Below are 50798 nucleotides of genomic sequence, written 5' to 3'. Positions count from 1 at the left end.
AGGTCGGCGGTGTGCCACTGGGCGAGGTGCTGGCGCAGGTCTTTGCATTCTGCGGTCAGGCTGGCATCGTTTAGCCCAAAGCGACACCATTCTTCTACGATTCGCAGTCCCTCGCGGGCCCGATCCAGGTTGGCATCCAAAATGCGATGAATCGCGGTGAGGGGGCGGTCGGCTGGGTGGTTCATACGACAAGGGATGGGGGTGGAGATGATGGGCTTTGGAGGGGTTGGGCGGAATCGGGGAGCAAGTTGCAGCAAAACAGAGCCGAGAGCCATGCCGAGAGCGATCGTAGCGAATTTGGGCAGCGGGGGCAAAGGCGGGAGGGGAAGTGTGAATGTTGCTGGGGAGAAATTGGGGCAGAGGGCGCTAGAAGGAGCGGGGGAAATGATGGGGGCGATCGCCAGAAGTTGTCTTTATTCGACTGGCTTCAGAACCTTTTTACATAAAAAAGTGAGCAGTTTTTGAGAGATTCGCTAGTATGAATGGCTGAATTTCTAAACACCATAACCCCGTCAGAATTTCCAGCTTTTTTGGGAGGGCAACGATGACTCTAAAGGGATGGGTACGGCCGCCAGTTGGGATGCGAGTGCAATCTATTCGGTCGATTCGGCAATCTCCAGCGACTCTGCACATCCAGCAGTGGGGCCAGTTGGCTGTTCTAATGTTGGGGCTATTGGGGACGTTGGGGGCGCTGGAGGGTGTGCCTCGCCGCTCTGCCCAGGCCAATGAACCTGTGGTGCAAGCGGCTGTTTCCCAACTGATCTTTGTGCATCCGGTGCTGGGCAGCGATGCCACGGGAGACGGATCGCCGCGATCGCCCTTCCGCACGATTACCCACGCTGCCCGACTTGCGCCGCCCAATACGGTCATTCTGCTTGCTGCGGGAACCTATGCAGCGGACAACGGGGAACGGTTTCCGATTTTGCTGCCGCCGGGGGTGGCGGTGCAGGCAGACCCGACCACAGGCGGCGAGGGGGTGGTGATTCAGGGGCAAATCGCGCAGGGCGGTGCGACCCCGATGGCTGTGACTGCTGCCCCTGCTGCCCCTAATGTTATGCCGCGCCCAGCTACGCCGCGCCCAGCCGCCCAGTCTGCTATGCCAATTGCGCCGCAGACCAGCATGAGTGCTGAGGTTGTGGAAGAACCCGCTGCGCCGTTTCCCTTTGCAGCGGCGGGCGCAGGGTTTCTGCCAACCACGCCGACGGGCGATTTTCCGGTATCCAGCGGGCTGAACCCACAGCGAGGAGCCACCCCGCGCACGTTTGGGCGGGCGGCTGGAGGGCGATCGCCCTCGTCTGCTAGTGCCCCGCCCGCAGCGCCAATGCCGACGCAGGGTTCTATGCCAACGCAGATTGCGCCCCAGTCTCTCCGGGGCATTCCCATTTCCGTTGCGCCGCCTGCGGTGATCTACCCACAACAATCTCAAGCGGGAGATGGCAACAGCCCATTGCCTAGTCAGTTTGTGCCTCGCCAGTCCATACCCAACCAGCCCATTTCGTCCGGGGGCTTTGCTATGCCGACTCCTGTGCGGCGGCCGGTTGAGCAGCGTGCCTTTCGGCCTTTGCCCCAGCGTACCTCCCAGGGTGGTGCAGTGGCGCTCTCGCCGTCTCGTCAGGAACCCGTTGCGAATTTTCAGGGCGTGATTGAGATTCCTGTACCGCCGCCAGAAAGCTCTGGACGTGTGGCTCCGCGCCAGTCTGGGGGAACAGTGCAGCGATATGAGCGGCCGCCTGCGGTGGGGCGATCGCCCGTCGCTGTTCCGCCTGCCCCTCCCTACACGCAATACACGCTGCTGCCCGTGCCCGACCCCAATGCACCAATTGGCAATGTCAGCGGTGTGCCCAGTGTGCCTGTGTCTGGCGCTCGTCCCCGCCCCACTACGCCCGTTGCCAGCCGCGCCAGTGAGCTAGGGCTGCGCTATCGGGTGGTGGTTCCCGCTGCCAGTGCGGCTGTGCAGGATCGCGTGCTGAGCGTGTTTCCTGGTGCGTTTCTCACCTACGATCGCCGTCAGTCGGTGGTTATGCAGGTGGGCGCGTTCAACAGCGAAGCCAATGCCCAGGAAGTGATTGATATTCTGCGTCAGAACGGGGTTCGCGCCCAAATTGAGCGAGTGGACTAGGCGGGGTTTTGGATTTGCGATTTGGGATTTTGGATTGCCGATTAAGCCTTCGGGTGGCTTTCAGCAATTTTGTTCGCAGCGCTACGGAGGATGGATTGGGCGTTTGTCTGGTTTCTACGTCTAGATTAAACCTCATTAAACCTTGCCTACAATCCCAAATGTTTTTGCACCTGCCGCAGGGTGCGCTGCATGTCGGGAAGGCGTTTCCAGGCGGCGGCGATGCGGCGAAATTCGGTGGCGGGCATGGCGGGTGCGCCCATGATGATGCTGTTGGGCGGAATATCGGCGTGGATCATGGATTTCCCGGCAATTTGGCTGAAGTTGCCGATGTGTACTTGGTTATTGATGCCGACCTGTCCGCCAACGATGACGCGATCGCCCAGGCTGCTGCCGCCGGCCATGCCTGTTTGAGCGGCGATCGCGCAGGCTTCGCCAATGGTGCAGCCGTGACCAATCTGTACTAGATTGTCGATCTTGGTGTTGCGGCGGATGCGGGTTTCGCCGACGGCGGGGCGATCGACAGCGCTGTTGCAGCCGATTTCTACGCCGTCTTCGAGGACGGTGCGGCCGGATTGCTCCATCTTGAGCCAGCCGTCGCGGGTGGGGACGAAACCGAAGCCTTCGGAACCAATGACTGCGCCGCTGTGGATGACGCAATCTGCGCCGATTTGGGTGCGCTCGTGGAGGGTGCAGTTGGCATGGAGGATGGTGCGATCGCCCACGGAAACGCCGGGATACAGCACGACGTTGGGATGGATGCAAACATGGTCGCCCAGGACGCAGCCTGCCTGGATCACCACATTTGCGCCGATGGAGATATGCTTGCCGAGGGTGGTGGTGGGGTCGATGATGGCGCTGGGGTGAATGCCGGGGGCGGGCTGAAAGGGTTGGTAAAACAGGGCGATCGCCTGGGCAAAGAGGAGGCGCGGGTTGGGGGTGGCGACCCAGGCGATGGAGCGGTCGCTGGCGGCCTGTTGCAGGGCGGCATCCTGGGGCAAGATCAGGGCGCTGGCGGCGGTGGTGGCGACCTGCTTGGCAAATTTACCGCCTTCGATGTAGCTGAGGGTGCCGCTGGGGGCCGCTTCGATGGGGGCGATCGCGCTGATCTCTGGGTTAAGGTCGGGCTGCTGGGGGAGGCTGCTATCCAGGGTGTGACTTGGCTTGCCGAGCTGGTGGACAATTTCGCTAAAGCGCATTTTGACAGTCTCTTCGACAGACTCTTAGGGGTGGATCTATGAAGGGTGGGTATCGTTGGGCTGCACCGGACTGACTTTGGCCCGAAACAGCAGGCGATCGCCCCAATAGTATCCAGCAAAGCGCACCCGAATGCGATCGCCTGGTTGCACTGCTGTCTTGGAAGCCTCCATCAGCTCGTGCTTTTGGGGGTCATAGCCTGCTTCGCTGCCAATCGGCGCAATGGTGGCCACGTCCCAATCGGTGAGCAGTCGCTCAAGCGGGCGCAAGTGGGGCACGAGTTGTCGGGCTGGAAAGTCAGGGTTTTGCTCAATTACATTCAGGAAGACGGGCAGCTTTTCGAGCAACGGCTCTAGTTGCAACAGCGCGGCCCGTTGGCAGGCCTGGACGGCTTCGGCGGTCTGCTGTTCGACCTGGCGCTGCAACCGCTCATACTCTTTTTGCAGGGTCGTATTTTGCAGGGTAGTATTTTGCAGGGTTGTAAGCGATTCGGATCGAGCAGCTTTTGAAGTGGAAGGTAGGTCTGGACGTTCGATGGGCGGAGAACCCGAAAAGGTGGCAATCAGGTCGCTAATCGAGGTGTTTAAGGCTTGGCTGAGTCGGGCGATCGCTCCCACGCGCAGCTTTAGCACGCTGCCGCGCCGCAGTTGGTCGATTTGCCAGGTGGATACGCCTGCTTGCTGAGCTAGGGCGGCAAAGCTGGGGATGCCGGCCTGCTGCATGAGCGATCGCAACTGCGGCGTATAGGGAAACGAATCGTTAGACGAAGCCATGCGGTGAGCAAGCCATGCAGCGAGCCAGACATGCAGTGAGCCAGACGCTATGCCAAGTGCATCTTAAGAATCGACGGAGAGGCCCGCCGCACCTTGCATAAAATCGTCTCATGTCCCAGGCGCGAACAGGCCTCAAAACGGTGGCAGCCTGAAAATCCGTAATATTGCCCGTCTACTTCTAGTACGTCAATCGGTTCCTGGAGTCCAATTTCTTGGATGGATTCCATCAGCGCCCGGACTTTTTCCTGGTCATTTTGGCGAAAGAGCGGTCGCTGGATTAAGCGAATGGGGATTGCTTCGATTCTCATGGCAGTGAAAAGGGTAGTGGAACGTCGTGTGCAGTGCAGTTTGTGCAATGTAGTTGTGCAATGTAGTTGTGCAATGCAGTTTGTGCAATGCAGGTCTGGTGAGGCTGCATCTGCACCAGCAGCCTGCTTTTCTTAAGCATACTCATAACGAGTATGACTTGCAAGCGATCGCCCCGGAAACTCGCGAGATGCGGCTTTGCGGCTTGTTTAGATGTTTTTTCGGACTTTTTTAATACTTCTTCACGGATTCTTCATGATTTTTCTGCGTAAGTAGCGCCGCAGGAACCGCATTTCTGATGAAAATATTGTAAATTACGCTAGCAATATAAAGACTTGAGAAAAAGGTTCTCGAATGTAAATCTATATTTCTCTGCCGGCTTTATTTAGCTAATGTTTTTCGCTTTATTAATAGCGGATCGGCCTTCGTATTGTGGCTGTAGATTATGGCTGTAGATTGCGGCTGTAGATAGTAAGGCAACGTTTTACAGCGATGTTGTATTTGTATTCTCCAGACTAACCGTATCTTGATTTCTATCTTCTAAAACTCCTAGCTGTTGCTGTATATGGGGCTGAATCTCTACGTCTTGTCTGAAAATTCTCCTGATAATCAACATGTAGGTTGGTCAGTCAGCCAGAATCTAGAAGAAGTTCTATCCAGTGTTGTTAAGCCCGTCTTTCTCTACCCCACTCATAACCAGTCAATTCGGCTGGGGGCGCTAAAAGTTTCCGATCGCTATGTGTCTTTTACTCGACGATATCGGCATCGCCTGTTTCGCTCCTGGTATGAGTTGGAGCAGTTGCCCAGTTTGGGTTCTGGGATAAATGTATTGCTGATTGTGGGGCTTGGGTCGCAGTTTCTACTGTCGATGCATACGCTCGGCCCGCTGCTGAAACGGTTTGATGTCAGAATTGGTTATCTGTTGGATGGGTTTAGCGCAAATCACCTCAATCCTGCCGCTATTTCTTGCCTGGACTATCTATTTACAATCAGTCAAGATATGGCTGATTCTGTGAGAGAGATGCACGGCATTAATGCAATGTACTTGCCGCTTGCGACAAATACGTTGGGGGTGGAACTCAATCGGCAGCATCGCTGGATTGATATCTTGAGCTATGGTCGGCGAAATGAAGCAATCCATCGACAGCTTCATGCGCGATTCGGAGGAGCAGAGAGCGATCGCTTTTATTTGTATTCCACCTTTTCCAAGCCTGATCTGCTTGACCGAGGCGAGCATGTGATGCTCCATTCGAGGTTGCTCAATCATGCAAAAATCAGTCTTTGCTTTGAAGCGAGTGAAGTGCCGCGTTTCTATCAGGATTCTCCCTTGCTGTATCGATGGTTAGAGGGTTGGCTCTACGGCTGCACGATTGTTGGGAAACGTCCGTTTGGGTCAGGCGTGGCGGAGTTGATGGATTGGGAGAACAGCGCAATTGATTTTCCAAGGGGCAGCAATGCGGTTGAGTTTTTGGAATCTCTGCTAGCGGATCAGGATTTTTTACAGCAAAACTCCCTCCGAAATCACTGTGAGTGCCTCTTGCGGCACGACTGGCGCTATCGCCTTCGAGACCTGTTGGCGATCGCCAGTTTGCCTGTTCCTGCGAGGCTTGACGCAGAAATTCAAGCGCTGCAACAAAAGGGCGATCGCCTGCTGGAAGAATGCCGCATCCCGATTTATTTTTAATGACTCCATTGCTCAACTTGGGGGCTTAGATTCGAGTAGCTCTCGAATGCTTTGAAGTTCTGAGAGAATCGCCCGCAATAGCTTGTGGGTGGTGGTTTCTGCTGATTCTTGAACATGAATTGTGACTTGTTTCATTCCAAGGATATCGGCTGCAAAGCGGGCGACTTCATTGGGGTGAAACAGGATGGGATCTTCGAGCGTTTGGCGCAATTCTGGGTTGAGCCGCGATGGGTCATAGGGCGGATTTAGGGTATTTGGGTCGGTGTTGGCATAGCGGTAGACCGAAGCACGGGAACGATTCAGCACTTTTTGGGCAGCTTCGACGGTCAGCAGTCCTTCGGGGGTGGTGAAAACTCGGTTGTCCATGAATTTGCAGACGAGAATTTTTAAGAATTGCGTTTGTCTTAATTTTATCCGATTCGTCTTATATTGAGTCTAAATTTAAGAATAACTACCTCAATGCTAGTCTTTTGATTGGATTTATTGTCTTATTTTAAGTCCAATAAAGAGACTTATTTTCTCTTTGTTGGACAAGTTTTAGTATATTTTTATTTCTCTAATTGAAAAAGCAGTCGCCTTTGTCTCTTTTTGGACAATTACGCTCATTGTTAGACCTATAAAAAGACTTTTAATCTTAAAATGAGTCCTGAAAATGGATTATTAATCTCAAATTAATACTCTTTAGGGATATGACTCGACTCCGCTATTCGGATCTGACAATTGGAGTTGCAATCAAACTTCTGCGCTCTTCCGCACGGGCTGTGTTAGGGTTGAGGCGGCAAAACGCCAGAGTTTTTCACCGGAGCAGGGCGATCGCTACAGCGTTATCGGTTCAGAAGACTAGCGTTGCCTGGCCACCCTACAGGGGTTAAAAAATAGTCCAAATTAAGTCCAGGAAATACACTGCATCTCCAAAAGCTTTGCTGGTAAAACGTTTTGATGATTTGAGTATTTGCGTTATCCGCAGCTAGTCAAGCGATGAATGACCTGCCGCAACAGGTGCTTCAGAACTGCGCTGCAACCCATCAAGTGGGTCAGCATCAATAAACTCAGCCGCAGAGTGCTGTTTTGCGTAGCCGCACCGCAAAATCTTGACCCGTTACGCTAGGCGCTAACACATCCTCCAAAAGGGTATCCATTTACTGGCAACGACTCTGAAGCGAGTTTCTAAAGCGAGTGAAGAATTAGCAGTCACAAAATCCTTGTTCTTAAAAGGGAGTCTTTGAAAAAAGTCTTTAACCCCACCATGCAGGGAAATGTTGCATAACATTTCCACTTAAATGTCTGAAATTAAAGCTTATAGAAAACAAGTCTCTCTTTAGATAAGAGCGAACTACGTCTTCAGATGGTCTTGCTCACAAGACAGATTCGATATTGTTTAGCTATGAACGAAAGGGCATTCAAAAGCCTGTTGAACTTTAGGAGATTACCTATGAACCTTCTAGCTTGGATCGTGTTGGGTTTGGTAGCCGGTGCGATCGCCAAAGCGATTTATCCGGGTCACCAAAGCGGTGGTATCCTGGGAACGCTGCTGCTGGGTGTGATTGGTGCATTTGTGGGTGGTAGCCTTTACAACCTGATCACGACAGGCACTCTAGCGCTCACGGCTACCGGACTTAGCGTTGGCGGTGTTTTTATTGCCGTGCTGGGCGCGATTATTGCACTGTTTGTTTATTACTCCGCGACTCGTCGGGCTGTTTAATTAGAGTCCTTCGCCAGCAATATGATTTAGGGCAACTGTTAGGATGGTTGCCCTACGTCATTTTCTGAAATTGGTTTTGAAATTGATTTTTAGACACCACTTTTCTAGCCGTCGATTTTGAGTGTTGAGATTTTGATTTTATTGCCCGTCAATCATATTAAGCGCCTTTACCTATTTCATTCACAGCGCCACTGAGACAGGCTGATACGAACTGCTCTTTTTCAGGAGTAGATATTTTTTTAGGCATATCGATAGTTTGCAACCTTCTTTTTGAGCTATGTCAACTGACCTGCTAATGAGTAAATCTCTCCAGCAATCTAAATCTTCTAAATCTGAAGCGGAATCAAGAGCCGAGTCCTTAAAGCAGGAGTTGCGAGATTTTGTGCTGGATGCGGAAGATGATGTGGCGATCGCCCTAGAACGCTACAGCGCTGATCAGCTCCGTCGTTGGGCAGCCACAAACCTCCAGGGAATCAGCCGCACCGATTTGGCGATTGACATGTTTTTGACGGAGGGACAGGTCAATGGGCAATCCGTGCTAGATATTTTTGCTCAGAATATCTCTAATCGATCGCAGGACGATCAGGCGTTAGTCGAATCCTGGAAACGGGCTTTTAACGGACTATTTGTGGTGCTGCAAGTTGAGGGCGATCGCTACAAGGTGATGAATTGGCTCACGGAAAAATGCTATTGGGCAAAGCCAAATCGGTTCCACTCTTCAGAAGAACTTTCTCGTCTCAGCCCTGGTGAGATCGTCGTGACCCGCCTCTGGCCCGAAACACCAGATCAGTGGATATTCTCCGGCCCCTTGCTGCTGCTTGGAAAATTAGGAAAACCCAAGCTCGCAGTCGCCATTGGCAACTTCAAAAACTGGTTTCCCAATCAGCTCTATGGCGACGCACCAGAGCTATTAGAAGAAGCTTGGACTTCCGTAGAGCGATATCATCAATATTTTGTGGAATTCTTTGGAACAAATCGTATAACCCTGCCAGGGCACGAGTTGAACAAGCAGATCAAAGCCTATCAGGACGAAATGACTCAACGCCGCTTGGCAGAAGCAGGGATTGATGCCTCTAAATCCTTAAAAGAACTGGTCAACGAAGCAGGTCTTTCGGAAGAAGATGTGGCGGAGTCGGCAGAGCTATTAGGAGAAGAAAGTGGAGCAGTCAACCACCTGCTTAATAGCAATCAGTCTATCAAAATGGTGATGCCGCCGATCAGTTTGCCAGACGATTTGCGTCGGGCAGAAGCGGTGACTGTGTTCGTCCATCCCCGCTGGGGTCAAGCCTTTTTGCAAGACTATGCCCGACTGACCCAACTGCTTGAATCCACAGATGAAGCAGCAACGGCAGGGGTAGACCAAATTCTTCAAAAATATCTGAAAGAAGATGCAGTGAACGCCTACGTTTGGCACTGCATGGCAGAAGACTATCCCCAGCCATTGACGGAGGCTTTGCAACGCTGCCTCGATCGCCCATCGTTCAGACTAGATGACCTGGACGAGGTTCTGGCAGGCGCTGGGAAATCTCTAGAACCCACGCTGCCGGAGATAGCCAGTGTGCCGATGCATTTGCAAACGCTGTTTGAAGAAGCCTTGCAAGACGTGACCCGCAGTTCCTCCAAGAAAAAGGCAAAGGGTAAACCAAAGCAAAAGTCTGGGTTTGGAGGCCGCTAATTTCGGCTAATTGACCCGTCTCACGTCACGCATACGGAGCATACATAGCGTGTTGAGCGGGTTGCAGATTCAGGCATCGGCAGCGAAAACGGTTTCAAACCCCGAATCAATGATTCAATAAGAAACAGGACTTACGCAGTTGGACAATTTCTCGCGGGCTGCGCCCACGAGAAATTGTCCAAAACCCAAAGAGCTTATCGCAAGTGCGTAAGTCCTGAAGAAAGAGCAATCCAGTTTGATGGTGAAGGAGAATAGTTGCAATGGGATTTGTTGCATACGTGCTGATGCTGGCGATCGCCTTTGGTGGCGCAATTGGTTTGTACTACGCGCTGCGGACAGTGAAGCTGATTTAGGTTGCCTTGAACAAGCGGATTGAGCGCAATCACCCTCGTAGCGATCCGCCATATCTTGATACGCCACATCTTTCCGCCATATCTTATAGAGATCCGCCGTATAGCGATCCGCCACCTGCATTCCCCAAAAAAGCTGGCCCTTCAGCCCATGCGGCTTGAAATGCCAGCTTTTCTGCGTGGAATCACTCCCGCTGGCGCTGGCGCTCTGGAGCCGACAACCCCTCATTTCTAACCCCCGACTCTATGCGTGCATTCAAGCATCTCGACACCATTACCGCGCTGTTTGTCGCAGTGCTGTTAATCTCCAACATTGCCTCCACCAAGATTTTGACCCTTGGCCCGTTTACCTTCGACGGCGGCACGATTCTATTTCCCCTCAGCTATATCTTTGGCGACATCTTGACTGAGGTCTACGGCTATGGGCGATCGCGCCGAGTGATTTGGCTGGGCTTTGTGTCAGCGCTGGTGATGGCAATCACGCTCGCCATTGTGGGGGCGCTGCCACCCGCCGCCGACTGGGGCAACCAGTCCGCCTATGAAACCATTCTGGGGCAAACGCCGCGCATCGTCGCAGCAAGCCTGATTGCCTACATTGCGGGAGAGTTTTCCAACTCCTTCACGCTGGCAAAGCTCAAAATTCGCACATCCGGACGCTGGCTCTGGCTCCGCACCATCGGCTCCACGCTAGTTGGGCAACTGCTCGACACCGGGCTATTTGTGCTGATCGCCTTTACGGGGGTCGTGCCAAACTCCCTGCTGTGGCCGCTCATCGTGTCCAATTATTTATTCAAGTGCGGCGTGGAAATTCTCTTCACCCCTGCCACCTACGCGATTACAGGCTGGCTCAAGCAGGAGGAACAGGAGGACTACTACGATCGCAACACCGACTTCAATCCGTTCCACCTGTCGCAAACGCACCAATAAACCGCGAAACTAAGCCGCCACAAGCCAACCGTCGTTAGCCGACGTTAGCCGATCAAAAAAGCGAGAACACAAAAACGCGATGGATAGACTCCTGCTGAGCTAGGGTCTGCCCATCGCGTTTGGGTGAGATGAAACGAGAATGATCGAACCAGGCGTTTGGCTACTGCACCATGCCACCCGATGCCTGGAACCGAGCGCGAGCCCGCTTGTAAGCCTGCGTCGCACGAAACTGGTCTTGGCGGGAACCACCGCTTTGAACCTGATTAAGCTTGGCCTGAGCCTCAGTAAAGGCAGTCCGCGCCTCTTCCTGGTTAATCGCATCGCCACGCTCCGCACCGTTCACCAGGATCGTAACCTCGTCCTGATCGACCTCTGCAAAGCCACCCATCAGGGCGATCGCCACCCAGTCCTTATTCGCACGGACGCGCATCACGCCCGTATCCAGAGCCGTCAGCATCGGCGCATGTCCGCTCAGCACGCCAAGCTGACCCGTAGTGCTGGGCAGAATCACTTCCTCTGCCGGAGAATCCCAGACCGTTTTGTCTGGCGCAATGACTCGAACAGTTAGCGGCATAACGTTGAATTAGGGTTAGAGAATCAAAAGCGAGTCGAAGGAAATAGCGTTAAAGAAATAGCGCTATGGATCATCTCAAGCCAGGTATGTACAGCGTGAACTGCACATACCCAGCAATTCAAAACATTACTTGCCTTCAGACTTCATCTTTTCGCCCTTGGCGATCGCCTCGTCAATGTCGCCCACCATATAGAAGGCCCCTTCCGGCAGATCATCCAGTTCACCCGCCAGGATCTTCTTAAAGCCCTGGATGGTCTTATCGAGTGTCACGTACTTGCCAGGGGCACCCGTAAACACTTCCGCCACAAAGAACGGCTGCGACAGGAACTTCTCAATCTTGCGGGCGCGGGCCACCGTCAGGCGGTCGTCTTCCGACAGTTCATCTAGACCTAGAATCGCAATGATGTCCTGAAGCTCTTTGTAACGCTGGAGCGTTGCCTGCACCGCACGCGCCGTGTTGTAGTGGTCATCGCCCACAATGTCCGGCTGGAGCATAGTCGAAGCAGAGTCCAGCGGGTCTACGGCTGGATAAATGCCCTTGGAGGCCAAGCCGCGAGACAGCACCGTGGTTCCATCCAGGTGGGCAAAAGTCGTTGCTGGGGCGGGGTCGGTCAAGTCGTCCGCAGGCACGTACACCGCCTGAATCGAGGTGATCGAACCTTCGCGGGTCGAGGTAATCCGCTCTTGCAGCGCCCCCACGTCAGTACTCAGCGTCGGCTGATAGCCCACCGCAGACGGCATCCGGCCCAGCAGCGCAGACACTTCAGAACCTGCCTGCACAAACCGGAAGATATTATCAATAAACAGCAGCACGTCCTGCTTGTTTACGTCCCGGAAGTATTCTGCCATCGTCAGCGCCGACAGACCCACCCGCATCCGCGCTCCCGGCGGCTCATTCATCTGGCCATACACCAGCGCAATCTTCGAGTTGGCAGGGTTGTCCTTGTCGATCACACCCGACTCAATCATCTCGTTGTAGAGGTCGTTGCCTTCGCGGGTGCGTTCGCCCACGCCGCCAAACACCGACACACCGCCATGCTGGGTCGCAATGTTGTTGATCAGTTCCATCATGATCACGGTCTTGCCCACACCAGCACCGCCGAACAGACCAATCTTGCCACCCCGGCGATAGGGAGTGAGCAGGTCAACCACCTTAATCCCGGTTTCAAACACCGAGGGCTTGGTTTCCAGGTCGGTCAGCTTAGGAGCTTCGCGGTGAATCGGCAGTGTGTCCTGCGTTGCCACATCACCTTTGTTATCAACCGGCTCACCCAGTACGTTAAAAATTCTTCCCAGGGTTGCGGTTCCCACAGGCACGTTGATGGGTGCGCCCGTGTCTACTGCCTCCATGCCCCGCACCAGTCCATCGGTCGAACTCATTGCCACGGCGCGGATTTGATTGTCACCCAGAAGCTGCTGCACTTCGCAGGTAACCGAAATTTCTTGCCCAGCGGCGTTTTGTCCTTTAACCGTCAATGCATTATAAATCTGAGGCAGGTTGCCACTGGGAAAGCGCACGTCTACGACGGGCCCAATGACCTGAGTAATGTAGCCAATATTAGTTTTCTCTGCTGTGGTGACCATGCTTTCGCCTATCGTCTGATCAGCTTTTTGAGGGGTTCGTGACAGCTTTAACATAACGTAAAATTGCCACTTTTCAGATTATCACTAAACCTGTCACAAAAAGTTCTCAAAATTTTTAGGATCTCCAGTGACGACGCTCTGTAGCCACCTCATCAGAGCTGCTTCAGACCTGCACCGACTGTTCAACCAGTCCCCCAAATAGCCAATAATGAGGATAATTGCTAGGTGCTAGCCATCTGGCACCCCGGCTTGCGTAAAGGATCTAAGTATCTATTCTGGACGGTAATTTGAACCTTCCTTCTTTTCTCTGGCTCTGGCGCATTGCGGCCTGGTCGATGGGGCTATCGCTGTTGACCTATAGCCTGCTGGGGATCAGCGGGGTTTGGATGCGGCGCAGTCGTCGTCAGGCGTTCCCCAGACCAAGGTGGCTGCGATCGCTCCACCTGACATTAGGCGGGTTGCTGGTGTTGCTGGTGTTGCTGCTGCTGACGATTGGGCTGGTGGGGACGCTGGGCTACTACGGCAGTCTGGGGCATTCGGTGCATCTAGTCGCAGGGCTGACGGTGGTGGCGCTGGTGCTGCTGTCTGCGGGTAGCGCTATGCAGATTGGAACCGAACGCCCTTGGGCGCGATCGCTCCATGTGGGCACGAATTTGGTTTTGCTCCTGGGCTTTATCGCCGTTTCTCTATCGGGCTGGAGCGTGGTGCAAAAATACCTGCCCTAGTTTTTTCACTTCTGAGTTCTATGGCTACCTCTTCTGCTGAATCGCTATCTCCGCCGTTGCCAGAGTTGCCTCAGACGTTCCGCATTTCGCCGCTGATCCGCCTGACGCTGCTGCTGTTTTATGTCGCGCTGACAGTGCCGCTGCCGTTTTTGGCAAAGGTGACCCATGCGCCCGTGCCGCCGAGTGCGCTGGCAGTAGCGCTGGGGGTGGGGGCGATCGCCCTCTATGCTGCCCTCAGCGAGCAAGTGATCGTAACCAACACGGGCATTCAGGTTGCCTATCCCCGCTGGGTCCCTGATTTATTGCGAAAGGGCTGGAGCCTGGACTGGTCAGAGATTACATCACTCAAGCCGCGCTCCACCGGGCAGGGCGGGCTAGTCTACTACTTTTTGACTCAAGCAGGCGAGGCAAAGCTGCTGCCGATGCGGGTGGCAGGCTTTGCTCGGCTAGTGTCGCTGGTGCAGACCAAGACGGGTATCGACACGACCGACGTGCGCCCGCTGTCTCAGCCGTGGATGTATTTGATTTTGCTAGGGCTGACGCTCCTGCTGCTGTTGATAGACACCTGGACAATCTGGACCGCGCTGACTGTTGGGATGCCTGCTTAATGCCCATGCCAGAGCGAATTTCCGGGATAGACCTCTATTCTGGATAAACCTCTATTCTTCAGTTTCCAGAACTTCTGACGAAGACCGCTCCGGCGCGAGAGGCTCATCCTCGTCCTCGGGCCAGTCGGCGATCGCCTGCACCACAAACGGCAGCCCAGCGCCCCGCAGCCCCCGACGAATCCGCTCCGGCGTGTCCTGAAACACCACAAACAGCGGGTGAGTTTCTTCAGCCGCTTCACTTAGAATATGCTTGTGACGCGGCGGCATCAGCCACTCATAGCCCTTGTCGAGGAGCACCTGGGTGCGCCGCCAGCGGCTCAGCAGTTCCGAAAAGTCCTCATTGGGACGATAGATAAAGACAAAGATTTCTGGCCCGGTTTTCACCTGCCATTCGGGGTCGCACATCAGAATTGCCACGTCGCAGGGCAACCGCAGCACCTCACCTGCCGACACCGTTGCCCCGCCCGATTCCGCCGACACACCCGCCTGCCGCACGCGCACCACAGGCAGCGGAATTGTAATCACGCTGTCGTCGGGGCGGCGCATACTGGGCACAGTTTCCAGGTAAGGGCGATATTGCTTGAGTAGGGCGATCGCCCCCCGATGGTCGCTATACTCAGCCAGCAGTTCTTCGTAGCGCAGTTGCAGGTTCGCCATAGAATTAGATGAATCGAAGCAGGGCGATCGCTCCAGTTTCGTCCGCCCTCGCTCTGCATCTTGCTTGAGTTCTTACTAAAAAGATAGGTTGTCCGGGCAAGAAGCGGAGCTTGTGTGTCCTTGCCTGTTCTTTTGCCTATCTAAATTTTGCCTATTTAATATTCTCCATCACCGCAAACATCGGCAGATACATCGCCACCAGAATCGACCCCACCATGCCACCCAAAAACACAATCATGATGGGTTCCATGATGCTGGTCAGCGCCTTTACAGCCTGCTCCACTTCGTCCTCATAGAAGTCTGCCACCTTCATCAGCATCGAGTCGATTTCGCCCGTTTCCTCACCAATACTGATCATCTGGATCGCCATGAGTGGAAACACCTGCTCCCGCTGGAGTGCCAGACTAATCATGCCGCCCGACTGCACCTCCTTTCGCGCCTCATCCACGGCGTTAGAAATTACCTGATTGCCTGCCGTATCGCGCACAATTTCTAAAGAAGTCAAAATTGGAACTCCAGAGCGAGAAAGCGCCCCAAACGTCCGGCAAAAGCGAGCCGTCGCGCTCTTTTGCACCAGATCGCCAAACAGCGGCATCTTGAGGAAAAAGCGATCCATCGTTTCCCGACCCACGCGGGTTTTGTAATACTGGCGATAGGCAAAAGCTCCCAGAATCACAATAATCACCAGCGCGATCAGGTAAATCGGCGTTCTCAGGAAGTTACTAATATTCAGCATGAACTGGGTAAACGCAGGCAGCTCTGCGTCCAGTTCATCAAAAATATTGGCAAAAATGGGCAGCAAAAAAATTGTCATGCCCAAAAACACCAGAATAGCAATAATTCCCACCGTTACCGGATACGCCATCGCAGACTTAATCTGGTTCTGCAATCGGGCAATGTCTTCCAGCAGTTTAGACAGCCGATTCAGCACGTCATCCAGCACGCCGCCGACTTCGCCAGCCTGCACCATGCTGACATACAGGTCATCAAAGCACTCCGGATGCTTACGCATCGAATCCGACAGGTTCGTTCCCTGCTGCACATCTGCACTAATGGCCTGGAGCGACTTTTTCAGCTTGGGATTGGGGCACTGATCCGCCAGCACCCCCAGACCGCGCACCAGCGCCACACCTGCGTTGACCAATGCCGCAAACTGTCGAGAAAAAACAGCTTTATCCTTAACCGTGACCTTTGCAAAAGAGTTTTGAATGTCCTTGAGATCGAGCGTGTTGAGCTTCTCAAACAGACTGCGATCCTCTGCCAACTCTTGCACAAACAGGCCCTGTTCCCGCAGCGTGGTTCGCGCTTCAGCGGGAGAGGCAGCGCTGATTTTGCGTTTTACTGGGTTGCCCTTAGAGTCGCGGGCGCGGACAACATAGGTTTGCATAGCGGGTAGGGAAGGGGATGCGAGACGACGTAAATCAGGAAGTTCGCCAACGGTCGAACGGCAAGGCTGCTAATCGGCAAGATCCTTGAGTTCCACTTTATCCAAAACCTAATTTTTCGATACCGATTTCGATACCTAGCAGTTTAGTGAAATTCGCAAAGAATGACACAACTCTAGCCAAACTTTGAATCGGTAGAAAAACTAGAAGAACATAGAGGATACTTTGGACAAACAGCAGCCTGATGAAGTCCGTTCCTTAGACTGGAACATGTCCTTCGGGCTGCTGTTCTAGCTGTTCTGGAGCGTGTTCTACACTGCCAGAACGGTGCTATCGAGTGCCCACGGGCGCACCCGGACGCGCACCACCCGGCGCAGGTTGCTGCATTGCGCCGCCAATCAGCCGCTGGAGTTCGTCGGGGCGAGAGGTTTTCGACATAGCCGATTCAAACGAGATTGTGCCCGCTTTGTATAGGTCAGCTAGCACCTTCTCCAGGGTGACCATGCCCAGTTTGCCGCCCGTTTGAATAGCGGAATAGATTTGGGCGGTTTTGCCTTCGCGAATCAGGTTGGCGATCGCCGGAGTGACAACCATGATTTCCTGTGCCATCGCTCGCCCAAATTCGCCGGGCTTCGGATTCTTCTTGGGCACCAGCGTTTGGCTAAACACTGCCACCAGCGAGTTGGAAAGCTGCACCCGCACCTGCTGTTGACGCTCAGCCGGGAACACGTCAATCATCCGGTCAACGGTCTGGGAAGCGGAACTGGTGTGCAGTGTCCCCATCACGAGGTGTCCAGTTTCAGCCGCCGAGATCGCCAGTGAAATCGTCTCTAGGTCCCGCATCTCGCCCACCAGGATCACGTCTGGGTCTTCCCGTAGAGCCGCCTTCAGCGCGTTGGCAAAGCTCTTGGTGTCTTCCCCAAGCTGCCGCTGGTGAATCAAGCTTTTAACAGGTTCATAGACAAATTCAATGGGGTCTTCCACAGTCAGAATGTGTTCTGCACGGGTGCGGTTGATCAGGTCGATGATGGCCGCCAGCGTCGTGGTTTTTCCGGAACCCGTCGGCCCCGTCACCAGGATCAGTCCTCTGGGCTTTTCCGCCATTTCACGCACTACGTCCGGCAGACCTAGCTTCTCGAAGCTAGGAATCTTGGAACTCAGCGCCCGCAAACAGGCGGCATAGGTGCCCCGATCCTTGTATACGTTTACCCGGAAGCGGGCCAGACCTTTCACACCGTAGGAGCAGTCCAGTTCCCAGTTTTGCTCCAGGTTTTTACGCTGGGTGTTGTTAAGCATACTAAAGATCAGCCGCTGGCATTGCTCTGAGGTCATCGGCTCGTCGCTGATGGGGGCGAGGTGGCCATTGATGCGGAAGTAGGGCGGCAATCCAGCCGACAGGTGCATATCCGACCCGCCCATCTCAATCAGTTGCTCCATCAAGTCTTCGATCATCAATTCCATGTGGGTGGCTCCTTCTATGCAGGGTTGTATTTAAGTTGTGCCTAAGTTAAGACAAGTTGGGAACAGCTAGCGCTTAGGGCAAGTAGCACTTAGGGCAAACAGCGGCGCTAATCCTGGAAGCGGGGGGTGGTGCAATAGGGGCAATCTAGCCATTCGGGGCGTAGTTCAGCAGCACAGTTGCGGCAAGTCAGCGAACTCTTGCGCTTGGCTTTGAGTTCGGCTTCTAGACCAGTATCGGTGAAGGTAACACGCTCCACTTCCTCCAAGGTGGTGCTGCCTTGTCGGACTAAGTTCAGGCTGTAGGCCAGCAAGGTCTTCATGCCCTCGTCTACTGCAACTTCCTTGATTCGCTCGGTGGGTGCGCCTTCAGTGATGAGAGTCTGGATTTGCTCCGTTACACGCATGACTTCGTATACCCCGCAGCGTCCTTTGTAGCCACTGCCCTTGCAGGTGGGGCAGAGGGTGTTTTGGGCGCGGGCGGACTGAATCTCGTCAGGTGACAGTTCATGAGCTTTATAGAAGGTCACTTCTGCTTCGCGAGAAGCCGACAGGCCAAAGCGGGCCAGTTCTTCGGGGCTAGGGCTGTAGGGAATACGGCAATCGGGGCAGACGCGGCGCATGAGGCGCTGAGCCAGCACGCCAATCAGCGAACTAGACACCATGAAGGACTCTACGCCCATTTCTTCGAGACGGGCGATCGCACTCGCAGCATCATTCGTGTGCAGCGTCGTCAGCACCAGGTGTCCCGTCAGTGCCGCCTCGATCGCCGTCTTCGCCGTTTCCTTGTCACGAGTCTCACCCACCAGAATCACGTCCGGGTCTTGCCGCAGGAAGGCTCGCAGAATCGAGGCAAAGTCCATCCCTTTTTCACGGATCACCTGCACCTGAGTAATCCCCGGTAGGGAGTATTCAATCGGGTCTTCGGCGGTGCTGATATTCACGCCGGGACTATTGCGCTCCGCCAGGGCAGAGTAGAGCGTTGTCGTTTTACCCGATCCAGTCGGCCCCGTCACCAGGATCAGACCAAAGGGACGCGATACCATTTCCTGCACAATTTGCAGCGTTTCTGGGTCGGTGATCAGTTTGTCCAGCCCAAGCTGAGTCGCGGAGTTGTCGAGAATCCGCAGTACCACCTTTTCGCCATAGCGGCTGGGCAGCGTGTTCACCCGGAAGTCCACTTTACGCCCGTCAAAAATCCGGCGAATGCGTCCGTCCTGGGGCATCCGGCGTTCGGCAATGTCCAGATCAGCAATGATTTTGAAGCGAGCGGTGACCGCCGGAACGATTTTCTTGGGCAGCGGCTCCAGACCCTCCCGCAGCACGCCGTCTTTGCGAAAGCGGATGCGGAGATGTTCTTCCTGCGGCTCGATGTGGATATCGGAAACCCCTTCCTGAAGCGCCTTTACCAGAATTTTGTTGACCAAGGCAATCACCGGTGCCGCGTCGGCATCCTGAAGGGCAGCATCCAGGTTGGCTTCGATATCGTCGGGTGGTTCCTCCAGATCGAGGTAATCCAGCCCTTCAAGATCTGCCTTCACATCCACCTTGGACTGAAATTCGAGCTGCTTCTGGCGTTCGACCTGCTCATCTAGATATTGAGAGATGATCCGCTGATAGTCTTCAACCGTGATTACCATCCGCATTAGTCCCAGACCCTGCGGACGCAGAATGCGGTTGAGGTCGTCTTGTGCAGCCAGGTCATCGGGATCGACCATTGCGATCAGCACTGCGGGCGGTTCGCTTTCGGTGCGCGACAGAGGCACAAGGCGATAGCGACGGCACAGATCGACGGGAATGAGACTGTCGATGAGTTGCCCGACCTGGGCAGTCGAAATTTCGTTGATCTCTGGATCGAGGGATTCAACTCCGTAGAGAATTTTAAGTTCAAAAAGCTGTTGCTTCTTATATTGGCGCAGCAGGTCAGGCGGCAACTGCTGACCTGTAATCATCTCCAACACATCCGTCAGCGGTCGCCCTGTTTTGCGGCTTTCTACCAGGGCTTGCTGCATCTGGTCGTTGTTGACGTAGCCCGCCTGGATGAGCTTGTTGCTGAAGGGCGAAAAATTATGCTGGACAACGAGGGCACGACGTTGGGATGAAGAGTTAGCCATAGCTGCTGCTGAGAGGTTTATAGCCTGTATAGAGTTATTGTCCCAGCGCTAATGCCAGAGGGTGTCTGGGGCTGCTGGAGGAAGCAAGAGTGAACTTGCGGTTTACAAGTTCTAAAGCTGAGTTATAGGGACTGGATTATGAAAGGCAAATTGGGCATTCCGAACGTTGGCTGGAGAGCCTGTCTGGATTCGTTACAACGGGCGATCGCCAGATTCACCCATTGCCTATAACCCGTCTGAACAAATGCCCTGAACGAGCGTGGATTATCACGAATGCCTCCAGTATTCCCCACAGAGGTCAATAAACTATCGTCGTTAGGGTACTCTGGATTAGGTAGCTGATGGGCTGGTGAATCGATGCATTCTGTATAGCACAGCCCAGACTCATCCGTTACACAAACTGGGATAAACGGTTTAGACCTGATGGTTTGTCCGTTTGGCTGGGTTGTACAGGTACGGGCGATCGCTCTGAATATTTCTGATATTAGGGATATTGGGAATAATGGATATTCGTCTGTCGCGTCAGAATTCTTAAAACCTGAGGCACAATACATAAAAGTAGAAGCGTTGCAAGAGTACATCAAGAAGAAGGGCGACGAAGGGTTAATTTCAGAGAGAAAATGAGTAGGCTAAGGAGCCAGATCCTACAACAGGCTCGATTTCAGACTCTTGATGGCAAACTTCCGAAGGGGCTGCTCAAAGCTCGACCCTAAAGCAACAGCCCCTTCGACTCAGATTTTGTCCAGTTCACAAAATGACATCCGTTAGGCAAGCATGATCGAAGAAGAGAAACAACCGATGGAGGGTGATGACGTGTCCGCTGAGAGCAATAGCGTGGAAAGCGAAGTCATGAATACCGAAGCAGTCGATCCGTCTGCCTCGACGGTCGAAGCCTCGACTGAGCCTCAGGTGGAGGTCGTCGCGGAGGTTTCCAGCGGAGATTCTTCGGCGCTCGTCGATGAGCTAAATCAAAAAGTGGCGACGCTAGAACAGCAGCTTGAAGAGTGGACAAATCACTGCAAGCGGATTGCGGCGGATTTTGAGAACTTCCGCAAGCGCACCCAAAAGGAGAAAGAAGACCTAGAGCAGCAAATTAAGTGCAAAACCGTTGAAGAACTGCTGCCTGTCGTCGATAACTTTGAACGAGCGCGATCGCAGATCAAGCCCCAGGGCGACGAAGGCATGGCGATTCACAAAAGCTATCAGGGAGTCTACAAAGATCTGGTAGAACGGCTCAAGCGCATCGGCGTTTCTCCAATGCGCTCTGAGGGCAAAGAGTTTGACCCAAACCTGCATGAAGCCGTCATGCGGGAGCCGTCCGAAGAATACGCTGAGGGCACAGTGATCGAGGAGCTGGTGCGGGGCTATATGTTGGGCGATCGCGTCTTGCGCCATGCAATGGTCAAGGTTGCCGCCGCTGTCGAACCTTCTGACGACAGCAGCAGCGCCGACACATCATCCGAGGGATAAAACCAGACCAAGACTCCGCTCAAGAATCTTCTAGCTGACCACTGTGTATAGCTGATGTGGATAGCTGACCATTGTGTAGTAGACGAGTAGTAGACGAACTGTGTAAGAGGTGAGCGCTTTTCAACAATCGTCCTGAGCGACTCAATTAACCCTGACTAAGCCAAGAGGTCTTTAGCAAAATCCAGGTAGACTCGCCCCAAAAACTCAGCCTGAAAAACCCACCATTCGGCAAATCTCCTGTTTTTTGCGGAGCCTCTAGAAATATTTTTAAGCGCGACTGATTAAATTCCCGAACAATTGCGGAATACTTGCTAAGAGTTGAATCAGCTTCTGGTCTCCGACTCATTCACTTGAAATCTGATAGCCGCTACTAGCTAAATTATGGGAAAAGTCATTGGCATCGACCTGGGCACAACGAATAGCTGTGTTGCTGTCCTGGAGGGCGGTCAACCCGTTGTCATTTCCAGCTCAGAGGGAGGACGCACCACTCCTAGCATTGTTGGTTTTGGCAAGAACGGTGAGCGGCTCATAGGGCAGCTTGCCAAACGTCAGGCTGTGACCAATGCCGAAAACACCATTTTCAGCATTAAACGGTTTATCGGACGACGCTGGGACGACACGACCGATGAGCAAAGCCGAGTCCCTTACACCTGCGTCCGAGGGAAAGATGACACGGTGGACGTGCAAATTCGCGGACGTTCCTACACACCCCAGGAAATTTCCGCCATGATCCTGCAAAAGCTGAAGCAGGACGCTGAAAACTATTTAGGAGAACCAGTCACCCAGGCGGTTATCACCGTACCGGCCTACTTCACAGATGCCCAGCGCCAGGCCACCAAAGATGCAGGCACTATTGCAGGGCTAGAAGTGCTGCGGATCATCAACGAGCCAACCGCTGCGGCTCTATCCTATGGACTGGACAAACAGGATCAGGAACAAAGCGTGCTGGTGTTTGACTTGGGCGGCGGGACGTTTGATGTGTCCGTGCTGCAACTCGGTGACGGTGTGTTTGAGGTGAAATCCACCTCTGGCAACAACCACCTGGGCGGCGATGACTTTGACAACGTGCTGGTTCAGTGGCTCATGTCCAGCTTCCAGCAGCAAGAAGGGATCGACCTCTCTAGCGACAAGATGGCGCTACAACGCTTGCGCGAAGCTGCGGAGAAGGCCAAGATCGAGCTTTCGAGTATGCTCACGACGACCATCAACCTGCCGTTCATTACAGCCGACGAAACCGGGCCGAAGCATCTGGAGATGGAGCTGACCCGCGCCAAGTTTGAAGAACTGGTGAATGATCTGATCGAAAGCACGCTTGAACCTGTCGAGCAAGCGCTTAAGGATTGCGGCCTGAGTGCAAATGATTTAGACCGCATTTTGCTGGTAGGCGGCTCTACCCGGATTCCAGCAGTTCAAGAAGCCATCAAGAAGTATTTCAACGGCAAAGCTCCCGATCGCTCTGTCAACCCTGATGAGGCAGTTGCCTTGGGTGCGGCAATTCAGGCAGGCGTTTTGGGCGGCGAGGTAAAAGACCTGCTGCTGCTGGACGTAACGCCGCTTTCGCTGGGGATTGAAACACTCGGCGGCGTGTTTACTCGCATCATCGAGCGCAACACCACAGTTCCCACCAGCAAGACCCAGACCTTCTCTACAGCAACCGATGGACAGACCTCGGTTGAGATCCATGTTCTGCAAGGGGAACGGGCGATGGTGAAGGACAACAAGAGCCTCGGGAAGTTCCAACTGACGGGGATTCCGCCCGCCCCACGCGGCGTACCGCAAATCGAGGTGTCCTTTGAAATCGATGCAGACGGTATTCTGCAAGTCAGCGCCCGCGACAAGGGCACAGGTCGGGCGCAAACGATCCGTATCACCAACACAGGCGGACTCAGCGAGTCTGAAGTGGAACGGATGCGGATGGAGGCAGACCTCTATGCCGAAGAAGATCAGAACCGTCGTCTGCTAGTGGAATATCGCAACCAGGCCGATATCCTGTTCAGCAATTATGAGACGACGCTTCGCGAGAATGGCGACTTGATTCCCGAAGCGTATAAAGCAGAGGCTGCTGAAAAAGTGGTAGAACTGCGAGCGGCGATCGCCGATCGGACGCTGGATGTAGACATCATGAAGGCTCGCTTGGATGCGCTCCAACATGCCCTGTTTGCGATTGGTTCGGCGATGTATCAACAAGCCATGCATCATGGATCAGATGCGAACGGCGACTATGCGGGCTATGGCAGCGACCCAGACGGCTATGACGATCCCACGGTTGCCTGGCCCAACGGCAGTGGAGAACCGGAACTTACAGAAGCGTTCAACGAAGACGACTTCAGCTTCGAGACAGACGAAACCGTGACGGCTGACTACGAGGCAGTGGATTAGGGCAGCGAATCGCGTATTCCCGCTTGAGGGGCATTGGTTGCGCTGCACGTCTCAGGAGCGTTGACTCCCGAAAGTCTCTGGTTTGCCAATTTCTCCGGGTTGGCAGGGGCTGTAATGGCTAGCCGCTATATGGGGGGATTGGTTCGGTTATGCCCACTTCAATGACGGGGTGCGATCGCAAACAATTCGTTACGATGTAGGATGTGGGGAATTGGGTGGCCGAATCGCCTGTTTGCACGGCGCTGGCCTGGTTTCCCCGACTCTATTCACGCCAAATTACTCAACCCCCAGCAGCGTTCTATGGCCCGTGACTACTACGACATTCTGGGTGTCTCTCGCGATGCCGACAAAGAGGAGCTAAAGCAAGCCTATCGACGGCTTGCCCGCAAGTATCACCCCGATGTCAACAAGGAGGAAGGCGCTGAAGAACGTTTCAAAGAAATTAACCGCGCCTACGAAGTGCTTTCAGAGCCAGAAACTCGCGCCCGCTACGATCGCTTTGGTGAGGCAGGCGTTGGCTCTGCGGCTGGCGCAGGCTATCAAGACTTTACCGATTTAGGCGGCTTTGCAGATCTATTCGAGAGCTTCTTCGGCAACTTTGCGGGTGCGGCTCCGGGTCAGCAGGCCCGCCGTCGCAGTGGCCCCACCCGTGGCGAAGACCTGCGCCTTGACCTGAAGCTGGACTTTCGTGAGGCCATCTTTGGCGGCGAAAAGGAAATTCGCATCAGTCACCTGGAAACCTGCACCAACTGTAGCGGATCGGGCGCAAAGCCAGGGACACGCCCCAAAACCTGCACAACCTGCGGCGGCGCGGGGCAGGTGCGGCGGGCCACCCGAACCCCCTTTGGCAGCTTTACTCAGGTGTCTACCTGCCCCACCTGCAACGGCAGCGGGCAGATGATCGAAGAAAAGTGCGACGTGTGTGGCGGCAGCGGACAAAAACAGGAAGCCAAAAAGCTCAAAATTACAATTCCCGCTGGTGTGGACAATGGGACGCGGCTCCGCATTTCTTCTGAGGGAGATGCAGGAATGCGGGGTGGCCCACCGGGCGATCTTTACGTTTTTCTGTTTGTCAACGACGACGCGGAGTTCCAGCGGGACGGCATTAACATTTTGTCGAACCTGAAGATTAGCTACCTGCAAGCGATTCTTGGCTCGAAGTTAGAGGTAAACACGGTCGATGGACCTGTAGAAACTATTGTTCCGCCCGGAACCCAGCCCGGAACGGTGATTACGCTTGAGAATCGCGGCGTGCCTCGTTTGGGAAACCCCACGAGCCGGGGCGATCATCTGATTACGGTTCAGGTTGATATTCCCACTCGCGTTTCGGCAGAGGAACGGAAGCTGCTGGAGGAGCTTGCCAAACTGCGGGGCGATCGCATCGGCAAGGGCGGCATGGGCTTCCTAGACAATCTGTTTCACAAGTCTTGAGCAGGATGCATGACGGAATCTTCCCCAGTCCCAGATATCCAGCTTGACCTGCGCGGCACGCCCTGTCCGCTAAATTTTGTGCGAACCAAGCTGCGTCTAGAAAAAATGCCTGCTGGATCGCTCCTGGAAGTGTGGCTTGATCCAGGAGAGCCGATGGAGCAGGTGCCCGACAGCTTGCGAATGGAAGGATACCTGATCGAGCAAGTGCAAGAGCGACAAAGCGGAGACAGCGCTTATTTTGCCCTTAGCATTCGCCGTCCCTAGTTATGGGTACAGATTGCCAGTCCCAGTCGCTCGTTGAGGCCACGGTTCAGCAGGTAGGGTCGCAACGGATCACGGGTACAGTGCTGGCGGTGCAGGCTAATTACTACTTTGTGCGGCTAGACCCAGGCTGCTATCCGCCAAACACGGGGGATATGCTGCTATGTACCCGGCGATCGCGCCTGCGAAAAATCGGGCAGCAGGTTTGGGTGGGCGATCGCGTCGAAGTTGAAGAACCCGATTGGGCCGGACAGCGAGGGGCGATCGCCCAAGTGTTTCCTCGTCGCTCTGAACTGGATCGTCCGCCCATTGCCAATGCCGATCAGATTTTGCTGGTGTTTGCCCTGGCAGAACCCGCACTCGATCCCTTCCAACTCAGCCGCTTTTTGGTCAAGGCCGAATCCACAGGGCTATCGGTGTGCCTGTGTTTGAATAAATGCGACCTGCTGACGGAGGCGGAACTAGCGGCGTGGGGCGATCGCCTGCGACAGTGGGGCTATTTGCCGCTGATGATTAGCGTGCGCGAAAATATCGGGCTAGACAAACTTGCCCTTGACCTGGCAAAACAAATCACCGTCGTCTCTGGCCCATCTGGCGTCGGCAAATCCAGCCTGCTAAACGCGCTGATTCCAACGGTCGATCTGCGTGTGGGGGAAGTCTCCGGCAAACTCCAGCGGGGCCGCCATACCACGCGCCATGTCGAACTGTTTGAATTGCCAACGGGCGGGCTGCTAGCTGATAGTCCTGGGTTCAATCAGCCCGATCTGGACTGCACTCCGGGGGATCTGGCCCACTACTTCCCAGAAGCCCGCCAGCGAATGGCGCAAGCCGCCTGCCAGTTTAGCAACTGCCTGCATCGGGAAGAGCCAGACTGCGCCGTTCGGGGCGACTGGGAGCGCTATGAACACTATCGGATTTTTCTAGAAGAGGCGATCGCCCGTCAAGAGGCCCAAGAGCGCACCCGCAATACCGAAGCCACCACCAAACAAAAAAGTCGCCAAGACGGCCAGACCGAAATCGAGCCAAAGCTAGAGCGCAAGAAGTATCGCCAGCCCTCACGGCGAGTTGAGAAACAGCGTCTCAAGAACTGGGATGCAGATGGTGCAGATATAGATGTAGACTAGCCGAACTCTGAGAGATCCAGGGCAAACGTATACGCCAAGACTCTCGCGATAAGGGCGACTTTAGGACATCTTATTGCAAAAAATTAGAGGCGATTTGCAGGCGCTAACCGTTGAACCCCTCATTTCTTCCAGGACTTACGCACTTGCGATAAGCTCTTTGGGTTTTGGACAATTTCTCGCGGTCTGCGCCCGCAAGAAATTGTCCAACTGCGTAAGTCCTGTCTTCGTTAAGTTCGCGTTAGTATGCGTTTGCTCTGCTGAGAAATCCCCAGCGATTTGGTAACCGCAAGACTAGGCACGAGCCTGCGTGCTGAAAGCGATTGCCAAGTACTTAACATGCCTAACATGAAATTATTTCTTGGGTGCATATTAAAAATAGTTAACTTAAAGATAAGTTTTGCATAGAAAAGTTCAGCATAAGATCGTAGAGTCAACCTCTAAACTGCTTAAACTTTCATGTTAATTCTGCAATCATTGTTGGGAAACCTGAAGAAATAATAAGCCATGTTCAGCCAAACACAGCACAAGGCCTGATAAGCCTCTATGGAGAATACTGGGAGAATACTGCAAAGCGTTGCCAAGACTCCCATGAGATACCGGAACCGTGAGTCCTGGTTAACCTAAAGGTCTATCGACTGAGCCTACGCCTAGTCCTGCCTATCCGGCAGTGAATCCAGTGTCCATCTACTTGCTGTAACAGATGATGACGTAGAGGGTGATGAAATGTTGACCAATGATTAGTATCTTGTTGATTGGCTATAGTTCCTAACAATTGTTTCTCTGTTGGTTCCTCTAATGCACTGTTCTATTCTGTAGAGTTGATTCCGTTAGACTCACAGCTACCTTCTCGAAATCTCCTCATCAGCTTGTATTGGTTTCTATGCTCATTGCCCTTGTTTATCTTGCATGAGTCATAAAAGCGCTGACTCAAAAGCTCTGACTCATAGATCTAATCTGCGGCTGATAAACTCATAAAAAATTTGAGGCAGTTTCAATCAGCAATCAGGGGTTTCTAGAGGTAGGGTATGCAAACCGGCAATTTCTTCTCAAACACGCTATTCTATGAACCAACAACAACTAGAACAACTGCGAGCCTACTGTAGTAGCGATGCTGCTTTTGAGCAACTCCGGCAAAATCTATTGAGTTGGGCAGATATTTCTAAGGCAGAACAGCAGAAAGCACTGTTTCGAGTAATTACAAAAATTCGCGAATCCTTAGATCTAAACACAATTTTTAAGACGGCTGCAATTGAGGTTCGTCACCTTCTAAGTGCAGATCGTGTCGCGCTTTTTTGCTTTGAACCTAATTCTGGTTGGAATGATGGCGAGTTTTTAGCAGAAGATGTTGCCCCTGAGTTTAAATCAGTCTTGTTAGAAAAGGTTCACGATCACTGCTTTGGTGAGCGATACGCAATTGATTATCACAAAGGACGAATACAAGCCGTTAGTGATGTTCGCTCTGCAGGTTTGAAAGAGTGTCATATTGAGATTTTAAGTCACTTTCAAATTTGCGCCAATTTGGTTGTACCAATAATAAAAGAAGAAACACTTTGGGGTCTACTTTGCGTTCATCACTGCTCAGGTTCTCGCACCTGGACATCTGACGAAATCGAGTTTGCCAAGCAGGTTTCTACACATCTTGGTGTCGCACTTCAGCAAGCCAGTTTACTCGACAAAGTACGCTTTCAATCAGAGCAGCAAAAAGCCCTATTTAAAGTGGTTTCTCGAATTCGAGAGCCAATGGATTTGGCAACTATTTTTAGAACGGCTGCAACTGAATCTAGACAGTTGCTTGGGGCTGATCGAGTTGCAATTTTTCGATTTGCGCCTGATTCTAACTGGAATGATGGAGAGTTTGTATCAGAGAGTGTTGAGCAGGGCTATGCATCAGTCTTAGCGGAAAAGGTTCAGGATCACTGTTTTGGCGATCGCTACTCTGATGCTTACCATCAGGGACAAATTCAGGCAGTTGCTGATATTTATTCAGCAGGTCTTCAAGCGTGCCATGTTGACGTGCTGTCACGCTTTCAAATCCGTGCCAATTTGGTTTTACCGCTTTTGCAAGGAAGTTATCTGTGGGGCTTATTGTGTGTTCATCAATGTGCTGAACCGCGCTTCTGGGAAGCGGAAGAAATTAAATTCGCCAAGCAGATTGCAGCCCAGCTTAGTGTCGCGCTAAAGCAGGCAGAACTACTAGCTCAAGCTCAACAGCAATCTGTGGAACTTTCGGCTGCATTAGATCATCTCAAAAAGGCACAAACCCAGTTGATTCAAAGTGAAAAAATGTCAAGCTTGGGGCAGCTTGTAGCTGGGGTTGCCCATGAAATTAATAATCCTGTTAACTTCATTCACGGCAATATAAGCTACGCTCGCCGCTATGCCCACGACCTAATGGAGTTAGTTAAACTTTACCAAAAGCATTATCCAGAACCGGTTAACGCAGTGGGCGATCGCGCTGAAGAGATTGATCTGAATTTTCTCATAGAAGACTTCCCTCGAATTTTAGCTTCTATGCAAGTTGGGGCTGAGCGAATTCGCAGTATCGTGTTATCCCTTCGGAATTTCTCACGGCTGGACGAAGCGGAGATGAAAGTAGTGGACTTGCACGAGGGGCTAGAAAGCACACTCCTCATTCTGCAATATCGCCTGAAACCCAAGTCGGTTTCTAACCCTGCGAACAATATTCAGTTGATTAAAGAGTATGGGCAGTTGCCGCTAGTTGAGTGCTATCCTAGCCAGCTCAATCAAGTATTTATGAATTTGCTCAGCAATGCCATTGATGCCCTAGAGGAGCAGATTGGAGCAAGAGAAAAGGCAATTCAAGAAGGAATGAGTAGTGACGTCGATAGTCTGCGCCAACCCACCATTACCATCCGAACCAAACTATGCGATCCCAGACTGTGCGATCAATGCGATCAACTGCACGAACACCATCACCTTGAGGGCGATCGCCCCCAGTACGTTTGCATTTGCATCGCCGACAACGGCCCTGGGGTTCCTGAAAAACTACAACCCAAACTATTCGATCCCTTTTTCACCACCAAGCCTATCGGAAAAGGCACAGGGCTAGGCCTCTCAATTAGTCAGCAAATTGTCTGCGAACGTCATCATGGCACGCTGCAATGCATCTCGCAGCCTGATACGGGTACAGAATTTCACATAAGAATTCCGATTCATCAGCACAAGGTCATGCAGGAGAATCTCAAACCCTCAGGCGCACTGAACCAAGCAGAACAGTAGCTATGGAGCCATCACCATGACAACGCAGTGTCTGGGCTTTCGGAACCTGTGCCAGGCAATCAGGCTCAATCCTCGAATATAAGCGTCGTGGAACAAATCCTAAGCCCCTGAACCCTGCTATGGCGACTCACCCTGAGTGACTTACCTTAATAATCCGCATCTTCCTCGTATTCCACGACCTTTTGCCGTTCGGGAATATTCAACTGCGGTGCGCGATAGGGCTGGGGGTTGTCGTCATCCTCCCACACGTCGTCCAGTTCTTCTTTCATCGGCGGCTCATAGGCATCGGCATCTTCATAAGCCTCTGCATACTGTTGGCGACGGGGCGGCTCGTTCCAGTTATCTTCCGGCTCATCGCGGTAGAGCGGCTCTGGCTGGCGCTGACGCAGCGGCTCCTGGATCGGGCGGCGGGGTTCTTCCCACGTATCGTCATCCCAGGTCGATTCGCGGGCAGGCGCACGCATCGGCTGAGGCGCAGGGGTACGCACACCCGTCGGCAACTGGTTAGACGTAGACACCGGCATAATGTAGTCCTCTTCGTCGCGCTCCCACGGCGGACGACCAATGCCGATGCGCTCCAAAAAGCCCACGCTAAGCTGCGACATCTTTTGCTCCGCGCCTTCAAACACAATCAGGCGATCGGGGCCGCTGCTCACCACCTCTTCGATCGACAGTTCGTAGGTGCTAACCACCTGATCGGGAATAAAGGGAAACCCAATCGAGGCGATCACAATAGACTCAAGCTGACCATTTTCGACGTTGAACCGGAAGCCCCGCACCTTGCCCAGCAGTTCTCCCGTCTCAGTGATCACTTCGCTGTTGATCAGGCTGCTATACGCTTCTGTGTCAACTTCATCCTCTACCGCAGAGTCGTCATCGACTAAAATCACGTCGCCGATCTGGCGAATGTTCGCAAGATACATCATCTGCTGCGTGCCAGACACCACGCCCGATAGGATGCTTTCCCGCAAACCGATGGCAACCACCTCGCGGCGATCGACATCCACCCAAAGCTGGCTTACGACACCCAGGCGCTTGCCAGTGTCGCGGGTGATGATTTGCGTTCCAAGGAGGTCTGAGCGTTGGCGGATTTGTTCAGATGTCATTGTCGAGTCCTAACCTCGAACTGGTTGAAAGAGTTCGATTGAAATATGAATACAGTAGATACGGTCAGATATCAATACTAAGCCAATCTTAACCAAACTCGAACGTTTGGTAAGTCTGTCTTGAGTTCGGAAAGCCGCCCTTGGGGGTAATGGGGCAAGAGACGGAAAAAACGAAAAGTGAAAAACGAAAAACAGAACCTCTTCGCTCTTCATTCTTCGTTCTTCGCTCTTTCCTCCTCCCTCACCCCGAAACATTCTGCTGCAAGTCGATGCCCAGCACCTGCGTATAGGCTCCCCGCGCCTGGGTCACGCCGATGGTGCGCTGGGCGGCTTCGATCATCGGGCGGCGCAGGCTGACAACGATGAACTGAGCCTGCTGGGCCTGGTGCTTAATCATACGGGAAAGACGCTCCACGTTTGCGCCATCCAGGAACATATCCACTTCGTCGAAAGCGTAGAAGGGCGAGGGACGATAGCGCTGGAGAGCAAAAATGAAGCTGAGGGCAGTGAGGGATTTTTCGCCCCCAGACATGGAGGCGAGGCGACGGACGGGCTTGCCCTTGGGATGAGCAACCAGATTTAGCCCGCTGCCAAAGGGATCGTTGGGGTCGTCGAGTTGCAGATAGCCATCGCCGTCGGACAGTTCGGCAAAAATGGACTGAAAGTTTACGTTCACCGCGTCGAAAGCCTCCTTGAAGGCTCGCTGACGCAGGGTGGTGAAGTTTTCGATGCGGAGGAGCAGCTCGCTGCGCTCTTCGTCCAGCGTGCCCAGTTTTTGGCTGAGGTCTTCCAGGCGCTCCTGGGTGCGCTCATATTCCTCCAGGGCCAGCATGTTGACGGGTTCCATGTTTTCGATGCGGCGCTGGAGCGATCGCAGTTCGTGCTGCAATTCGCCTAGGTCGGGCAGCGGATCGGGCAACTCTGGCAATGGGTCTGGCAACTCCGCCCGCTTTGCTTCTAGCGCTGCCTGGAGCGTGGCCAAGCTTTCGCGGCGGGTCTGTTGGGTTTCCTGGAGTTTTTGGCGCTGCCAGTCGGCCTGTTGCTGAGCGGTTTGGCGATCGCGCAAGAGACGTTCCGTGCGATCGCGCTGCTGTTTTTCCGACGCGAGGGAGGCCTCCAGCGAATCCAGCGCCGCACGGGTCTGGGCGATGGTCTGGCTGAGGGCGGTCTGCTGAGTCCCCAGCGCAGATCGCTGCTGCATCTGCGTCGTCTGCTGAGTGCGGAGATCGTGCAGCCGCTGATTTAGCTGGGCGATTTTTTCCTGGAGGCGCTGCCGCTGAATTTCCAGGTCTTGAACCCGCTGTTCGGCAGATCGCAGGGCAAGCTGGCGATCGCCCAGTTCTGCCTCCTGCTGACGAATAGTGGCTTGAATCTGCTGCCACTCGCTGTGGGTCTGGGATTGCTCTAGGTCTGCTAGGACTTGGCGCTGGCGCTGGAGTTCGGCTTCCTGGGTGGGCAGGTCGCGCTCCAGCGTTTGCAGGCGATCTTCGGCGGGGCCAAGCTCCTGGCGGTTTTGCGAAAGCTGGGTGCGAAGCTGCCCTTCTTGGGTCACCAGCGCTGCCAGTTGGGTCTGGAGTTGGTCTGCCTGGAGTTGTACTGCACGCTGCTGCTGGCGGGCCTCGTTGAGCGCTTGGGTGTGGGTGCGGACGGCTTCTGTGCCCTGGGCGATCGCCCCTTCACAGCGCCGCAGAATGGTGTCGATTTCCAAGAGGCGATCGCGCAATGTGGCCGCTTCGGCCGATTCTCCCGGCTGCACTGTGCCAAATCTCAGGGAGCCTTGCCGCTGGGACACGCTGCCGCCCGTCATCGCGCCGCTGGTTTCCAGCAGTTCGCCGTCCAGCGTCACAATGCGATATTTGCCCAAGTGCGGTCGCGCCTGTTCTAGCGTGCGAAAGACCACCGTGCTGCCAAAGACATAGGCAAACACATCCTCAAAGCGGCGATCGCAGTCAATCAGGTTCACTGCATAGTCCACAAACCCGTCTGGTCGGTTACCCTTTGGGATTTCCGTAAACTGCGGCACGCGGATTTTGTTCATCGGCAGGAAGGTGGCTCGACCCGCCCGCCGCTGCTTCAGCAGGTCGATGCACCGCGCCGCGATCCGGTCGTCTTCCACCACCAGATTGCCGAGGCGGCCACCCGCCGCAATTTCCAGCGCCAGTTGATAGGGTGAATCGACTCGCCCCAGTTGCGCCACCAGCCCGTGAACCCCGTCAATACCTGCGCTCAAAATCACCTGGCTGGCTCCGGTGCCCTGGGCCTCCTGCATCGCCTGAGTCTGGGCTTCCAGACGGTCAAGCTGGCGCTGTTTGTCGCGCTGCTCGTTCAGCAGGCGGGTCTGGGTGTCTTGCTGGGTGCGGAGGTCTTGCTCGGCTTCGGCAAGCGCTTGAGCGAGTCGCTGCACCTGGGTTTCAGCCTCGGCCCGCTGCGCTTCAACGGTAGATTGCTCGGACTGCTTTTCAGCCAGCGATTGGGCAATCGCCCCCAGCGCTTCCGTCTGTTCCTGAATCTTGGCGCGAAGCTGCGACACCCGCTCTTGCAGCCGCGCCTGCTCCGTGCGCTGCGGCTCAATTTGGTTCAGCAACTCCTCCATCTGGCGACGCAGGGCGGCTTGCTCCTGCACCCAGGCCTCCGACGCTTCGGCGATCGCGCTGGACTGTTCCCGGCTGGCTTGCAGGGCCCGCTGAGCGCGATCGCGGGCCGCCTGGAGGGCAGCAATTTCCTGGGTTTCGATGCGCTGCTGATCCGCAGAAGCCTGTTCTAGCATCTGCATTTGCTCCTGAAGCGCCTGCTGCGCCTGGGCAATCTGCGACATCGTGTCGCGGCTCGCCGTCAGGAGATCCTGCTCTTGCCGCTGGAGCTGGCGCAGTTCGGCTTCGTGCGTTGCCAGGGTAGATTGCAGCGCCAACTGCTCATCTTCGCCCAGCGCCTTCACCCGCGCATTCAGCCGCTCTAGCTCAGCAGTAATTTGCTGAATTTCGGTCGCCAGCGCCGTCAGTTGTGTAGCAGTGTCCGCCAGAGCGCGATCGCCCTCCTCGATCTGCTGCTGGAGCTTCTGCGCCTGGTCTTGCTGACTCTGCCAGTTCAGCACCACTTCCCACTGACTTTTGGACTGAAACTCGGCTTTGAGTCGCTTATATTTCTCTGCCTTGAGGCGATCCTGAGCGAGGCGATCGCGCTGCTCGATTAGCTCCCGCTCCACAATGCGAAACTTCTCTTCTCGCTCCTTCACCGCATCTAGCTTGTCCTTTGCCTGGGAAATCTTGCGGTCAAACGCCGCCACGCCCGCCAATTCATCAATAATTTCCCGCCGTTCACGGGGGTTCATGGAAATAATGCTGGTGACATCGCCTTGCAGCACCACGTTATAGCCTTCGGGATAAATCCGAAAGCGGTGAAGCTGCTCATGCAGTTCGTTCAGCGTGCAGGGCTGTCCGTTGATGTAATAGTTAGAGGTATAGGTTCCCTGCTGCGTCACCCGCAGCTTGCGCGTCACGCTCCATTCGTTGAAAGGAACCATCGCCGGAGCAACACTGAGCTGGCTGGCATCCGGCTTTTTGCCGCTGCCGTTGCTAGGACTGCCGCTCCCGTGATTGCCGTGATTGCCGTGATTGCTATTCAAATATCCGTTCTGCAAGGCGGCATCCACCGGGCCATTGCCTTCACCAAAGGCCAGGTCAGCGCTGGGCAGAGAATCGTCATCGCCCTGGTAGGCCGCGATGTCTTCTTCATCCAGCGCAAAGGTAACGGTGACACTGGCTTCTACCGTGCTGCGGCCGCGGCTAGCGACGCTCTGGTTCACCAAGTCTGGCAGACGCTCTGCCCGCATTCCTTTGGAACCCGCCAACCCCAGCGCAAACAGCAGCGCATCCAGAATATTCGACTTGCCCGATCCGTTTGGGCCAGAAATCACAGTAAACCCCGGCAGCAACGGAACCTGCGTTGTGCCACCAAAGGATTTGAAGTGGGATAATTCTACGCGCTTGACGTGCACAAAGGGGCAGGAACAGAGAGGTTGATACGAATATACTAATTCGCTGGACTACTGAACACCAGTTTTAACAAAAAAACTTGGCCTTGAGCCAGGAAGCCACCATAAAGTTTAAGAGAAGCTTCATGCTTCCCCAGACGCAGCGGCCAGCCGCTAGAGTAGCGGAGGTTCAGCAAACAATCTCTCCTCCTCAGCCCCTTCCCCCCCAACCTCGCCCTATGCCCGTCTATCCCGGAATCTCCAGCGAAGCCTTCCGCCACCCGCTCGATCAGCAGGCCGAGCAGACGCTCCGCAGCGTGCCGGGGTTTGACCTAGTGGCGCGGCGCTTTGTGGAATTCGTTTATGAGCGGCCGCGGCAGGTGTTTTTGTTGGGTAATGCCATCGAGGTGGGGCCACGGCAATATTCCACGCTGTTTCAGATGTTTCGGGAATGCCTGCGATCGCTCGATATTGCGCCAGAGCCAACGCTGTTTGTCTCCCAATCGCCGATGGTAAACGCCTACGCGCTGGGGCAAGAACGGCCCTGCGTGGTGCTAAGCACGGCCCTGCTTGACCTCAGCGACGAGGCCGAGATAAAAGCCGTCCTAGCTCACGAACTGGGACATCTAAAATGTGGACACACGACGCTGACGCAGATGGCAAGCTGGGTCATCACTGCTGCATCAGGATTGGCAGAGATGACCTTTGGGCTGAGCAGCCTCGTCAGTACGGGGCTAATCCTGGCCTTTTATGAATGGCTGCGGAAGGCGGAACTGTCGGCCGACCGGGCGGCGCTGCTGGTCATGGACGACGTAAAGCCCGTGCTGCAAAACATGATGAAGCTGGCAGGCGGCAGCAGCCGCTATGCCCACGAGCTAAGCCTGGAAGAATTCTCGCGCCAGTCAGAGCGCTACCAGAATCTAGATCAAGACGGCATCAACCAGGTCTACAAGTTTCTGCTATATAACAACCTGTCGCAGGGATTTTTTCAGACGCATCCGTTCACCGTGGAGCGGGTGCATTTTCTGAAAGAATGGTCGGAATCGGAAGAACTGCGGCAGATTCGCGCAGGCAACTATCGCCGCGCTGGAGAGCCGACGGTGGACGCAGAGCCGCCATCCCCCAGTAGCGAATCGCCCACGGGCGAGGCCGATGTGGAGCGGCTGCGGCGCGAAGTGGCAGAGTTGCAGCGAGAAATTGACCGCATCCGGCGATCGCGCTCAGAATAACAGGGCTGGAACCCCCAATCCAAGCTCCAAACTCCAAACTCCAAACTCAACCGTGCCCCAGCCACTCGGCAAATTCCACAGCAAAGCGATCGCCCAAAATCGCCTCTCGAATCCGCTGGGTGAAGCGCACCAGTTCTGTGATGTTGTGAATGGAGATCAGCGTAAACGCCAGAATTTCGCGGGCGTGCAGCAGATGGCTGATATAGGCGCGGGTGAAATTTTGGCAGGTGTAGCAGGGGCAGGTATCGTCTAGCGGCGTGAAATCGCGGCGAAAGCGGTTGTTTTTCAAATTCCAGCGATCGCCCTGCACCAGCGCCGCACCGTGTCGCGCCAGTCGGGTCGGAATCACGCAGTCAAACAAATCCACCCCAGCGGCGATCGCCCGCACCATTTCCTTATGTGTGCCCACGCCCATCAGGTAGCGCGGTTTGTCTTCTGGCAGCAGCGGAGCCGTCACCTGCACAATTTTCTCGATCAGTTCTGGTGGCTCCCCGACGCTGACACCGCCAATGGCATAGCCGACGGCCTCAAACTGGGCGATCGCCTCGGCCGCTTCCTGCCGCAAATCGGGATACACACCGCCCTGCACAATTGGGAACAGCGCCTGATCCGTCCGGGTGTGGGCCACAAAGCACCGTTCCAGCCAGCGCATCGTGCGATCGGTTGCCCGCTTCACCTCGTCCCAAGTCGCCGGGTGGGGCGGGCACTCGTCAAAGGCCATAATCACGTCGGCCCCCAGCGCGTTCTGAATTTGAATCGAGCGCTCTGGCGTAATCTGGATAATCTTGCCATCGCGGGGCGATCGAAAGGTCACGCCTTCATCAGAAATTTGGCGCATCTCGCTCAGGCTGAAGACCTGAAACCCGCCCGAATCCGTCAGCATTGGCCCATCCCAGCCCATAAACCGATGCAGCCCGCCTGCCTCGGCCACCAGGTCTTCTCCCGGCTGCAAGTGCAGATGATAGGTGTTTGCCAGCACCATCTGTGCGCCCGTGCCTCTCAGTTGGGCGGGCGTGACGGTTTTCACGTTGGCCAGCGTGCCCACGGGCATAAACCGGGGTGTTTCAACCACACCGTGGGGCGTATGAAACACGCCTGCCCGCGCCCTTGTGGTGCAGCACCGCGCCTGACACGTATACGAAAAATGACTGCCCAAGACCTGTTCTAGCGTCCGCTACATTGAAAAATTTTCTTCGTCGTCAATCCGGACATCCCACCCCGCAGACAGGACTTCCGTGACCACTGCTTCCAGGGCTGCTGCGTTTAGCCTGCGACAGTTTTGGTCATCCAGCGGGTTCGACAGAGGCACCAGCCGCAGTAGGCGATTGTCTTGCACCAGGTCAAAGCAGGCTTCGCCCTCTGGCAACTGAGACATCTGCAAATAATCGAAGCTCTGGACGTTGAGGTAGAGCGTGTGGTTTGCCACCAGGCTAGAACACTGGGGATCGGAAAAGACTTCCATCACGTAACCTTCGCACTCGCTGCCGGGGATGCCGTCCTGGATGTAGCAGTAGCGGACTTGATGGAGATCCGCCAGGAGCCGCTGCATGTCTTGCTTGTTGACCAGGATGCCTGTGTCCACAATGCAAGGGGCAGGAAGTCGGGGGGTACTGGATGGTGAATCGTGACTCATAACAAGAAAACCTGCGATCGCACCAGAATCCGAATCTGGAGTGGGCTAAAGGAACTGGAACAGCGAGGTGGCTGCGTCCATGCAGCCTAGACCAGAGACAGAGAAAACCGTAAAACCCTGAGAACAGTCGCCCAGAGTGGGAGAATCCGCTATAGCCAGGAGCCATAGCCAGCGAGACGGTAAATCTGGCAATATTTCAGCTAACCCGACTAAACCTGAGTAGATCATATCTCAAGATTCCTAGCCTGATGGGAGGGGGAATCTTGGGATGGGCACTCACAGCCAGCTTGAACCATTTTTAGCGTCATTTTTGACATTAATCTTTGACAGTCCTCAAGCCTGACCTTTGTTTGCTCCTAACCTCGCCAGATTTTAGTAGGTTAGGACTGACGCATTTGAACAATTTCTCGCGGGCTGCGCCCACGAGAAGTCGTCCAGAACCTGGGAAATTTATTGCAAGTGCGTAATTCCTGTAGGTTTCATGTAGGTTTCATGTAGGTTTTATGTGGTTAAGCGGAACTTGCCTAAAGTATGGCGCGGCTTGAGCAATGTGAGTCAGCGTCATGGCTGATGCGGATCTAGATCAAATGTGCTAGCCACGGGTAATGTGCTAGCCACGGGTAATGATTGTCTTGTCTACAGGCTGAGCGAAGGAGGCACATGGCTTGAATCAGGGGGGGGCTAAGCTAAGCACAGCGGTTGTGAACCTGGCGCAAACGCTGGCAGGGGCGATCGCCTTCTATACCTGCCTGCCCGTGCCCGACTGGATGCATCCGGCTTTTCCGCAAGTCGCCCGCATGGCTCCCGTGGTTGGTCTGCTGATTGGGGCGCTGCTGGGGTTAGTGGATGCCAGTTTGCATCAGTTGGGAATGCCCGTGCTAACCCGCAGCGTGGTGGTGGTCGGGCTATGGGTGGGGGTGACGGGCGGGCTGCATTTAGACGGCGCAATGGACACCGCTGACGGGCTGGCCGTTCTCGATCCGCAGCGTCGCCTAGCGGTGATGGCCGATAGTCGTACCGGGGCGTTTGGCGTGATGGCGGCGATCGCCCTTCTTCTGCTCAAAACCGCTGCCCTGACTGATCTGGCAGATCCCGCCCTACCCCGCCTGCTGTTGCTCGCGCTGGCGGCAGGCTGGGGGCGCTGGGGCCAGCAGGTGGCGATCGCCCGCTATCCCTATCTCAAGCCCACCGGCAAAGGAGCCTTTCACAAAGCCGCCCTGCCCAGTCTTGCCCACACCCTGCCCAGCCTGCTGCTGCTGCTCAGCCTCAGCCTCTACCCCGCCCTGGCAAATCCTGACCCGTGGCGCTGGAGCCTGATTTTAGGACTGGGTGCTGGGGCGATCGCCCTCCTGCTTCCCGCCTGGTTTCATCGCCGTCTGGGAGGACACACAGGCGACACCTACGGCGCGGTCGTGGAATGGACAGAGGCGCTGGTGCTGGTATTGTGTACCCTGGCTTAAGGAGTGTTGGAGCGAAGAATGAAGAGAGAAGAACGAAGAGGTTCCGTTTTTCGTTCTTCGTTTTTCGTTCTTCGTTCTTCGTTCTTCGTTTTTTCCCTCTCACCCCCCTTATCTCTCGATCCCCCTAACCGTCCCTCCTATGACTACCCCCCTCTCTACCTGCGTCGCCGCGCTCCATCTGCCGCAAATCGAGCGCCACGTTTTTATCTGCGCTGATCAGACCGTGCCCAAGTGCTGCGACAAGGGCGACAGCCTGGTGGCGTGGGATTATTTGAAAAAGCGACTAAAGGAATTGGGACTAGACCAACCCACGGGCGATCGCCCCACCTGCGTTTTTCGCACCAAAGCCAACTGCCTGCGGGTTTGCCAGCAAGGCCCCATTTTGGTGGTCTATCCCGACGGGGTATGGTATCACAGCGCCACCCCGACCGTGATTGAAGAAATCATCCAGAAGCACCTGCTTGGCAATCAAATCGTCCAGGACTACGCCTTCCTAGTTCACCCGCTACCTGCGCCATCCGATGAATTGAAAACACATGGCAGGTTAAATCTGGACGCGCTACAGTCAGAAAGCAAAGATTAATCTATTAATTTCAACATTGCTTAACTATGCGGATTTCCCGCTTGCGCTCAGTATGATGTAGACAGGTCTACTGAAGGGCTGAATGTCTTCACGAAGCCTTGACTTCGGCACAAAGTCAGGCAGCGCAAATCAGGCAACACAAATCAGGCAATACAAAATTTCTTCAGGTTCTTGGGCTAAATTGTGCGCTCTGTGGATCTACTGGGTATCATTTATTAGCACGATTCATCTCAACTCAGGCATGGCGAGTGATGTAGCATGACAAAGGAAGCCAGTGTGGGAGAGCACAAGCGACTTTTATTAATTGACGACGACCCAAACCTCATTCTGCTCGTAAAGGACTACCTAGAGTTTCGGGGGTATGAGGTCATTACCTCAGAGAACGGTCAAGAAGCGCTAGAAGTGCTGCAAAAAGAGACACCAGACATGATCATCTGCGATGTGATGATGCCGCAGATGGATGGCTACTCGCTGGTCGAGCAAGTCAGAAAAGATCCACGCACGAGCTGGATTCCAGTGCTGTTTCTTTCTGCGAAAGGGCAGAGCCAGGACAAAATCAAGGGCTTGAACACTGGCGCTGACGTGTACATGGTGAAGCCCTTCGAGCCAGAAGAACTGGTTGCCCAGGTAGAGTCTTCTCTCAAGCAAGCCTCTCGATTGATTCAGCGGCAGGACAAAGGGCTGGACAGCGCCCCCAAAATTCAGGTGCCCTTTGACGTTGAGCTAACGCCGACCGAACTGCGGGTGGTGCAGTTTGTCGCCCAGGGCATGGCAAACCGAGAAATTGCCGAGAAGCTGAACGTAAGCCAGAGAACGATTGAAAGCCACGTCAGCAACATGCTAGGCAAAACAGGACTACACAACCGCACTGAACTGGCTCGCTGGGCGATCGAAAACAGCATGGCCTAGCTTTTAGGTTGGTATTTGTAGGTCTTTAACTTGTAAGCCTTCAACTTGTAGGTCTTTAACTTGCAAGCCTTCAACTTCGAGTACGGTCGCCACCGGAAGGCGGCCGTACTTGCTTTTTGCGGATCTCATGACCGAAGTGAGATTTTCTTAATATTTTTTATGGAAAACCAGTGCTGCTTCTGAAAGCCATGCAGCAGAAGGGCTGATGTGGCAGGCTTAGGATAAAGAACGGATGAAGACAGCAGATCTCAACCGTAGAAGTACGGGTCTTGCTTGACATCCCCAAATACACTCTGCTTAATACTAAAAGTTTCGATCACTACGCCTTCCTTCAGTGTTGCTACTGGTCTTGGTTATGATGACTGAAGCCGCTGGCGATCGCCCGCCAAGCTTATCCAGCTTGGTGACCGTTCAACAGCAGGCTGATTTCGTTATGCTGATTTCGCCATGTTGTCTGGGTCACTCATTCACAGATTGTGCGGTTGCTTAGGCACGTTGCACGACAGCATCAGCACCTTGCCGCTGAGCCTTTTCAGTGGTCAGTGTTGAGCGCTGTTTTTGAAACGCATCGAAACTGGCTAAACGCTGCGTCTACAGGCTGCGTTCCGACAGTTTTGCTTGGACAGACTGATTTTGTCCGGTCAAACCTAGCAAAGATAGAATAAGTCTAAAGAGGTCTAACGTATGGGTGCAGTCAGATCAGCGGCTTAGTCCCTGGTTTGGCTGGCTAAGCTTGCGAGAAGCTAAAGGCGCATTTCAGCCGCCGCAGATAGATTCATCTCGCTAAGGCGTTCACAGATCCTCTGAAGGGCGAGTTCTCGCACAGTGCGCTGGTCGAGCATCCAACATTTGAGACTCAGAGTTTAAGACCCAGAAGATTCGATGACTGCTCTTTGAACTCTCGAAGCTGAACTTTCTAAGACAGTTTCGAGAAGGCCCGCTCTAAGTTCAGACACTCTCACGTTTAACCATGAACTCAAACACCCCTAGCAACACCCTCTTTCCAAATCAAAAGGCAGGTCGAAAGCCAAGCCTCTGGCATCGCCTGAAACTGTGGATTCGTCAAGACATCGTGGCAGACGATCCGTGGGATGTAGACACATATTTTCCCGAAGAAGACCAAGCGGAAACTTTTCACCAAGAGACGATCGAAAAGTAGAGAATTAAGGCTAAGGGACGGCACTCCGCAGTAGTGTTTGTTTTAATTTCGCTTTAGTGTCTCCGCTGAGCCTAAATCATACAAGTCTCATCGCCCTCTAGCAAAGGCGTTCCTGCCAGAGTTCACACTACTTTTACAAATTCCTGCAAATTGTAATGCGAGTTTGTAGATGGCTCACTCGGTTCTCCTGGGTTCCAGGAAATTGCAAGCGTCTGGGCAACTTCTCCAGAAGCGCAGGGACTAGACAGACATAAGAAATAGACAGCCATAAAAACGAGAGGTCTTGAATTGGAATCCTGATTCAAGACCTCTTTCAGTTAGAGCAGCTTGTGGAGTAGCTTGCTAGCGCAACGGTTTCGACGGGGCAGCTAGCTCATGTAGTCTTGCAACGCCTTGACCTCCAGCGGCTCAGACTGGAGGGAGCGAATCGCAGCCGTGCTGGCCTTGGCTCCGGCGATCGTGGTAACAACAGGAATTTTATAAGACAGGGCTGTGCGGCGAATTGCGCGATCGTCCACCTGAGCCGTTTCGCCCAGGGGCGTGTTGACCACAAGCTGAATCTGCTGGTTTTTGATGGAATCCATCACGTTGGGACGACCCTCATGCACCTTCAGCACCAGATCCACATCCAGTCCATTTTCTTTGAGGACACGGCGAGTCCCCTCCGTCGCTACAACGTGCAGCCCTAAGGCCTGCAAATCCTTCACCACAGGCACAGCAGCCTGCTTGTCGCGGTCGTTCATCGAAACGAAGACCGTGCCCCCCAGCGGCAACACCTGCGAAGCCGCTAGCTCTGCCTTGGCAAAGGCTTTGCCAAAGTCGGTGTCGATGCCCATCACTTCGCCCGTGGAGCGCATTTCGGGGCCGAGAATAATATCCGTGCCGGGGAACTTGGAAAAGGGCAGCACGGCCTCTTTCACCGCAATGTGCTGGGGAATGATTTCCTGCGTGAAGTTTAGCTCCGTCAGAGTCTTACCCGACATGACCAGGGATGCCAGCTTGGCCAGGGGCTTGCCGATCGCCTTAGACACAAAGGGCACGGTGCGCGAGGCGCGGGGGTTGGCTTCCAAAATGTAGACCACATCGCCCTCGACTGTTCCCTGGATGGCATACTGCACATTCATCAGACCGACGACGTTCAGCGCTTTGGCGAGTTTCGTCGTCCAGGTGCGGATGGTTTCCAGCGTGTCGGGGCCGAGGGTGACGGTGGGAATCGAGCAGGCAGAGTCGCCAGAGTGTATGCCTGCTTGCTCAATGTGTTCCATGATGCCGCCGATGACGACGTGGCCAGTCGCATCGGCGATCGCATCCACATCCACCTCGATCGCGTTTTCCAAATACTGATCCACCAGGATGGGGTGATCTGGCTCGACCTGCACCGCGTAGGTCATGTAGCGCTCCAGGTCTTTGTCGGAATACACAATTTCCATCGCCCGACCGCCCAGCACGTAGCTGGGGCGCACCACCACGGGATAGCCAATTTTCTTAGCCACTTCCAGCGCTTCGGCGGTGCTGCGGGCGATGCCGTTAGCAGGCTGGCGAATCTCTAGCTCCCGCAAGATTTTCTCGAATCGCTCCCGGTCTTCGGCGGTGTCAATCGAGTCGGGCGACGTACCCCAGATTTGGGTCTGCGGCGAGTCGCAGATGGGCAGCGCCTTTTGCAGCGGCAGGGCCAGCTTGAGCGGGGTCTGGCCGCCAAACTGGTTGATGATGCCAGCGGGCTGCTCCGCTTCGATAATATTCAGCACGTCCTCTTTGGTGAGTGGCTCAAAATAGAGGCGATCGCTCGTGTCGTAGTCTGTGGAAACCGTTTCCGGGTTGGAGTTGACCATGATCGTCTCAAAGCCTTCCGCCCGCAGCGCAAAAGACGCATGACAGCAGCAATAGTCAAACTCGATGCCCTGCCCGATGCGGTTTGGCCCGCCGCCCAGGATCATGACCTTGCGCCGGGTTGAGGGCAAGACCTCCGACTCTGGCGCGGCGGCTCGTTCCGAACCTGCGTCTCCATTGACCACTTCGACGGGTGTTTCGTAGGCAGAGTAATAGTAAGGCGTTAGCGCCTCAAACTCGGCGGCGCAGGTGTCTACGGTTTTATAGGTGGGGACGATGCCCAAGGACTTGCGGAACGCGCGAACCTCGTCTTCGGTGGTTTTGGTGGCAAAGGCAATTTGGCGATCGCTAAAGCCCTGCTGCTTGATTGCCAGCATTTGCGGCTGGGTGATTTGCAGCAGCGGCGTGCGCTTGAGGAATTTCTCTGTTTCTAGCAGTTCCGCCAGCTTGTCGAGAAACCACGGGTCAATCGCAGTGAGTTCGTAGATTTCCTCCACCGTCATGCCCATCAGCATGGCGTGGCGCAGCGTAAACACCCGTTCCGGGTTCGGAGTCCGCAGACCCGCACGAATTTGCTCCAGGCTGGGCAGTTTTTCGGTTTTGTCGCAGCCCCAGCCCGCGCGGCCCGTTTCGAGCGATCGCAGCGCTTTTTGGAACGATTCTTGGAACGTGCGCCCAATGGCCATCGCTTCGCCCACCGACTTCATCTGGGTCGTCAGCACGGGCTGAGAGCCAGGGAATTTCTCAAAGGCAAAGCGGGGAATTTTCGTTACCACGTAGTCGATCGTGGGTTCAAAACTGGCGGGCGTTTTCTTGGTGATGTCGTTGGGGATTTCGTCGAGCGTGTAGCCCACCGCCAGTTTGGCCGCCATCTTGGCAATTGGGAAACCCGTCGCCTTGGAAGCCAGCGCCGAACTGCGCGACACGCGGGGGTTCATCTCGATCACGATGAACTCGCCCGTGTCGGGGTTCACCGAAAACTGAATGTTGGAACCGCCCGTTTCCACCCCGATTTCGCGGATGATCTTGATCGACGCATCCCGCAAGCGCTGATATTCCTTATCCGTCAGGGTTTGCGCCGGAGCCACGGTGATCGAATCGCCCGTGTGAACGCCCATCGGGTCGAAGTTTTCAATCGAGCAAATAATCACAACGTTATCTGCCAGGTCGCGCATCACCTCCAGTTCGTATTCCTTCCAGCCCAAGAGTGATTTTTCGATGAGAATCTGCGACACCGGGCTGGCATCCAGACCCGACTGAGCAATTTCCTCAAATTCTTCCTGGTTGTAGGCAATGCCGCCGCCCGTGCCACCGAGGGTAAAGGCGGGGCGGATAATCAGCGGGTAGGAGCCGATTTCCTGGGCGATCGCCCTCGCTTCGTTCATGGTTTGCGCCAGCCCCGACGGGCAAACCGGCACGCCAATCCGCGCCATTGCTTCCTTAAACAGCTTGCGGTCTTCCGCCATCTCGATGGCAGGCAGCTTTGCGCCGATTAGCTCTACGTTGTAGCGCTCCAGCACGTCAGTTTTGGCCAGCGCCACTGCTAGGTTCAGCGCCGTCTGGCCGCCCATCGTCGGCAGCAGCGCATCAGGACGCTCTTTTTCGATCACCTTTTCCACCATTTCTGGAGTCAGCGGCTCGATGTAGGTACGATCGGCCGTCTCCGGGTCGGTCATGATGGTGGCCGGATTGGAGTTGATCAGCACCACTTCGTAGCCTTCGTCGCGCAGCGCTTTGCAGGCCTGGGTGCCAGAATAGTCAAACTCGCAGGCTTGCCCAATCACGATGGGGCCAGAGCCAATTAGAAGAATTTTGCGGATATCAGTACGGCGGGGCATAGCGGCAGCCTGGGGAACTAGCGGAAATCCAGAACATTGTAGAGGGTTTCTCGCAAAACAGACTGTGCTTTTATCATCATCTCCAGATTTGTCAGCAGGTCACCCAACCCGCCTTGAACGCTGAGCAGTTGGGCAGAGGCGATGGAGATTCCAGGACCACCCCACAGCCCAAATCACGCCGTCAGTCTGGAGTTTGTCTAAGTTTCTGCCAGCCTTACGCTTATAGACAGATTTCAATCCTTCCGCAAGGTTCAAGGTTGAATTGGTCGCTCGATTTGGGAATTCTGAGTAGCAAGTTTTCATAACTTTAAGATCGTTTACTTTGGCACAGCTTTAGGGCGATCGCCCCCCAGCACCCTCTCCAGGAACCTCCCCAGCGCCCCTAGACAACCAGCCCTGAATCTTCCCGAATTTCCCCACTCTTCGTCCACCTAACGTTTGCAGCCAGTTATGACCTCCCAGCCTTCCGAATCTCAGGGTTTTCAGTCGAGCCAGCCAGTCGCTTTGTCCAGCCAATCGCTTAACAAGCCACCCCAACCAGCCCAATCTGACCCTTGCAAGGCATCCTTCGATCTGGAGCGAAAGCTCTCCCTGCTAATCGACCGCAGCCCGATGGCCGTGATCGAGTGGAACTCCCAGCTACAAGTTATAAGCTGGAACGCAAGCGCAGAGAGAATTTTTGGATTTAGTGCGGAGGAAGTTCTAGGACGCAACGCCAATCAGTTCATCCTGCCAGCGTCGCAGTTTGATCTGGTGAACGAAATCGTGATGCAGATCCTAAAGCAAAAAAATGGAACCCACAGCATCAACGAGAACCAGACCAAGGACGGCCGCACCATTACCTGCGAATGGTTTAACACGCCGCTGGTCAATTCCAACGATGAGGTAATTGGCATTATTTCGATGGTGAGCGATGTGAGCGATCGCCGCCAGACGGAGCAGCGCCTTCAAGATTCCGAGCGATTTCTCGACAGCGTGATCAACGGCAACCCCGACCTGATGGTGGTGAAAGACGAGCAGTTTCGGTTTGTCTTGGTCAACGAGGCGCTATGCCAGCAGCTTGGGCGCGATCGCAGCGAACTCATTGGCAAAACAGACTACGACCTGTTTCCAGCAGCAGAAGCAGACCAACTCCGCAGGATCGATGAGCATGTCTTGGCAACAGGGGAAGAATATGTAGTTGAACACTCCGCCAAGCTAGCTGATGGAGAAACTCACTACTTTATGGATCGCAAAACGCGATTTCAAGATGCCAAGGGCCACTACTTCATCATCGTCACTGTGCGCGACATTACCGAGCGCCGTCTGGCAGAGCTAGCGCTGGAGCAAGCAAAAGCCGAGCTAGAAGAAAGAGTAGAAACCCGCACGGCGGAGCTAAAAGAGCAAGAACAGTTTCTTCGCAGCATCTACAACGGCACCGATCAGGGCATTTTTGTGGTGGATGTTGACCCAGAGGGAGCGTTTCGAGTCGTGGACTGTAACACCACGCTGACTCGCATCACGGGCATTCCCCAGCAAGCCTTTAGAAATAAGACGCTGGCAGAAATTTTTGACCCGGCTCAAGCCAAGAGCTTTCAGCAAAACTATGAGCGCTGTGTTCGAGCAGGCATCTCAATTTCCTACGAAGAGCGGATTCGCTATCCCGATGGCGATATCCAGTGGTTTGACACCACCCTGTCGCCGATTCGGAATTCGGAAGGGCAGATTTATCGCATCATTGGCACCACGATCAATATCACCGACCGCCGCAATGCCGAAGATGCGCTGACGGTCAGTGAAAACCGCTATCGGCTGCTGGTAGAAACGTCGCAGGATTTGATCTGGTCGTGCGATCGCAAGGGCTGCTTTAGCTTTGTAAATGCGGCCGCTCGCACCATTCTGGGCTATGAGCCGCAAGAAATGCTCGGTCGTCCCTTTAGCGACTTTTTGGCACCGGGACAGCTAGAGCGAGATCGGGAAATCTTTCGACGGGTGCTTTCTGGGACATCAGTGCTGAACCACGAGTCGGCGTATCTCACGAAGGACGGTCAGCGAGTGACGCTGCTGTTTAGCGCGGCAGTGCTGCACGACGACCAAGGGAACGTCTTGGGAAGCACAGGCACCGCCCGCGACATCACCCGCGAAAAGCAGATGCAGCAAGAGCGATCGCGCTTGATTGAGATTCTGGAAGCCAGCCCCGACTTGATTGGCACGGCTGCTCCAAACGGAACGCCTCTTTACATGAATCGGGCTGGCCGCCAAGTAGCTGGCATTGCTCTCGACGCTTCGCTTGCAGACCACTCCATCACAAACCTCCATCCTGCTTGGGCCATGGAGCGCATTTGGCAAGAGGGGATTCCTGCTGCCGTTGAACAAGGAGCGTGGATTGGCGAAACGGCTGTTCTGACGCATGAGGGCGAAGAAATCCCTGTTTCGCAACTAATTATTGCCCACAAAAACGCTGAGGGACAGGTTGATTATCTATCTACAGTAATGCGCGATATCCGCGAATTTCGCCGGGCCGAGGCAGCATTACGCGAAAGCGAGGAGCGGTTCCGGCTGGTGGCTGAGCAAACCGGGCAACTCATCTACGACTATGACTTCAAGTCTGGCAAAATCCGCTGGGCGGGAGCGATCGCCCAGATCACTGGCAACACACCAGAGGAGTTTCAGCAGGTAGACGTTAAAGCGTGGGAGCAGCGCATTCATCCGAGCGATCGCCAGCGGGCGGCCAAAATGCTGGAAAAAGCCATCAACGAGCGATCGCAATACCATGTGGAATACCGTTTTGCTCAGGCCAACGGCAGCTACATCTTTGTGGAAGATCATGGCGTGCTGCTGCAAAACGAAGCGGGTGAAGTCTATCGTCTGGTAGGCATCATGAACAACATCACCGAGCGCAAGCAGGCTCAGCTTGAGCTAGAACGCTCCGAAGCCACCCTCCGCCAGCGCAGCGAAGAACTCCAGAACGCGCTGCAACAGCTTCAGCGCACCCAGTCGCAGATGATTCAGGCTGAAAAAATGTCGAGCCTGGGGCAATTGGTGGCCGGCGTGGCCCATGAGATTAACAACCCCGTGAACTTTATCTACGGCAACCTGTCTCACGCCAGCGGCTACACGCAGGACTTGCTGGGACTGCTAAGTCTGTACCAGAAACACTATCCCATGCCCCATCCCGACATTCAGGACAAGGCCGAGGCCATTGACCTGCCCTTTGTGCTAGAAGATTTGCCCAAACTCATTTCCTCCATTCGCGTCGGGGCAGAACGCATCCAAAAAATCGTCGCGTCGCTGCGGACGTTTTCCCGCATGGACGAAGCCGAGTTCAAGTCGGTCGATATTCACGACGGCATCGACAGCACGCTGATGATTTTGCAAAATCGGCTCAAGGGCAAGAGCGATCGCCCCGAAATCCTGATCCTCAAGGAATACGGCAACCTGCCCCGCGTCGAGTGCTATGCGGGCCAGCTCAACCAGGTGTTTATGAACATTCTTAGCAATGCCATCGACGCACTCGAAGAAGCAATGACCCAGCCCAACAGCCCATTTCAAGACAAAACTCGCCAACCCAGCATCCAGATCCGCACCGATTTGCTGAACGGACAGTGGGTATTTATCCGCATCTCCGATAACGGCCCCGGCATCCCCGAAGCCATTCGGCAGCGTCTATTCGATCCGTTCTTCACCACCAAGGCCGTCGGCAAAGGCACGGGCATGGGGCTGTCGATTAGCTACCAGATTGTGACCGAACGCCACAGCGGAACGCTGGAGTGTCACTCTGAACCGGGCAACGGGGCGGAGTTTGTGGTCAAGATTCCCTTGAAACAGCTTAAGGCAACCCAGTCGGGCGATCGCCCCAGCAGCGAGCAACGGAGCAGCTAGTCGCCCCACCGACCAACGGCGATCGCAACCGTTCTAAAGCTTCCGAAATGCAGACTTCTTGAATCTTGGCAGGGCGGCTATCCTGGCCGCAGCGCCTCGCCCGTATCGGGGTCAAACAGGTGCAGCTTGTCGGGCATCAGCGACAGCCACACCTCATCTCCAGGCGCAATGGCACGATCGGGTTCAATCCGCACTTGCACCCAGGGTTCCTCGCTGCCCGGTTCGTGAATACTGACGCTGAGGAAGGTATCGGCTCCCAGCGCTTCGATGCGGCGGACACGACCCGGTAAATTTTTGGGCGCGGGTAGGCTGAGGTTGAGGTGTTCGGGCCGGATGCCCAGGACGAGCGATCGCCCTGCATAGGGCCGCAGCAGCAGTTCCCAGCTTTCGGGCAGCGTCATGCGGAACTGGGGATGGGCGATTGCCAGCGGCGGCTGCACCTGCACGGGCAAAAAGTTCATCGGCGGCGAACCGATAAACTCTGCCACAAACCGATTCGCCGGACGATTATACAGTTCCAGCGGCGTGGCGATTTGCTGAATCTGGCCCGCATTTAGCACAGCAATGCGATCGCCCATCGTCATCGCCTCCGTCTGGTCGTGAGTCACGTAAATCGTCGTTGTGCCCAGCTTGCGCTGGAGATTCACAATCTGAGCGCGGGTTTCCGTCCGCAGCTTGGCATCCAGGTTGCTCAGCGGCTCGTCCATCAGAAACACCTGCGGATTTCGCGCCATCGCCCGCCCCAGCGCCACCCGCTGCTTTTGACCACCCGAAAGCTGCTTGGGCAAGCGATTGAGCAAGGGTTCGATCTGGAGCATCTGGGCCACTGTCTGCACCCGCTGGGCGATCGCCCGTTCGCGCTCGGTCAGATAGCGCAAACCCTTGGGCAGCGGGCGAGTCGCCGCCACCAGCCAGTCTTGCCACAACGAAGGCTGATCGGTCGTTTCAGCATTAGCCAGGGAACTTGCCGAGCGTCGCAGCCCAAAGGCCAGATTGTCGTACACCGTCATGTGGGGATACAGGGCGTAGCTTTGGAACACCATCGCAATGTCGCGCTGGTTGGGCGGCAGGTCGTTGACGAGGCGATCGCCCACATAAATATTCCCAGCAGTTGCCGTTTCCAGCCCCGCAATCAGCCGCAGCAGCGTACTTTTGCCGCAGCCGCTCGGCCCCACCAGCACCATAAATTCGCCATCGCGCACGGTCAGGTTGATGCGTCGCAGCACCGCCGACGAACCCGCCTGGGATTCGCCCTCAGCTTTGCCCTTCTGAAAGCTTTTGTAGAGATTTTCTAAGACAACCTGAGCCACCGTAGTTCTATTGACTCCTAGAGCGTGTGCGATTGAAATGACCTGACGAAGATGACCTGATTAAGATGACTTAGTTTGAGGAACCAAGCGGGACGGATACGAGGAACTTAACAAGCTATTGCAAACTCATACAGACTATCGGGAACTCTATGGAATGAGGGAATATACAA

Annotated in this window: 36 protein-coding genes and 1 pseudogene; 20 read left to right on the top strand and 17 right to left on the bottom strand. The window is 54.6% G+C overall.

Annotated features, from left to right (window positions below; genetic code table 11):
• A pseudogene (locus IGS51_RS07285) lies at window positions 1–185 on the bottom strand (thiamine phosphate synthase); the annotation flags it as partial.
• Window positions 186–544: 359 nt separating this feature from the next.
• On the opposite strand from IGS51_RS07285, the gene IGS51_RS07280 reads away from it, so the two are divergent.
• Entirely contained in the window at window positions 545–2119 is a 1575-nt protein-coding gene (locus IGS51_RS07280) for a DUF1565 domain-containing protein (RefSeq protein WP_297077592.1), read from the top strand.
• A gap of 146 nt (window positions 2120–2265) precedes the next feature.
• On the opposite strand, the gene lpxD is transcribed toward IGS51_RS07280, so the two are convergent.
• The 3 genes from lpxD to IGS51_RS07265 are packed head-to-tail and all read right to left on the bottom strand — an operon-like array spanning window position 2266 to window position 4394.
• Window positions 2266–3315, bottom strand: a complete 1050-nt coding sequence (gene lpxD, locus IGS51_RS07275) for a UDP-3-O-(3-hydroxymyristoyl)glucosamine N-acyltransferase (RefSeq protein ID WP_297077590.1) — start codon at window positions 3313–3315, stop codon at window positions 2266–2268.
• A gap of 36 nt (window positions 3316–3351) precedes the next feature.
• Window positions 3352–4086 carry a nucleotide exchange factor GrpE gene (gene grpE / locus IGS51_RS07270; protein WP_297077588.1) on the bottom strand — a complete coding sequence of 245 codons (735 nt, stop codon included), beginning with the start codon at window positions 4084–4086 and terminating at the stop codon, window positions 3352–3354.
• 47 nt (window positions 4087–4133) lie between these two features.
• The gene (locus IGS51_RS07265; RefSeq protein ID WP_172358108.1) at window positions 4134–4394 is read right to left on the bottom strand and encodes a sulfiredoxin; all 261 of its coding nucleotides are present in this window, start codon (window positions 4392–4394) and stop codon (window positions 4134–4136) included.
• 563 nt (window positions 4395–4957) lie between these two features.
• On the opposite strand from IGS51_RS07265, the gene IGS51_RS07260 reads away from it, so the two are divergent.
• Entirely contained in the window at window positions 4958–6076 is a 1119-nt protein-coding gene (locus IGS51_RS07260; RefSeq protein ID WP_297077585.1) for a glycosyltransferase, read from the top strand.
• Window positions 6077–6088: 12 nt separating this feature from the next.
• Here the strand turns inward: IGS51_RS07260 and IGS51_RS07255 are convergent, their stop codons facing one another.
• Window positions 6089–6442 (bottom strand): resolvase, encoded by a 354-nt coding sequence (locus tag IGS51_RS07255; protein ID WP_277772819.1) that lies wholly within the window; start codon window positions 6440–6442, stop codon window positions 6089–6091.
• A 1066-nt stretch (window positions 6443–7508) separates the two neighbouring features.
• Here IGS51_RS07255 and IGS51_RS07250 point away from each other — a divergent pair.
• From IGS51_RS07250 to IGS51_RS07235, 4 genes are all read left to right on the top strand, one after another.
• Complete coding sequence (locus tag IGS51_RS07250; protein ID WP_297077582.1) at window positions 7509–7778, top strand: GlsB/YeaQ/YmgE family stress response membrane protein; 270 nt, start codon at window positions 7509–7511, stop codon at window positions 7776–7778.
• Window positions 7779–8055: 277 nt separating this feature from the next.
• Window positions 8056–9453, top strand: coding sequence for a hypothetical protein (locus IGS51_RS07245; RefSeq protein WP_297077580.1), 1398 nt, complete (start codon window positions 8056–8058; stop codon window positions 9451–9453).
• Between the two features lie 260 nt (window positions 9454–9713).
• Entirely contained in the window at window positions 9714–9806 is a 93-nt protein-coding gene (locus tag IGS51_RS07240; protein ID WP_068514956.1) for a cytochrome B6, read from the top strand.
• Between the two features lie 243 nt (window positions 9807–10049).
• Complete coding sequence (locus IGS51_RS07235; RefSeq protein ID WP_297077577.1) at window positions 10050–10730, top strand: queuosine precursor transporter; 681 nt, start codon at window positions 10050–10052, stop codon at window positions 10728–10730.
• 160 nt (window positions 10731–10890) lie between these two features.
• Here IGS51_RS07235 and atpC read toward each other — a convergent pair whose 3' ends face one another.
• Together atpC and atpD are read right to left on the bottom strand one after the other, a co-directional pair.
• A complete protein-coding gene (atpC, locus tag IGS51_RS07230; RefSeq protein ID WP_297077575.1) occupies window positions 10891–11304 on the bottom strand; it encodes an ATP synthase F1 subunit epsilon in 414 nt (137 codons plus the stop codon).
• A 126-nt stretch (window positions 11305–11430) separates the two neighbouring features.
• On the bottom strand, window positions 11431–12888 hold the full coding sequence (atpD, locus tag IGS51_RS07225) for a F0F1 ATP synthase subunit beta (protein ID WP_297077573.1): 1458 nt from the start codon (window positions 12886–12888) through the stop codon (window positions 11431–11433).
• A 287-nt stretch (window positions 12889–13175) separates the two neighbouring features.
• On the opposite strand from atpD, the gene IGS51_RS07220 reads away from it, so the two are divergent.
• Window positions 13176–13613, top strand: coding sequence for a DUF4079 domain-containing protein (locus IGS51_RS07220; RefSeq protein ID WP_297077570.1), 438 nt, complete (start codon window positions 13176–13178; stop codon window positions 13611–13613).
• 20 nt (window positions 13614–13633) lie between these two features.
• The gene (locus IGS51_RS07215) at window positions 13634–14221 is read left to right on the top strand and encodes a hypothetical protein (RefSeq protein WP_297077569.1); all 588 of its coding nucleotides are present in this window, start codon (window positions 13634–13636) and stop codon (window positions 14219–14221) included.
• 51 nt (window positions 14222–14272) lie between these two features.
• On the opposite strand, the gene IGS51_RS07210 is transcribed toward IGS51_RS07215, so the two are convergent.
• From IGS51_RS07210 to IGS51_RS07195, 4 genes are all read right to left on the bottom strand, one after another.
• Entirely contained in the window at window positions 14273–14878 is a 606-nt protein-coding gene (locus IGS51_RS07210; RefSeq protein ID WP_172356244.1) for a hypothetical protein, read from the bottom strand.
• Window positions 14879–15029: 151 nt separating this feature from the next.
• Entirely contained in the window at window positions 15030–16265 is a 1236-nt protein-coding gene (locus IGS51_RS07205; protein WP_297077567.1) for a type II secretion system F family protein, read from the bottom strand.
• 328 nt (window positions 16266–16593) lie between these two features.
• Window positions 16594–17724: a type IV pilus twitching motility protein PilT gene (locus tag IGS51_RS07200; protein ID WP_297077565.1), complete on the bottom strand. Its 1131-nt coding sequence runs from the start codon at window positions 17722–17724 to the stop codon at window positions 16594–16596.
• Between the two features lie 107 nt (window positions 17725–17831).
• Window positions 17832–19835, bottom strand: a complete 2004-nt coding sequence (locus IGS51_RS07195) for a GspE/PulE family protein (RefSeq protein ID WP_297077563.1) — start codon at window positions 19833–19835, stop codon at window positions 17832–17834.
• 774 nt (window positions 19836–20609) lie between these two features.
• On the opposite strand from IGS51_RS07195, the gene grpE (IGS51_RS07190) reads away from it, so the two are divergent.
• From grpE (IGS51_RS07190) to IGS51_RS07165, 6 genes are all read left to right on the top strand, one after another.
• Window positions 20610–21305: a nucleotide exchange factor GrpE gene (gene grpE, locus IGS51_RS07190; protein ID WP_297077560.1), complete on the top strand. Its 696-nt coding sequence runs from the start codon at window positions 20610–20612 to the stop codon at window positions 21303–21305.
• A gap of 381 nt (window positions 21306–21686) precedes the next feature.
• Window positions 21687–23684 (top strand): molecular chaperone DnaK, encoded by a 1998-nt coding sequence (gene dnaK / locus IGS51_RS07185; RefSeq protein ID WP_297077558.1) that lies wholly within the window; start codon window positions 21687–21689, stop codon window positions 23682–23684.
• A gap of 300 nt (window positions 23685–23984) precedes the next feature.
• Complete coding sequence (gene dnaJ / locus IGS51_RS07180; RefSeq protein WP_172356232.1) at window positions 23985–25115, top strand: molecular chaperone DnaJ; 1131 nt, start codon at window positions 23985–23987, stop codon at window positions 25113–25115.
• Between the two features lie 9 nt (window positions 25116–25124).
• On the top strand, window positions 25125–25379 hold the full coding sequence (locus IGS51_RS07175) for a sulfurtransferase TusA family protein (protein WP_297077556.1): 255 nt from the start codon (window positions 25125–25127) through the stop codon (window positions 25377–25379).
• 2 nt (window positions 25380–25381) lie between these two features.
• Window positions 25382–26500 carry a small ribosomal subunit biogenesis GTPase RsgA gene (gene rsgA / locus IGS51_RS07170; RefSeq protein ID WP_297077554.1) on the top strand — a complete coding sequence of 373 codons (1119 nt, stop codon included), beginning with the start codon at window positions 25382–25384 and terminating at the stop codon, window positions 26498–26500.
• A 1062-nt stretch (window positions 26501–27562) separates the two neighbouring features.
• Window positions 27563–29740: a GAF domain-containing protein gene (locus IGS51_RS07165; RefSeq protein ID WP_297077552.1), complete on the top strand. Its 2178-nt coding sequence runs from the start codon at window positions 27563–27565 to the stop codon at window positions 29738–29740.
• 146 nt (window positions 29741–29886) lie between these two features.
• Here IGS51_RS07165 and IGS51_RS07160 read toward each other — a convergent pair whose 3' ends face one another.
• Both IGS51_RS07160 and smc read right to left on the bottom strand, forming a co-directional pair.
• On the bottom strand, window positions 29887–30846 hold the full coding sequence (locus tag IGS51_RS07160; RefSeq protein ID WP_297077550.1) for a PRC-barrel domain-containing protein: 960 nt from the start codon (window positions 30844–30846) through the stop codon (window positions 29887–29889).
• Window positions 30847–31087: 241 nt separating this feature from the next.
• The gene (gene smc, locus IGS51_RS07155; protein ID WP_297077548.1) at window positions 31088–34840 is read right to left on the bottom strand and encodes a chromosome segregation protein SMC; all 3753 of its coding nucleotides are present in this window, start codon (window positions 34838–34840) and stop codon (window positions 31088–31090) included.
• A gap of 215 nt (window positions 34841–35055) precedes the next feature.
• Between smc and IGS51_RS07150 the strand changes: the two genes are divergently transcribed.
• Window positions 35056–36045 (top strand): M48 family metallopeptidase, encoded by a 990-nt coding sequence (locus tag IGS51_RS07150; RefSeq protein WP_297077546.1) that lies wholly within the window; start codon window positions 35056–35058, stop codon window positions 36043–36045.
• A gap of 46 nt (window positions 36046–36091) precedes the next feature.
• Here the strand turns inward: IGS51_RS07150 and tgt are convergent, their stop codons facing one another.
• Complete coding sequence (tgt, locus tag IGS51_RS07145; RefSeq protein WP_297077544.1) at window positions 36092–37201, bottom strand: tRNA guanosine(34) transglycosylase Tgt; 1110 nt, start codon at window positions 37199–37201, stop codon at window positions 36092–36094.
• 18 nt (window positions 37202–37219) lie between these two features.
• Window positions 37220–37678, bottom strand: a complete 459-nt coding sequence (locus IGS51_RS07140) for a hypothetical protein (RefSeq protein ID WP_297077542.1) — start codon at window positions 37676–37678, stop codon at window positions 37220–37222.
• Between the two features lie 665 nt (window positions 37679–38343).
• Between IGS51_RS07140 and cobS the strand changes: the two genes are divergently transcribed.
• The 4 genes from cobS to IGS51_RS07120 all read left to right on the top strand — a co-directional run bounded on the left by cobS (window position 38344) and on the right by IGS51_RS07120 (window position 41789).
• Window positions 38344–39138 (top strand): adenosylcobinamide-GDP ribazoletransferase, encoded by a 795-nt coding sequence (gene cobS, locus IGS51_RS07135; RefSeq protein WP_297077541.1) that lies wholly within the window; start codon window positions 38344–38346, stop codon window positions 39136–39138.
• A gap of 139 nt (window positions 39139–39277) precedes the next feature.
• Window positions 39278–39721, top strand: coding sequence for a ferredoxin (locus tag IGS51_RS07130; protein ID WP_172356213.1), 444 nt, complete (start codon window positions 39278–39280; stop codon window positions 39719–39721).
• Window positions 39722–39979: 258 nt separating this feature from the next.
• Window positions 39980–40630 (top strand): response regulator transcription factor, encoded by a 651-nt coding sequence (locus IGS51_RS07125; RefSeq protein ID WP_172356211.1) that lies wholly within the window; start codon window positions 39980–39982, stop codon window positions 40628–40630.
• A gap of 970 nt (window positions 40631–41600) precedes the next feature.
• Entirely contained in the window at window positions 41601–41789 is a 189-nt protein-coding gene (locus tag IGS51_RS07120; protein ID WP_297077538.1) for a hypothetical protein, read from the top strand.
• A 368-nt stretch (window positions 41790–42157) separates the two neighbouring features.
• Here IGS51_RS07120 and carB read toward each other — a convergent pair whose 3' ends face one another.
• Window positions 42158–45457 (bottom strand): carbamoyl-phosphate synthase large subunit, encoded by a 3300-nt coding sequence (gene carB, locus IGS51_RS07115; protein ID WP_297077536.1) that lies wholly within the window; start codon window positions 45455–45457, stop codon window positions 42158–42160.
• Between the two features lie 450 nt (window positions 45458–45907).
• Between carB and IGS51_RS07110 the strand changes: the two genes are divergently transcribed.
• Complete coding sequence (locus IGS51_RS07110; RefSeq protein WP_297077534.1) at window positions 45908–49318, top strand: PAS domain S-box protein; 3411 nt, start codon at window positions 45908–45910, stop codon at window positions 49316–49318.
• A 77-nt stretch (window positions 49319–49395) separates the two neighbouring features.
• Here the strand turns inward: IGS51_RS07110 and IGS51_RS07105 are convergent, their stop codons facing one another.
• Complete coding sequence (locus IGS51_RS07105) at window positions 49396–50628, bottom strand: ABC transporter ATP-binding protein (protein ID WP_297077532.1); 1233 nt, start codon at window positions 50626–50628, stop codon at window positions 49396–49398.
• Between the last annotated feature and the right edge of the window lie 170 nt (window positions 50629–50798).

Origin of the sequence: Thermoleptolyngbya sp. M55_K2018_002 (assembly GCF_015295965.1) — a bacterium.
In the GTDB taxonomy this organism is placed as follows: domain Bacteria; phylum Cyanobacteriota; class Cyanobacteriia; order Elainellales; family Elainellaceae; genus Thermoleptolyngbya; species Thermoleptolyngbya sichuanensis.
The sequence above is the reverse complement of the archived record's forward strand: the minus strand, read 5'-3'. Positions and strand labels throughout refer to the sequence as shown.

What these genes read in the sequence shown, in the direction of transcription:
- grpE (WP_297077588.1), bottom strand. Translation starts at nt 4,086, where the DNA reads ATGGCTTCGTCTAACGATTCGTTTCCCTATACGCCGCAGTTGCGATCG.
- IGS51_RS07175 (WP_297077556.1), top strand. Translation starts at nt 25,125, where the DNA reads ATGACGGAATCTTCCCCAGTCCCAGATATCCAGCTTGACCTGCGCGGC.
- atpD (WP_297077573.1), bottom strand. Translation starts at nt 12,888, where the DNA reads ATGGTCACCACAGCAGAGAAAACTAATATTGGCTACATTACTCAGGTC.
- IGS51_RS07265 (WP_172358108.1), bottom strand. Translation starts at nt 4,394, where the DNA reads ATGAGAATCGAAGCAATCCCCATTCGCTTAATCCAGCGACCGCTCTTT.
- IGS51_RS07260 (WP_297077585.1), top strand. Translation starts at nt 4,958, where the DNA reads ATGGGGCTGAATCTCTACGTCTTGTCTGAAAATTCTCCTGATAATCAA.
- atpC (WP_297077575.1), bottom strand. Translation starts at nt 11,304, where the DNA reads ATGCCGCTAACTGTTCGAGTCATTGCGCCAGACAAAACGGTCTGGGAT.
- IGS51_RS07195 (WP_297077563.1), bottom strand. Translation starts at nt 19,835, where the DNA reads ATGGCTAACTCTTCATCCCAACGTCGTGCCCTCGTTGTCCAGCATAAT.
- dnaK (WP_297077558.1), top strand. Translation starts at nt 21,687, where the DNA reads ATGGGAAAAGTCATTGGCATCGACCTGGGCACAACGAATAGCTGTGTT.
- IGS51_RS07150 (WP_297077546.1), top strand. Translation starts at nt 35,056, where the DNA reads ATGCCCGTCTATCCCGGAATCTCCAGCGAAGCCTTCCGCCACCCGCTC.
- IGS51_RS07235 (WP_297077577.1), top strand. Translation starts at nt 10,050, where the DNA reads ATGCGTGCATTCAAGCATCTCGACACCATTACCGCGCTGTTTGTCGCA.
- IGS51_RS07160 (WP_297077550.1), bottom strand. Translation starts at nt 30,846, where the DNA reads ATGACATCTGAACAAATCCGCCAACGCTCAGACCTCCTTGGAACGCAA.
- dnaJ (WP_172356232.1), top strand. Translation starts at nt 23,985, where the DNA reads ATGGCCCGTGACTACTACGACATTCTGGGTGTCTCTCGCGATGCCGAC.
- IGS51_RS07130 (WP_172356213.1), top strand. Translation starts at nt 39,278, where the DNA reads ATGACTACCCCCCTCTCTACCTGCGTCGCCGCGCTCCATCTGCCGCAA.
- IGS51_RS07240 (WP_068514956.1), top strand. Translation starts at nt 9,714, where the DNA reads ATGGGATTTGTTGCATACGTGCTGATGCTGGCGATCGCCTTTGGTGGC.
- IGS51_RS07210 (WP_172356244.1), bottom strand. Translation starts at nt 14,878, where the DNA reads ATGGCGAACCTGCAACTGCGCTACGAAGAACTGCTGGCTGAGTATAGC.
- carB (WP_297077536.1), bottom strand. Translation starts at nt 45,457, where the DNA reads ATGCCCCGCCGTACTGATATCCGCAAAATTCTTCTAATTGGCTCTGGC.
- IGS51_RS07200 (WP_297077565.1), bottom strand. Translation starts at nt 17,724, where the DNA reads ATGGAATTGATGATCGAAGACTTGATGGAGCAACTGATTGAGATGGGC.
- IGS51_RS07280 (WP_297077592.1), top strand. Translation starts at nt 545, where the DNA reads ATGACTCTAAAGGGATGGGTACGGCCGCCAGTTGGGATGCGAGTGCAA.
- rsgA (WP_297077554.1), top strand. Translation starts at nt 25,382, where the DNA reads ATGGGTACAGATTGCCAGTCCCAGTCGCTCGTTGAGGCCACGGTTCAG.
- IGS51_RS07250 (WP_297077582.1), top strand. Translation starts at nt 7,509, where the DNA reads ATGAACCTTCTAGCTTGGATCGTGTTGGGTTTGGTAGCCGGTGCGATC.
- grpE (WP_297077560.1), top strand. Translation starts at nt 20,610, where the DNA reads ATGATCGAAGAAGAGAAACAACCGATGGAGGGTGATGACGTGTCCGCT.
- IGS51_RS07125 (WP_172356211.1), top strand. Translation starts at nt 39,980, where the DNA reads ATGACAAAGGAAGCCAGTGTGGGAGAGCACAAGCGACTTTTATTAATT.
- IGS51_RS07140 (WP_297077542.1), bottom strand. Translation starts at nt 37,678, where the DNA reads ATGAGTCACGATTCACCATCCAGTACCCCCCGACTTCCTGCCCCTTGC.
- IGS51_RS07120 (WP_297077538.1), top strand. Translation starts at nt 41,601, where the DNA reads ATGAACTCAAACACCCCTAGCAACACCCTCTTTCCAAATCAAAAGGCA.
- IGS51_RS07215 (WP_297077569.1), top strand. Translation starts at nt 13,634, where the DNA reads ATGGCTACCTCTTCTGCTGAATCGCTATCTCCGCCGTTGCCAGAGTTG.
- lpxD (WP_297077590.1), bottom strand. Translation starts at nt 3,315, where the DNA reads ATGCGCTTTAGCGAAATTGTCCACCAGCTCGGCAAGCCAAGTCACACC.
- IGS51_RS07165 (WP_297077552.1), top strand. Translation starts at nt 27,563, where the DNA reads ATGAACCAACAACAACTAGAACAACTGCGAGCCTACTGTAGTAGCGAT.
- IGS51_RS07205 (WP_297077567.1), bottom strand. Translation starts at nt 16,265, where the DNA reads ATGCAAACCTATGTTGTCCGCGCCCGCGACTCTAAGGGCAACCCAGTA.
- IGS51_RS07110 (WP_297077534.1), top strand. Translation starts at nt 45,908, where the DNA reads ATGACCTCCCAGCCTTCCGAATCTCAGGGTTTTCAGTCGAGCCAGCCA.
- IGS51_RS07255 (WP_277772819.1), bottom strand. Translation starts at nt 6,442, where the DNA reads ATGGACAACCGAGTTTTCACCACCCCCGAAGGACTGCTGACCGTCGAA.
- IGS51_RS07245 (WP_297077580.1), top strand. Translation starts at nt 8,056, where the DNA reads ATGTCAACTGACCTGCTAATGAGTAAATCTCTCCAGCAATCTAAATCT.